General features: G+C 58.4%; 47 protein-coding genes (1 of these 47 running past the window's edge). 26 read left to right on the top strand and 21 right to left on the bottom strand.

From position 1 onward, the window contains the following. Positions 1–393 carry the 3' portion of an MFS transporter gene (locus ACM6IN_RS12090; RefSeq protein WP_414916132.1) on the top strand. 795 nt of this gene lie to the left of the window's left edge, so 393 of the gene's 1188 nt are visible here — the last part of the coding sequence; its start codon lies off the left edge, out of view; the stop codon is at positions 391–393. On the opposite strand, the gene arfB is transcribed toward ACM6IN_RS12090, so the two are convergent. Further along, positions 390–803, bottom strand: a complete 414-nt coding sequence (gene arfB, locus ACM6IN_RS12085) for an alternative ribosome rescue aminoacyl-tRNA hydrolase ArfB (RefSeq protein WP_007920134.1) — start codon at positions 801–803, stop codon at positions 390–392. The two genes, ACM6IN_RS12090 and arfB, sit on opposite strands and share 4 nt — an antisense overlap. A gap of 455 nt (positions 804–1258) precedes the next feature. Here arfB and ACM6IN_RS12080 point away from each other — a divergent pair, with 455 nt between their 5' ends. The 6 genes from ACM6IN_RS12080 to queC all read left to right on the top strand — a co-directional run bounded on the left by ACM6IN_RS12080 (position 1259) and on the right by queC (position 8795). Next, positions 1259–1522 carry a PAAR domain-containing protein gene (locus ACM6IN_RS12080; protein ID WP_007920142.1) on the top strand — a complete coding sequence of 88 codons (264 nt, stop codon included), beginning with the start codon at positions 1259–1261 and terminating at the stop codon, positions 1520–1522. Positions 1523–1637: 115 nt separating this feature from the next. After that, positions 1638–6263: an RHS repeat-associated core domain-containing protein gene (locus ACM6IN_RS12075; protein ID WP_414916113.1), complete on the top strand. Its 4626-nt coding sequence runs from the start codon at positions 1638–1640 to the stop codon at positions 6261–6263. Between the two features lie 4 nt (positions 6264–6267). Next, positions 6268–6627, top strand: coding sequence for a hypothetical protein (locus tag ACM6IN_RS12070; protein WP_007919652.1), 360 nt, complete (start codon positions 6268–6270; stop codon positions 6625–6627). Between the two features lies 1 nt (position 6628). Then, positions 6629–7225 carry a hypothetical protein gene (locus ACM6IN_RS12065; RefSeq protein WP_414916112.1) on the top strand — a complete coding sequence of 199 codons (597 nt, stop codon included), beginning with the start codon at positions 6629–6631 and terminating at the stop codon, positions 7223–7225. Between the two features lie 206 nt (positions 7226–7431). Further along, positions 7432–7899, top strand: a complete 468-nt coding sequence (locus tag ACM6IN_RS12060; RefSeq protein ID WP_007919654.1) for an SUKH-3 domain-containing protein — start codon at positions 7432–7434, stop codon at positions 7897–7899. 197 nt (positions 7900–8096) lie between these two features. After that, positions 8097–8795, top strand: coding sequence for a 7-cyano-7-deazaguanine synthase QueC (gene queC, locus ACM6IN_RS12055; protein WP_414916111.1), 699 nt, complete (start codon positions 8097–8099; stop codon positions 8793–8795). A 67-nt stretch (positions 8796–8862) separates the two neighbouring features. On the opposite strand, the gene ACM6IN_RS12050 is transcribed toward queC, so the two are convergent. Then, the gene (locus ACM6IN_RS12050; RefSeq protein WP_007919658.1) at positions 8863–9741 is read right to left on the bottom strand and encodes a queuosine precursor transporter; all 879 of its coding nucleotides are present in this window, start codon (positions 9739–9741) and stop codon (positions 8863–8865) included. Continuing rightward, positions 9725–10330 (bottom strand): helix-turn-helix transcriptional regulator, encoded by a 606-nt coding sequence (locus ACM6IN_RS12045; RefSeq protein ID WP_414916131.1) that lies wholly within the window; start codon positions 10328–10330, stop codon positions 9725–9727. Before ACM6IN_RS12045 ends, ACM6IN_RS12050 begins: the two co-directional genes overlap by 17 nt. Before the next feature lie 532 nt (positions 10331–10862). Here ACM6IN_RS12045 and glyA point away from each other — a divergent pair. Next, a complete protein-coding gene (gene glyA, locus ACM6IN_RS12040; protein ID WP_414916110.1) occupies positions 10863–12212 on the top strand; it encodes a serine hydroxymethyltransferase in 1350 nt (449 codons plus the stop codon). A gap of 68 nt (positions 12213–12280) precedes the next feature. Here glyA and ACM6IN_RS12035 read toward each other — a convergent pair whose 3' ends face one another. Further along, on the bottom strand, positions 12281–13699 hold the full coding sequence (locus tag ACM6IN_RS12035; protein WP_007919666.1) for an amino acid permease: 1419 nt from the start codon (positions 13697–13699) through the stop codon (positions 12281–12283). 893 nt (positions 13700–14592) lie between these two features. Here ACM6IN_RS12035 and ACM6IN_RS12030 point away from each other — a divergent pair. After that, entirely contained in the window at positions 14593–14730 is a 138-nt protein-coding gene (locus ACM6IN_RS12030) for a hypothetical protein (protein WP_003222780.1), read from the top strand. Positions 14731–14800: 70 nt separating this feature from the next. Continuing rightward, on the top strand, positions 14801–15766 hold the full coding sequence (locus tag ACM6IN_RS12025; protein WP_414916109.1) for a leucyl aminopeptidase: 966 nt from the start codon (positions 14801–14803) through the stop codon (positions 15764–15766). 232 nt (positions 15767–15998) lie between these two features. Here ACM6IN_RS12025 and rluB read toward each other — a convergent pair whose 3' ends face one another. The 6 genes from rluB to ACM6IN_RS11995 form a co-directional block, all read right to left on the bottom strand. After that, the gene (gene rluB, locus ACM6IN_RS12020; protein WP_038363752.1) at positions 15999–17219 is read right to left on the bottom strand and encodes a 23S rRNA pseudouridine(2605) synthase RluB; all 1221 of its coding nucleotides are present in this window, start codon (positions 17217–17219) and stop codon (positions 15999–16001) included. 143 nt (positions 17220–17362) lie between these two features. Further along, the gene (locus ACM6IN_RS12015) at positions 17363–17554 is read right to left on the bottom strand and encodes a DUF1289 domain-containing protein (RefSeq protein WP_007919669.1); all 192 of its coding nucleotides are present in this window, start codon (positions 17552–17554) and stop codon (positions 17363–17365) included. Between the two features lie 104 nt (positions 17555–17658). Next, positions 17659–18642, bottom strand: coding sequence for an SMC-Scp complex subunit ScpB (gene scpB / locus ACM6IN_RS12010; RefSeq protein ID WP_414916108.1), 984 nt, complete (start codon positions 18640–18642; stop codon positions 17659–17661). Between the two features lie 11 nt (positions 18643–18653). Continuing rightward, complete coding sequence (locus ACM6IN_RS12005) at positions 18654–19352, bottom strand: segregation and condensation protein A (RefSeq protein ID WP_172828192.1); 699 nt, start codon at positions 19350–19352, stop codon at positions 18654–18656. 123 nt (positions 19353–19475) lie between these two features. Further along, a complete protein-coding gene (locus ACM6IN_RS12000; protein WP_095114461.1) occupies positions 19476–20105 on the bottom strand; it encodes an L-threonylcarbamoyladenylate synthase in 630 nt (209 codons plus the stop codon). A 13-nt stretch (positions 20106–20118) separates the two neighbouring features. Then, positions 20119–20982 carry a PHP domain-containing protein gene (locus ACM6IN_RS11995; protein WP_007949812.1) on the bottom strand — a complete coding sequence of 288 codons (864 nt, stop codon included), beginning with the start codon at positions 20980–20982 and terminating at the stop codon, positions 20119–20121. An 87-nt stretch (positions 20983–21069) separates the two neighbouring features. Between ACM6IN_RS11995 and ACM6IN_RS11990 the strand changes: the two genes are divergently transcribed. From ACM6IN_RS11990 to ACM6IN_RS11965, 6 genes are all read left to right on the top strand, one after another. Next, positions 21070–21669, top strand: coding sequence for a septation protein A (locus tag ACM6IN_RS11990; RefSeq protein WP_007919675.1), 600 nt, complete (start codon positions 21070–21072; stop codon positions 21667–21669). Between the two features lies 1 nt (position 21670). Next, a complete protein-coding gene (locus ACM6IN_RS11985; RefSeq protein WP_007919677.1) occupies positions 21671–21970 on the top strand; it encodes a YciI family protein in 300 nt (99 codons plus the stop codon). 150 nt (positions 21971–22120) lie between these two features. Further along, positions 22121–22531: a translation initiation factor 2 gene (locus tag ACM6IN_RS11980; protein WP_038363742.1), complete on the top strand. Its 411-nt coding sequence runs from the start codon at positions 22121–22123 to the stop codon at positions 22529–22531. A gap of 7 nt (positions 22532–22538) precedes the next feature. Further along, positions 22539–23216, top strand: a complete 678-nt coding sequence (locus ACM6IN_RS11975) for a response regulator transcription factor (RefSeq protein WP_414916107.1) — start codon at positions 22539–22541, stop codon at positions 23214–23216. A 231-nt stretch (positions 23217–23447) separates the two neighbouring features. Further along, entirely contained in the window at positions 23448–23897 is a 450-nt protein-coding gene (locus ACM6IN_RS11970) for a Spy/CpxP family protein refolding chaperone (protein WP_414916106.1), read from the top strand. A 175-nt stretch (positions 23898–24072) separates the two neighbouring features. Next, positions 24073–25413 carry a sensor histidine kinase gene (locus ACM6IN_RS11965; protein ID WP_007919688.1) on the top strand — a complete coding sequence of 447 codons (1341 nt, stop codon included), beginning with the start codon at positions 24073–24075 and terminating at the stop codon, positions 25411–25413. Positions 25414–25828: 415 nt separating this feature from the next. On the opposite strand, the gene ACM6IN_RS11960 is transcribed toward ACM6IN_RS11965, so the two are convergent. After that, entirely contained in the window at positions 25829–26395 is a 567-nt protein-coding gene (locus ACM6IN_RS11960) for a nitroreductase family protein (RefSeq protein ID WP_007919690.1), read from the bottom strand. A gap of 121 nt (positions 26396–26516) precedes the next feature. Here ACM6IN_RS11960 and ACM6IN_RS11955 point away from each other — a divergent pair, with 121 nt between their 5' ends. After that, positions 26517–27971 (top strand): TrkH family potassium uptake protein, encoded by a 1455-nt coding sequence (locus ACM6IN_RS11955; protein WP_007919691.1) that lies wholly within the window; start codon positions 26517–26519, stop codon positions 27969–27971. On the opposite strand, the gene ACM6IN_RS11950 is transcribed toward ACM6IN_RS11955, so the two are convergent. After that, entirely contained in the window at positions 27928–28989 is a 1062-nt protein-coding gene (locus tag ACM6IN_RS11950) for an AraC family transcriptional regulator (RefSeq protein WP_414916105.1), read from the bottom strand. The two genes, ACM6IN_RS11955 and ACM6IN_RS11950, sit on opposite strands and share 44 nt — an antisense overlap. A 164-nt stretch (positions 28990–29153) precedes the next feature. Between ACM6IN_RS11950 and ACM6IN_RS11945 the strand changes: the two genes are divergently transcribed. Together ACM6IN_RS11945 and ACM6IN_RS11940 are read left to right on the top strand one after the other, a co-directional pair. After that, entirely contained in the window at positions 29154–29465 is a 312-nt protein-coding gene (locus ACM6IN_RS11945; RefSeq protein ID WP_414916104.1) for an Mpo1-like protein, read from the top strand. A 14-nt stretch (positions 29466–29479) separates the two neighbouring features. Further along, a complete protein-coding gene (locus ACM6IN_RS11940) occupies positions 29480–30070 on the top strand; it encodes an HD domain-containing protein (RefSeq protein WP_414916103.1) in 591 nt (196 codons plus the stop codon). 117 nt (positions 30071–30187) lie between these two features. Here the strand turns inward: ACM6IN_RS11940 and ACM6IN_RS11935 are convergent, their stop codons facing one another. Continuing rightward, a complete protein-coding gene (locus tag ACM6IN_RS11935) occupies positions 30188–31003 on the bottom strand; it encodes a UDP-2,3-diacylglucosamine diphosphatase (RefSeq protein WP_007919701.1) in 816 nt (271 codons plus the stop codon). A 135-nt stretch (positions 31004–31138) separates the two neighbouring features. Between ACM6IN_RS11935 and ACM6IN_RS11930 the strand changes: the two genes are divergently transcribed. Together ACM6IN_RS11930 and ACM6IN_RS11925 are read left to right on the top strand one after the other, a co-directional pair. Next, a complete protein-coding gene (locus ACM6IN_RS11930; RefSeq protein WP_123376278.1) occupies positions 31139–31903 on the top strand; it encodes an AraC family transcriptional regulator in 765 nt (254 codons plus the stop codon). A gap of 284 nt (positions 31904–32187) precedes the next feature. Further along, on the top strand, positions 32188–33081 hold the full coding sequence (locus tag ACM6IN_RS11925; RefSeq protein WP_007919705.1) for a DMT family transporter: 894 nt from the start codon (positions 32188–32190) through the stop codon (positions 33079–33081). Here the strand turns inward: ACM6IN_RS11925 and ACM6IN_RS11920 are convergent. Beyond that, positions 33075–33362, bottom strand: coding sequence for a SelT/SelW/SelH family protein (locus ACM6IN_RS11920; RefSeq protein WP_007919707.1), 288 nt, complete (start codon positions 33360–33362; stop codon positions 33075–33077). The two genes, ACM6IN_RS11925 and ACM6IN_RS11920, sit on opposite strands and share 7 nt — an antisense overlap. 71 nt (positions 33363–33433) lie before the next feature. On the opposite strand from ACM6IN_RS11920, the gene ACM6IN_RS11915 reads away from it, so the two are divergent. Then, on the top strand, positions 33434–35635 hold the full coding sequence (locus ACM6IN_RS11915) for a patatin-like phospholipase family protein (RefSeq protein WP_007919709.1): 2202 nt from the start codon (positions 33434–33436) through the stop codon (positions 35633–35635). A 123-nt stretch (positions 35636–35758) separates the two neighbouring features. Here ACM6IN_RS11915 and ACM6IN_RS11910 read toward each other — a convergent pair whose 3' ends face one another. The 3 genes from ACM6IN_RS11910 to recQ all read right to left on the bottom strand — a co-directional run bounded on the left by ACM6IN_RS11910 (position 35759) and on the right by recQ (position 40523). Then, positions 35759–37519: a FimV/HubP family polar landmark protein gene (locus tag ACM6IN_RS11910; RefSeq protein WP_414916102.1), complete on the bottom strand. Its 1761-nt coding sequence runs from the start codon at positions 37517–37519 to the stop codon at positions 35759–35761. A gap of 127 nt (positions 37520–37646) precedes the next feature. Next, on the bottom strand, positions 37647–38081 hold the full coding sequence (locus tag ACM6IN_RS11905; protein ID WP_007919713.1) for a MarR family transcriptional regulator: 435 nt from the start codon (positions 38079–38081) through the stop codon (positions 37647–37649). Between the two features lie 312 nt (positions 38082–38393). Continuing rightward, complete coding sequence (gene recQ, locus ACM6IN_RS11900; protein ID WP_123376281.1) at positions 38394–40523, bottom strand: DNA helicase RecQ; 2130 nt, start codon at positions 40521–40523, stop codon at positions 38394–38396. 377 nt (positions 40524–40900) lie between these two features. Here recQ and ACM6IN_RS11895 point away from each other — a divergent pair, with 377 nt between their 5' ends. The 4 genes from ACM6IN_RS11895 (at position 40901) to ACM6IN_RS11880 (ending at position 44238) form a co-directional block, all read left to right on the top strand. Beyond that, complete coding sequence (locus ACM6IN_RS11895; RefSeq protein ID WP_007919726.1) at positions 40901–41488, top strand: YecA family protein; 588 nt, start codon at positions 40901–40903, stop codon at positions 41486–41488. Between the two features lie 10 nt (positions 41489–41498). Next, a complete protein-coding gene (locus tag ACM6IN_RS11890; protein ID WP_123376282.1) occupies positions 41499–41894 on the top strand; it encodes a YbaN family protein in 396 nt (131 codons plus the stop codon). A 271-nt stretch (positions 41895–42165) separates the two neighbouring features. Beyond that, on the top strand, positions 42166–43047 hold the full coding sequence (locus ACM6IN_RS11885; RefSeq protein ID WP_414916101.1) for a hypothetical protein: 882 nt from the start codon (positions 42166–42168) through the stop codon (positions 43045–43047). 159 nt (positions 43048–43206) lie between these two features. After that, positions 43207–44238, top strand: coding sequence for an Ig-like domain-containing protein (locus ACM6IN_RS11880; RefSeq protein ID WP_414916100.1), 1032 nt, complete (start codon positions 43207–43209; stop codon positions 44236–44238). A 60-nt stretch (positions 44239–44298) separates the two neighbouring features. Here ACM6IN_RS11880 and ACM6IN_RS11875 read toward each other — a convergent pair whose 3' ends face one another. The 4 genes from ACM6IN_RS11875 to ACM6IN_RS11860 all read right to left on the bottom strand — a co-directional run. Beyond that, entirely contained in the window at positions 44299–46587 is a 2289-nt protein-coding gene (locus tag ACM6IN_RS11875; protein WP_414916099.1) for an autotransporter outer membrane beta-barrel domain-containing protein, read from the bottom strand. A gap of 182 nt (positions 46588–46769) precedes the next feature. Continuing rightward, complete coding sequence (locus ACM6IN_RS11870) at positions 46770–48710, bottom strand: hypothetical protein (RefSeq protein ID WP_414916098.1); 1941 nt, start codon at positions 48708–48710, stop codon at positions 46770–46772. Positions 48711–48860: 150 nt separating this feature from the next. Further along, positions 48861–50774 carry a hypothetical protein gene (locus tag ACM6IN_RS11865; protein WP_414916097.1) on the bottom strand — a complete coding sequence of 638 codons (1914 nt, stop codon included), beginning with the start codon at positions 50772–50774 and terminating at the stop codon, positions 48861–48863. Positions 50775–51439: 665 nt separating this feature from the next. Then, on the bottom strand, positions 51440–57671 hold a 6232-nt coding region (locus tag ACM6IN_RS11860; RefSeq protein ID WP_414916096.1), incomplete at its 5' end, for an Ig-like domain-containing protein.

The following is a 57671-nucleotide window of genomic DNA, read 5'->3' as shown; positions in this document are numbered from 1 at the left end:
TTCGGCAACCTGATCAACCGCCTCGGCGGCTTTCGCGTGGCGATTGCCTGTTTGTCGGTGGAAACCCTTGGTCTGCTGCTGTTGTGGCTGGCGCCGGACGCGCACTGGGCGCTGGCCGGTGCGGCGTTGAGCGGGTTTGGTTTCTCGCTGGTGTTCCCGGCGCTGGGTGTGGAAGCGGTGAATCTGGTGCCCGCATCCAGCCGTGGCGCAGCGGTCGGCGCCTATTCGCTGTTCATCGACTTGTCGCTAGGGATCACCGGGCCGCTGGCCGGGGCGATTGCGGCAGGCTTCGGTTTTGCGTCCATCTTCCTGTTCGCCGCCCTCGCCGCGCTAAGCGGATTGGCACTGAGCGTGTATCTGTACAAGCACACCGCCAAGTATCGCGAAGACTAGAAGTCCACTTTGCCGCGCCCGGCCTTGATGCTGCCGCGCTTGGTTTTCGATTCGAGCCGACGCTTCTTTGAGCCGAGGGTCGGCTTGGTCGGGCGGCGTTTCTTTTCGACTTTGGTGGCGCTGAGAATCAGCTCGACCAGACGCTCCAGCGCATCGGCGCGGTTGGCTTCCTGCGTGCGGTATTGCTGGGCCTTGATGATCAGCACGCCATCGCTGGTGATGCGACTGTCACGCAGCGCCAGCAGCCGCTCCTTGTAGAACTCGGGCAAGGACGAGGCCGGAATGTCGAAGCGCAAGTGCATGGCGCTGGAGACCTTGTTGACGTTCTGCCCACCGGCGCCTTGCGCGCGGATGGCGGTCAGTTCGATCTCGGCATCCGGCAGATGCACGTTGTTGGAAATCACCAGCATGGAAAAGCGTCCGTAATCAGAACCCGCAGGATACCGCGAAACAGACCTCGAACCTGCTGAAGATCCACTGCCGGCCTTCCCCTGTTCGCGATGAAGCCAAAGCAATCGCCATCGATTTGTCAGAAATCAATCAGCCGCCCAACTGCGCAACTTCTTGCGCACCTGTCGTCAAAAAAACGCCCGTCAATAGTCTCCAGTCCATGTCACACGGGCCCTGTAGCCGAGTGCGCAAGAAGTTGCACAGCACTGCGCAACTTCTTGCGCACTTTGAGACGGTTTCCCCAGCAAAAATCGATTTATCCCGCAGTCATCCGGCGCAAACCCTTGCTGCGTAATGGCCATATAGTGGCTGGCACGGATTTTGATATCAAATCGGCATTAACGCCTGCTGAACGCAGGCAGGAAAGACAGGATTGCTCGCCGAGCCAGCCATCCTCGGTCAAAGGAATGACGCAATGAAAGACGCAATTCGCTTGGGCGACTCCACCACTCACGGTGGCAAAGTCCTCGAAGCCTTCTCCCGCACCGACCTCAACGGCAAGCCGATTGCCGGGGTCGGGCACAAGGTCAGCTGCCCGTTGTGCAAAGGGGTTTTCCCGATTGCCGAGGGCAGCAGCACCTACACCGTCGATGGCACACCCATCGCACTGGACGGCATGAAAACCGCCTGCGGCGCCGCACTGATCGCCAGTGGCCCGAAAGGCGCTGTCGTCAGCTAATCCCGTTTTTGACTTTGATGCGTACCTCTGAGAGGCGGCTTTTTCTCGCCCGCTCGTTGAGGTCTTCAATTTTTGCCCGCGAAGCCCGGACCTTGTCGCCGGGTGAGATGACGTAATGACCACTGAAACTGCTGTCGCAAAACGTGAGCCCCAAGCTGCCATCGTTCCACTCAATGCCATCGACGTTCAGGACGTCGCCAGCAGTGCAGCGGCTTTCGATGCCTGGCTGCAATCCGCCACCGATGGTGTGGTTACGCTTGACCGGATCAAGAACTACGCCGGTTTCTTGCCGGTGGTCGGCAACATCATGGCACTGGTCGATGCGCTGAGTGACATCGTCACCCTGTCGGACGCCAAGCAACGCGACTTGCTCACGTGGGCCAGCCTTGGCATCAACCTGATTGGCGTATTGCCTTTGCCGCCGTCGATGGCGGCGGCGCGCATGACCCTGCGGCCGACGCTGTTTCTGGTACGTCAGGAGATGAGGGCCAGCGGCAAGTTGTTGCTCAGCACTTCCGTGATCGAGGTGCTGGTCGGTCACCTGAACGCCTCGATCATCGGCACCCTCGATGACTTTGTTGAGCAAGCCAAAGGCAAGTTACCGGGGATTCTGGCGGACGCTGGCAAGCTCGGCGAACAAATCATCAACGAGATTGCCACCGGTATCGAAACAACGGCCCTTGGCCGGTTTGATGCCAAGGGTGATCTGGAGGAAGCCAGCGCAAGAGCAAGCGTCGGGCGCGGCCAACTGCTCAACGACCCCCTCGCGACGGCCGACAACTTTTTAGCGGCTGCCAACAGCGCCTTGAAAGCGGCAGGCAAGGGCCTGGCCAACAGCGTCGCGCAGAATCTGGTGTCGACCAAGCTCCAGACACAGATCACCACCGAGACCGGCAAACTGCGCGCGATGGGCCCGGAACTGCGCACGCAGTTGAGCAAGCTCGACGATAAAAATGTGCAGAACTCCATCGGCTGGCTGCTGCAGATCCTCTCCAGCGCCGTGACCCTGTGGCGCAAGCGCAATGCCCATGGCCAGAACGCCGCGGTCCATACGGAGAAGACCGGTAAGGCCACCCACACTGCAGCGGAAGGCGAATTGGGTGTTAACAACAAGCAAGCCCCAGCGAAAAGCGCGCCCAATCCAGAGAAAGGTCCCTGTGACTGCGCCACGCCATACAGCATCAATTTCGCCCTGGGTTCGGAAAGCCTCAGCCATACCGATTTCAGCCTGCCCGGCCCCTTCCCGATCGAATGGACGCGCACCTACAACTCGCGCCTCGAAGCCTACGATCAGAGCGAACTCGGCGCTCGCTGGATCAGCGAATTCACCACACGTTTCGACTGCGTGGACGATGGCCTGACGTTCTACAGCGCCGACGGCCGCGACCACAGCTATCCGTTGCCTAAAGTCGGCCTGTTCCACTACGACGCCATCGAAAACATCACCCTGGTCCGCAACAGCGAAGATCAACTGCTGCTGTGCCGTGGTTTCGAGCGCAAGGAAACCTACGTCCGCCGTGGCCAGCGCTTTGTGCTGAGCAATATCTCGCTGCGTAACGGCGCCGGAGTGATGCTGCATTACGAGCATCGTCACGGCGAACACTCGGTGCTCTCGGATCTGATCACCTATCAGGAAAACGACTTCACCAAAGTCCATTTGCACCTCGGCACGATGATCGACGATCACGGCCGGTTTATCGGCCTTTGGCAGATCGTTGACGGCGAACCACTGCGCCAGCTCTGCGCCTACCAGTACGACGCCTATGGCGACCTGATTCAGGCGCAGGACGAGAACGGTGCAGTCTGGTCGTATCAGTTCCAGCATCACCTGATCACCCGCTACACCGACCGCACCGGGCGCGGCATGAACCTGCAGTGGGATGGTCAGAGCGCCAAGGCCAAAGCCGTGCGCGAATGGGCCGACGACGGCAGTTTCGACACGCGCCTGGAGTGGGACGAGAACATTCGTCTGACCTACGTCACCGACGCGCTCGGCAACGATACTTGGCACTACTACGACATCCTTGGCTACACCTACCGCATCCGTTACGCCGATGAACGTTCGGAATGGTTCTTCCGCGACGAAGCGAAGAACATCGTGCGCCGCGTCAATGCCGACGGCAGCACCGATCGCTACAGCTACGATGAGCGCAGCAACCTGCTCGAACACATCCGCGCCGATCACACGGTGATGCATTACGCCTACGATGATCAGGACCTGCTGATCAAGATCAGCGATGCCGAAGGCGGTCAGTGGCAGCGCGCCTATGACGATCAAGGCAACCTGGTCGAAGCGCTCGATCCGCTGGGCAACAAAACCGAATACGCCTACAACAAGACCGGCCAGCCCACCGCGATCAAGGACGCCAACGGCAACGAAAAAACCCTCGACTACAACGACGCCGGGCAACTGGTCGAGTACGTCGATTGCTCGGGCAAGACCAGCACGTGGGAATACAACGAACTGGGGCAGATGATCTGCTTCACCGACGCTGCCAGCAACGCCACCGAATACGAATACAAGGCCGGCCAATTGGTGTTGATCAAGCACCCGGACAAGACCGAAGAGCGCTTTGAGCGCGACGCCGAAGGTCGGTTGTTGGCGCACGTTGATGGACTTGATCGTTGCACCACGTGGAGCTACAGCGCCGCCGGTTTGATCGCCGAACGCATCGACGCAGCCGAACAAACCCTGCGCTATCGCTGGGACCGTCTCGGACGGTTAACGGCTTTGGAAAACGAAAACGAACAACGCGCGCACTTCCACTACGACCCGGTCGGTCGTCTGCTCGAAGAGCGCGGTTTCGACGGCCGCAGCACGCGCTATCAGTACGACCCACTCACCGGCCGCCTCGCGCAATCGATCAATGGCCAACGCGTCATCTCTTTGAGCTTCGACCCGATGGGCCGCTTGACCGAGCGTCGCGCCACTCTGGGCGACCAGTCGCAAAGCGAAACCTTTGCCTACGATGGCAACGGCAACCTGGTGCTGGCCGACAACGCCGACAGCCGCCTGCAATGGTTCCATGACCCGGCCGGCAATCTGCTGCGCGAGCACCAGCATTACCTCGGACTGGAAAAACCCACCGTCGCGATCTGGCAACACGAGTACGACGTGCTCAACCAACGAGTCGCCAGCGTGCGCCCCGACGGCCACCGCGTCAGCTGGCTGACGTACGGCAGCGGCCACCTGCTCGGCTTGCGCCTGGATGAGCACGAACTGATCGGCTACGAACGCGACGACCTGCACCGCGAAGTCGCCCGCCATCAAGGCAACCACCTGCTGCAAACCCAGAGCTGGGACCCGGCCGGCCGTTTGCAGGAACAGTTGCTGGGACGCAGCGACGACAAATCCACCCTGCTCAAACGCGAGTACAGCTACGACGCCGCCGGCCAACTGACCGACATCAACGACAGCCGCCGCGGGCCGCTCGCCTATCGCTACGATCCGGTCGGCCGACTGCTCAGCGCCACCACACGTCAAGGCGTGGAAACCTTCGCCTTCGACCCGGCCGGCAACCTGCTCGACGACAAAGCGACAGAAATTCGCCGCCCACTGGACCTGACCCCACCACGCAGCAAACTGGTCGACAACCTGCTGCGCGAATACGCCGGCACCCACTACGAATACGACGAACGCGGCAACCAGATCCAGCGCTGGCACAACGGCCAACGCAGCGACCTGCGCTGGGACCTGTTTGATCGACTGGTGCATTTCGAAGACCCGCGCCTAAGCGTGGATTTCGCCTACGACGCACTGGGACGCCGCCTGCACAAAAACTCCCGCGCGCATTACAAACAGCGTCCTGAAGCCGGCTCTCTCTGGAACAGAAACGAGCACGCCCGCAAACAGCGTGAACTCGGCTGCGGTTTCACCTTGTATGGTTGGGATGGCGACAACCTCGCGTGGGAAAGCAGCCCGGCACAAAGCGATGGCGAGCCCGGCCGCACGGTGCACTACGTCTTCGAACCGGGCACTTTTGTCCCTGTGGCACAGGCTGTGCGGCACGCGCCGATCGATCTGATTGGGCTGCCGGATTACAGCGGTGACTACAGCCTCGATGACGACCCGGTGTGGAATCACAAGGCAACGGCATTACCGTTTGATGCGTTGGCCTGGTATCAGTGTGATCACCTCGGCACGCCGCAGGAATTGACGGACTCGCAAGGCAACATGGCGTGGACCGCGCAGTACAAGGCGTGGGGGCAGGTGACGGAGCAGCGTTCGGAATGGGCGCGGCAGCATGGCGTGATGAACCCGATACGGTTCCAGGGGCAGTATCACGATCATGAGACGGGGCTGCATTACAACCGGCATCGGTACTATGATCCGGGGGTTGGGCGGTTCATCAGTAAGGACCCAATAAGTTATGAGGGTGGCATAAATATTTATCAGTATGCCCCGAATCCTATGGGGTGGGTCGATCCTTTAGGATTGGCAGCCCACAGAGGACGTATTCAAGCTCAAGGTGCCAAGCTTGAAGAGTCTGTCGCATGGAACCAAGATACGCCTCTGACCGCTAGCGACGCTAAGAAAAAGCTTGAGGAGTTGAAAGGAAAACTCAATAAAAAAGACCTCGCAGCCCGACAGGATGCATTCAAGAAGGCGGACAAATATATTGACAATGCGGCTAAGTGCGGCGGAGCGGATGCGCATATCAGTCAGACGTTCAAGGTAAAAGATACCAAAAGTGAGCGCGTTGATATCGAAGTAATTACTGGCAAAGCATTTGTGGAGTAGGGAAATGTTTGATGACTACCTGAGCAACAAAGACAGCTATTTTCAACTAGAGCAGGATTTTTATAAATTCTTTTATCTAGAGGTTCAGAAAAACGAAGTCGCTAGTGAAATATTCAAGGCGCCTTTTTACAATACATTCTTTTCAAACGGCACGCCGTTCATGGATGGAAATCCAATTTTTTCTGTAAGAAATGAGGTGAATGGCCAGATTCTTAGAATAGTATTAGACGAGGATGTTGATGAGCTTTCCTCGTATCAAGACAAAGAGGCGGGATGTGAGCTTGTTATATTCGGAAATCTATCCTTGATGGATGAAATAAAGAAAATGATTTCCGCGTGGATCAAGGCGCAACAACTCTTCTAGTATGATTTCTACAGATTTCCATCAGCTTGTTGAGTTGTTCATAGAGGGCTCGGGTAATCTTCAGCCAAGTATTTTTGGGTTGGACAGCCTTTCCGAGTCGGATTTCATTAGCGCCGATTTTGAAATGATCGGCGATTCAAATGGTTTTCATTCTTTCGAGAAAGCATACGACGTTCCTTATTTTCGTAGAAAAATAACGGTAGTGTTCAAGCAGTATTTTTTTGCGCGTGGGAGTTTGGGGGGAGGACTTGGTATTGCAGGTGGGGTAAGGCTGACATCGCTTTTGAGAAAACAGCCATTTGCTACATCAATGGGGCATGTCGATACGAATCGCGTGGTGTTCTTTTTCTTCGAGGATAAAAGTGATGGGGCACTGATTTTCGACGAAAAAATCGTCATAAGGTTTGACCAGTGGTCCAAGCGCAATTCTTATATGGTTTCAACGGTAGAGTGTGATTTTGATAATGTGCAGTTCAATGAAATAGCAAAGAAAGCGGTTCGCGAAACGTTTGAACCGTCCACTCACGATTCGATGATCAGAGATGCAAAGCAACGAGGCTGCTCACGTGCGTTTAATCGTTTGATTGAAAAGCTTTAGCTCGACATGCTCATGCGGCAAACCAATTTATATGCTATTGGTGCGGCGCAAACTAATTCTGGGGAATAGTTATCATGAAAAATCTCATTGAAATAGGGGCATCTCTCAGAGACAAGGTATCCCGGTACGGCTGAATGTTGACAAACGATTCAGTGCAATAAAAAAGACCGTTAATGCAGAACGCTGCCTAAGCCTGGACGCTCCCAATGCACCCGCTGATCGAACTTCCCGAGACTCTCCACCCACTGTTCCTGGCTGCCGGTTGGCCTGTGACCCATATCGTGCCATTGCCGGATTTCGTCCCGCGCGAGCATCCAGCCGCTGCTCTGCTCGAACAACTGGCCGGCCTGACCGTCGGCACCTGCGGCACAGGCGAAGACTGCGCTACCAGCGATGTAGCGTTTGGCGCCTTTGAACACCTGTATGGAGATGAAGACTTCTTGGCTTGGCAGCAACGCTTGGGCAGCACCTTGGTGAACATCGCCGAAATTCATCATGGCCACGCTGCACTGTTGATGGACGAAAAAGGTCGCTGCTACGCCTTGAGTTTCATTCATGACGGGTTCTGGCTGCAGGGCAGAACTTTTGTCGAAGCGATGGAAAAGCTAGTGTTTGGGCGCAAGTGCGGTGAGCAAGTGGCGCTGGCCACACCGGGCGCCGTGCCAGTTGTTTAAATCCCTCTGCTTTTAGCAACGAGCTAAAAACGTTTGCTATTTAACATGCCTATTATTCAGGTATTGAAGCCTCACTCCACCTTAAGATAGCCGCTCGCGGACTCACGCGCGCCTCTGGACTCTGCACCGAGCTCCAACCCTATTTCGAGTATCATCTCCCCCTTTGCCCTTAAGACCTCAATGCAGGAAGCATAACCATGACCAACAAAGCAGTTATCGTATTCAGCGGCGGGCAGGACTCCACCACGTGCTTGATCCACGCCCTGACCCACTACGATGAAGTCCACTGCATCACGTTTGACTATGGTCAGCGTCATCACGCGGAAATTGAAGTGGCGCAGCATCTGTCGAAAAAGCTCGGTGTGACCGTGCATAAAACGCTGGATGTGTCCTTGCTCAATGAGCTAGCCATCAGCAGCCTGACGCGCGATAACATTCCGGTTCCGACCGTGAATAGCTCTGGCGAGAGCCTGCCAAGCACCTTCGTTCCAGGGCGGAACATTTTGTTTCTGACGCTGGCTTCTATCTATGCCTATCAAGTCCAGGCCAAAACGGTCATTACCGGTGTCTGTGAAACCGACTTCTCGGGCTATCCCGATTGCCGGGATGAATTCGTCAAGGCCTTGAATAAAGCCCTTGAATTAGGCATGGATTACAAGCTGCAACTGGATACGCCATTGATGTGGCTGAACAAGGCAGAAACCTGGGCCTTGGCGGATTACCACCATCAGCTGGATCTGGTTCGCGAGGAAACACTGACTTGCTACAACGGCATCAAAGGTACTGGATGTTCCGATTGTGATGCCTGTAATCTTCGCGCCAAAGGCTTGAATGAGTTCCTGAACAATAAGGTACAAGTGACTCAACGTTTGAAAGAGAAACTTGGCTTAAAGTAATACTGCAACAAGGAGCGCTCACTCAAGCATGTTGGCAACAACGTGCCGAGTGAGCGCCCTCCTCTGCTTACTGCGTTTGCGCACCCGTCAGGTACTTCTTGAACAATGATCTTGCGCCGTAGGCCGGCAAGATATTAAAGAACGCGAAACCTACCTTGATTGCGATCTGAACGTAGATCATGCCCAGTATCGCGCTATTTTCCATTGTTCCGTAAAACGCAATATAGCAGAACAGAAAACTGTCGATGATAACGGCAAACAACGTGCTTAAAAATACTCGCAAAAACAGAAACCTGGAATTTGTCAGCTCTTTAATCTTGCACAACAGGTACGAGTTTATGTTCTCGGAAACCAAAAACGATATAGAAGACGCTACCAGAACTGCTGACAACTGACTGATAACATCATTGTAAGCGCCATCAAGTTTCCAGCCCGGCAGACCCGGAAGATGAGTCGTGATGGCCAGCAGAATGATAATCGCGGCGTTGCTGATGAACGCGAACAGAATCGCTTTTCGCGCGAGCCTCAGGCCAAACGTTTCATTGAGCAAGTCAACGATCAGAAACGTCAGCGGATAGAGGAAAGTGCCCGGCGTTACGACAATATCGAAATACTCGAGGTAGATCGGTTTTGTCGCTGCAATACTGGTAAAAATGTAAAGCGTGAACAGCATCAGGTTCAGGATGATGTAGATCATCCAGGAACTCTCATGCCGGTCATTGATTTCGTAAGCGGTGAGTGCTCCGCCTTGGGAGTAAAACTTCTTGTAGAGGTTTTTCACTTCGATTTTATTCAGATTATCCATAATCTCACTATTCAACACTTCACTTAGCTTTATTTTAATTATTTTGCCTGTCGCGATGACCATGATGACGGCCAGGCTTTTTCCATTTTCGAATCCCAGCAATTTGTACTTGCTGTTTTCCAACTCAACACTGCAATCCATTAAATCGTTCCTCGATTACATCTCCGATCACGCATACACGATCCGTATCAAAGTTGCCTTCATGGCTTATAGATAACTTCGCTGTGATTTTGTCATACACCAGCTTTTCCCTGTCGCTGGTCGACGCTCCTTTCTGCACGATCAATAGATCGCCGGGTTCATTCATGCCGCTGATTTCATTTTCCAGCAAAACGCCAATCAGATTAAAGGACGCGCCAAAATAGTAAGTCAGTGGATAAATCGTGGCCAACTCACCAATTCTCTTATCCAGACTTTGCAGCAGCAGACTTTCTGTAATCACCGGAACCGCCGCCGGATTCATATTCCCCTGTGGCGAAATACTGCTTTCGATGATTTCCTTTTCTTCAAAATCAATCGTCTCTATTTCCTCGTAAGACACGCCGAAGAAATCAGAAATCTTGCGCACAGTGGACTGTTGTACATTGACCACCTTGCCTTCAAGAATGTTATAGATGGTCGTGCGGGTCAAACCACTGGAGTGGCACAGGGACAACTGAGTTTCCCCGCGACTCTTGATCAGGTATTTGATGTTGTTCTTCAGATTCTCCGATCTTTCTCTTCTGTGCATCACATGCTTATCATCCATTTTTAACTGCAATCAATGTCACGTCCCGAATGATCATTCCGGACATACACAAGTGAGGTAGGAAATTGCAGTTATATCCCTGTCAGTGCCGCGCAGGATCATAGCATTCTCCCTCCCTGGGTTCGGTATAAAAAGTCAGCTTTCACAGGCTGCTTCCGCCAACGTGCGGGGGTCATTTCAGCCTCCGTACGGACTCGTCAGTTCCTTTCGACTTCCACCCAAGGCCGGAAAATCGGCACCGGGCAATGCCTGTTTTACACCCGACGCGACCACAAAAAGAATCATTTTCTTTGAAGAATGTTCATTTTTTTGATTAATTCTGTGGCGTTCCTCACTGAAAAATTTATGATGCGTCAATCCGGCGTCCCATTCTCGAGAGTGAAAGAACGAAAAACCGGGAGGCCTGTACAGGGTTTAGTTTTGCGCGCACAGCGGTCAAAACACGGATTCGCCTGTACAGATCTGGCAAGCAAGGACATGCGCAAATCACGCAAAACCAGGGAAGGAATAAGCAATGGCAGTCATTACTGAACCACTCAAGAACCAGGCTGACTTGCTGCGACGCGGTCTGGCAGATCTCCGCGCAGAAGACGCCGAACTGGCGGCCATTCTCGACGCTGAAGTGACGCGCCAACAGCACACGCTTTCACTGGTCTCCTCCTCCTGCGCAGTCCAGCCGCGAACCTTGGCGGCCTGCGCTTCCGTGCTGGTCAACGTGACCGCTGAAGGCATGTCCGGCAAGCGTCACAGTGCTGGGTGCGAGAATGTCGAGCGGGTCGAATCGCTGGCCATCCGCCGGGCGCGGCAACTGTTTACGGCTCAATACGCCAACGTGCAGCCGCACTCGGCGTCGACCGCCATTTACCAGGTGCTCACAGCGTTACTTGAGCCTGGCGACACCTTGCTGGGTATGGCGGTGGAACACGGTGGCCATCTCACGCATGGCAGCCTCGCCGCGTTTTCCGGCGCCTACTACAAGGCGATCCAGTACGGCACGACAGCAGACGGCCTGATCGATTACGACAAGGTGCGCCTGCTCGCACTCGCCCACCGCCCACGCGTCATCCTCTGCGGCGCCAGCGCCTATTCGCGCGAAGTGGACTTCAAGCGGTTTCGCGAAATTGCCGATGAAGCCGGGGCCATCCTGCTCGCCGATATTTCGCATATCGCCGGGCTGGTCGCCACCGGGCGCCACCCAAGTCCGATCGACGCAGCCCACGTCACCGTCACCTGCACGCACAAGCAACTCGCCGGGCCTCGCGGCGGCGTGATTCTCAGCGGTGCTGATGCGAACACCAAGATTCCCGGCCTGAGGACCACCTTCAGTCGCCTGCTTGATCAAGCCGTTTACCCGCGAATGCAGGGCGCGCCTGCTGCCAACATGATCGCTGCGAAGGCTGCCGCGCTGGGTTATGCAATGTCCGCAGAATTCGATGCCTGCATGGCGCAGATCCGCAGCACGGCGGATGAAATGGCCAAAGCGTTTCAGGCCAAGGATTATGAAGTGGTTGGCGGCTGCAGTGAAAACCACACGGTGCTGGTGCGCTTGCGGGGTGGCATCACGGGGGCTATCGCCGAGGCGGCGCTGGGGCACTGCGGAATCATCGTCAACAAACATCGCGTACCCGACGATCCCCGTTCGGCACTTGTCACCAGCGGGCTGCGTATCGGCACCGCTGCGCTGGCGCAACGCCGGGTCGATGTCCACGGCAGCCGCCAGATCGTCGATTTGATCGTGCGGATTCTGAACACGGTAGCGCCGCTCGGCGAACAGGATTACACCCTGGAACCGCTGCTCCTCGCGCAGTTTCGTTCAGAGGTCAAAACCCTGTGCAGGGACTATCCTCTCGCCGACTATCAATAGCGCACCAATATTTGCACCCATAAAAAAACCCGGCACTCAGGCCGGGTTTTGTGTTTCTGCGTCAGCGCTTATTTGGCAGCACCTGCCGCGTGCACGGCCTGCTGCGCACCGCGCTTGTTCTTGATCACGTAGCAGACCCACATGAACACGACCCACACCGGAATCGCGTACACCGAGATCTGAATGCCCGGGATCAGCAGCATCACGCCGAGGATGAACGCGACGAACGCCAGGCAGATGTAGTTGCCGTACGGATACCACAGCGCCTTGAACAGCGGCGTCTGCCGGGTCTTGTTCATGTGCTGACGGAACTTGAAGTGCGAGAAGCTGATCATCGCCCAGTTGATCACCAGCGTCGCAACCACCAGCGACATCAGCAGTTCCAGCGCGTGCTGCGGGATCAGGTAGTTGAGCAGCACAGCGACCAGCGTCACCGCTGCGGAAGCCAGAATCGAACGCACCGGCACGCCGCGCTTGTCGATTTTCGCCAACACTTTCGGCGCATCGCCCTGCTCGGCCATGCCCAGCAGCATGCGGCTGTTGCAGTAGGTACCACTGTTGTACACCGACAACGCAGCAGTCAGGACCACAAAGTTGAGGATGTGCGCGGCGGTGTTGCTGCCGAGCATCGAGAACACTTGCACGAACGGGCTGCCGCTGTACGAATCGCCGGACGCGTTGAGGGTTTCCAGCAGACTGTCCCATGGAGTCAGCGACAGCAGGATAACCAGTGCACCGATGTAGAAAATCAGGATCCGGTAGATCACCTGGTTGATCGCTTTCGGGATCACGGTCTTCGGCTTGTCGGCTTCAGCAGCGGTGAAACCGAGCATTTCCAGACCGCCGAAGGAAAACATGATGATCGCCATGGCCATCACCAGACCGCTGACACCATTCGGGAAGAACCCACCGTGCGACCACAGGTTGCTCACGGAAGCTTGCGGGCCGCCATTACCGCTGACCAGCAGGTAGCTGCCGAGCGCAATCATGCCGACGATCGCCACGACCTTGATGATCGCGAACCAGAATTCGGCTTCACCGAAGACTTTGACGTTGGCCAGATTGATCGCGTTGATCAGCACGAAGAAGGCTGCCGCAGAAACCCAGGTCGGAATGTCCGGCGCCCAGTAGTGGATGTATTTACCGACCGCGGTCAGCTCCGACATGCCCACCAGAATGTACAGAATCCAGCAGTTCCAGCCCGACAGGAAACCGGCAAAGCCGCCCCAGTACTTGTGCGCGAAATGGCTGAAGGAACCGGCCACCGGCTCTTCGACGATCATCTCGCCGAGCTGGCGCATGATCATGAAGGCGATGAAGCCGCAGATGGCGTAGCCGAGGATCATCGACGGGCCAGCGGATTTCAGTACCCCGGCCGAGCCGAGGAACAATCCGGTACCGATCGCGCCACCGAGGGCGATCAGTTGAATATGGCGATTTTTCAGGCCGCGTTTCAGCTCGCCTGATTGCGAGGGTTGTCCACTCATGAAAAAGGTCTCACGCAAGGTTTGATGATGTTCAGTAGACGTTGCTGCCAGGTTGCGATTTCAAGCAGCCCCGATCAAACCCCAGCGCAGGCACCAGGAGTTCAGCTTATTTACAACGGTCATGCGTCACCTGTTTGTTTTTATCTGTGACGAAATCGAACCCGAAACGCTTGTGGCGCGACGGAGTGAACAAGGCGGATAGCCTTGAGATTTGCGCGATTACGCAGAGGGTCACAGTTAAAACGCGGCGCATTGTACACCGCTAACCCCCTGCTGCCAGACCCCGCTGGATCAGCGTGATGGTTGCCGGGATTGCGTGTGTCCGCTTCGAGATGCTCGAGCGGCTGCAAAAAATGAGTCAGGCCTTTGCAGGCCATCGGCGTGGACGAGGAAAAAACCGTCCCACGGAGAGAGGTGGAGATCAGTCACGGCGTTCATTGCGCCTCCTTCTTGTTATGCACCTGCACGACAGGCATGGGGCGCATCTCACCCTGCAAACGCCGCTGAAACAAGCGCGCCAGAGCCCTGCGCAGCCTGCGGTGAAGCGGGCTTCGGCAGGTTTTCCTTACAGCGCTCATGGCGGGTTGGATTCACTCGGTTTTAGCGGCATTTTCGTAAACATTTCTTTACGATGCGTAACGCAGAGTTTCCATTTCAGAAAATTCTGTCAGACGTCTGCAAATTGACGGTAGCTAGCTTGCTAATGAAAACCATGACTTAGTTTTTTGTTTTTAAATAAGAAAAACCGAGCGTAAAAACAGAATAAAAAGTCTATTTAAAAATTAAATGAATAATTTTTTGCATTACAAAAAACCCTGAACTAGGTTCTTCACGTCTTGCCGGCCACCTCGACCGGCCAGTCACAACCGTGAAAGTCATCTAGGAGATCGACCATGCAAGCACTGGAAAAAGACTTGGATACCGAACTGCAACTGGACGAATGGTTTGAAGCACCGACCCACGAGGCGGCTGTAGAAATGATGCAAGCCGACGCGGTGGTTCCGTTCGGCACAGCGATGTGGCCTCTGTAAGACATCCCGGGCAGGCACGATCCGGCCGGTCGTGCCTGCCGCTTTCTTCACGGTCAGTCAGGGAGGACTCATGGATAAGCCCCGCGCGATCTCGCATTTCCTTTACTACCTCGAACATCACCCTGCCCTTGCCGGCCTCGACTCGGCGAAGGTATTGCTCGGCCACACGGCTGATTACGCAGCGCTGACCGGCGCGATCGCCGAACAGGCCGGCGATCATCCTCGCTTCCACTTCAGCGCCCGACGTCTGGACCTGGAAAGCACTGCAGCGCTGACCTCGGCAATCACCGACAGCGATCTGTACATTTTCTTCTACGACTCTTCCACCCTGCCCAACCCACGCCCCGACGGCCCGGAATTCGTCCGTGCGCTGCAAGGCGTGATGGCGGAAAACTGGAAGAAGTCGCTGCTGTTCAAGGATTACGGCGATTATTTCTACGACACCTTCAGCGTCACCCCGCAACGCATCGCCGGGCTGAACAGCCACCTGATTCAGCGTATGTCCCAAGCGACCACGCTGAGTTTCAAGGACGACGACGGCTCATGGTTTGAAACGCCGCTGAGCAGCATCAAGAAGTGGACCGACATCAACGGCGTCGGTAACTTCGACCTCGCCCCCGGCGAAATCGCCACGCACAGTGAAGCCATCAACGGCCATGTGAAATTCAAGGGCACATTCCTCAGCACCATTCCGTTTGCGCGCAAATACGGAGTTCTGGAATCGCCACTGGAGTTGTGGATCGAAAACTCGACCATCAGCCGCATCGCCACCGACGTGCCGGGGCTGGAGCATGATTTCAACAAGTACCTGGACGCCAATCCGTCGAACCGGCGGATTGAAGAGCTGGGGATTGGCACTAACGAAGGCGTGAAAGATCTGTATGCGCGCAATGCCGGGTTTGAGGAGCGGCACTGCGGGTTGCACCTTGGTTTGGGCGGTGGGGCCAAGGGCAGTCATCACCTGGACCTGATCTTCTCGGGCGGCGTTTTGGCGCTGGATGACAAGCCGGTGTTTGACGGACGGTTTGTCTTCTGATCCTGAAAATTAGGTGGCTGCATTGGCCTCATCGCCGGCAAGCCAGCTCCCACAGTTTTTTGTTGCGCTGCATAAATCCTGTGAACACCGCAGATACATGTGGGAGCTGGCTTGCCAGCGATGAGGCCCTCAAAAGCACCACATACCTTTCGCCAGACAAAAAAAAACGCCAACCCTGCGGTTGGCGTTTTTGCTTTGGCTTGAAGCTTGCCGCTAGAAGCTCACAGCTGCCTTATTCCGGCTTCTTGCGACCAAACCCCGGACGCTGACCGGAACCGGCCGGTGCACCACGACGCTTGCCCGACGGCTTGTCGCCATCAACCAGCTTAATCCCCGGACGCTTCGGCGCAGGCTTGGCCGGGCGCTTGTTGGTGGTGTCCGCTGGACGATCCGCCACTGGCGTGCCACGACCGGCAGGTGCACCACGCTCGCCACGCTCAGTGCGACCGTTGGCCGGACGCGGAGCGCGCTCGCCGTCACGGGCGACTGGTTTGCGACCTGGACGTTCGCCTTCGATCTGCGGCTCGCGGCTTGGACGTGGGCCAGTCGGCGCGCCAGCGGCTGGACGCAGGGTGCGGACGCGCTCGGTCTTGCCCATCGGACGCGACGATTTACGCTGCATACGCTCAAGCTTGTCTTTGCTCTTGGCGTTCAGCTGCGGCATCGCCACCGGCGTCAGGCCGACTTCGGCACTGAGGATGTCGACTTCGTACTGGCTCATTTCGCGCCAGCGGCCCATCGGCAGGTCGGAGTTGAGGAACACCGGACCGAAACGCACGCGCTTCAGACGGCTGACCACCAGACCTTGCGATTCCCACAAGCGACGAACCTCACGGTTACGACCTTCCATCACCACGCAGTGGTACCAGTGGTTGAAGCCTTCACCGCCTGGAGCTTGCTTGATGTCGGTGAACTTGGCCGGGCCGTCTTCCAGCACCACGCCAGCCTTCAGACGCTCGATCATTTCGTCGTCGACTTCACCGCGTACACGCACGGCGTACTCACGGTCCATCTCGTAGGACGGGTGCATCAGGCGGTTGGCCAGCTCACCGTCGGTGGTGAACATCAGCAGACCGGTGGTGTTGATGTCGAGACGACCGATGTTGATCCAGCGCCCTTCTTTCGGACGCGGCAGCTTGTCGAACACGGTCGGACGGCCTTCCGGGTCGTCACGGGTGCAGATCTCGCCATCGGGTTTGTTGTACATGATCACGCGGCGGACCGATTCGGCCGCCTCTTCGCGCTTGATCACCTTGCCATCAATGGTGATGGCGTCGTGCATGTCGACGCGCAGACCGAGGGTGGCGTCTTTGCCATTGACCTTGATCCGGCCCTGGCTGATCCAGGATTCCACGTCACGGCGCGAGCCGACGCCGATACGGGCGAGGACTTTCTGCAGCTTTTCGCCTGCTGGGCCGATTTCCTGGTCGTCTTTCTGAATGATGTCGCTCATCTGGGCACCTCCCGGTGTGGTCTGTTCAGGCGGCGCCTGAAGCATTGAAATCTGGGTACTCAGCCGAAGGGATCGGCGAAGGGTCGCGAATCATACGCGGATGTGCGCCGTCGCGCATCAGAGACTAGCTGATCAATGGGCAGTTATTTCTTTTTCCGCCGACCGGCGCCACCGAGTTTGATCAGGCGCAACGCGGCTTCGGCCAGCACCGTGCGCTTGTCGTCCTTGTCGAGTTTCTTCCAGGCCTTGATTTCGCGCTTGCTGCGGCCGCAGCCGAGGCAGATGTCGTCGGTGAATTTGCAGAGGCTGATGCACGGGTCTTTAGTGGAACTCATTTGGGTACCTTTGGGAGATCAAAAGATCGCAGCCTTCGGCAGCTCCTACAGGGGACGTATTGCAATGTAGGAGCTGCCGAAGGCTGCGATCTTTTCGGCGCCCCTCAGTCTTCGAATTCGCGGCGTTCGGCTTCGATGGCTTCGGCCAGGGCGCGGGCTTCGGCTTCTTCTTCGCTTAGCTCCGGTTCGGGTTCTGGCGCCGGTTGTTCGAGGGCAGCGACGGCGGCCAACAGCTTTTCACGGGCTTCGGCGACGCCGAGAATGTCTTCTTCCGGTTCGGCTTCAAGTTCAACTTCGATGGTTGGCTCGGCGATCTGTGGCTCAGGCTCAGTCTCGATTTCTGCTTCAGGCGTCGGCACTTCACCATCCGCCGCATCCCGCAGCAAATCGTCGAAGTCGGTCTTGATCCCCTCCTCCATGCTGTCCAGTTCCAGCAACAACGTATGGAAACTGGTTTCCTCCTTCTCTTCCTCCGGCTCGGCGCTGGCGTCGGCCAACTCCTGCAAACCCTGCGGCACCGGCGCGTCGTCAAAATCGAGCACCGGGTCGGTTTCCATTTCGCGCAGCTCGGCCAATGGCGGCAGATCTTCGAGGTTCTTCAGGTTGAAGTGATCGAGAAAACCTTTAGTGGTGGCAAACATCGCCGGCTTGCCCGGCACATCGCGGTAACCGACAACCCGGATCCACTCACGCTCAAGCAAGGTTTTGACGATGTTGCTGTTCACCGCCACACCGCGCACGTCTTCGATCTCGCCACGGGTGATCGGCTGGCGATAGGCGATCAGCGCGATGGTTTCCAGCAACGCACGGGAATAGCGCTGCGGGCGTTCTTCCCAGAGTCGGCCAACCCACGGCGAAAACTTCTCGCGGATCTGCAAGCGATAGCCGGACGAGACTTCCTTGAGCTCGAAGGCGCGGCCCTCGCAGGACTTGCCCAGCAGTGTCAGTGCTTTCTTGAAAACCGCAGGCTCGGGACGTTCACCTTCTTCGAACAGTTCAAAGAGGCGTTCAAGGGATTGCGGCTTTCCCGAGGCCAACAGAAAGGCTTCAAGCAGGGGCGCCAGCTCGCGGGGTTCAGTCAGGTTCATGTTTCGACTCGTTATTCGGCTCGGGCTCGCACGTGGATCGCGGCGAACGGCTCATTCTGCACCAGCTCGACCAAGGATTCCTTGACCAGTTCAAGGATCGCCATAAAGGTCACCACCACACCCAGCCTGCCCTCTTCGGCAGTGAACAGCTCGACGAACGGCACAAAACCGCCGCCCTTGAGCCGTTCCAGCACATCGCTCATGCGCTCGCGGGTGGACAATGCCTCGCGGCTGACCTGGTGGCTTTCAAACATATCGCCACGGCGCAGCACTTCGGCCATGCACATCAAAATCTCTTCCAGCGCGACATCCGGCAACAGCTTGCGCGCCCGGGCTTCCGGGGCGTCGAGCTTGGGCACGATCACATCACGGCCGACGCGGCTCAGACCATCGATACCTTCGGCGGCCGCCTTGAAGCGCTCGTATTCCTGCAAGCGACGGATCAGTTCGGCGCGCGGATCGTCTTCTTCGTCTTCGACGGTTTCGGCGCGCGGCAGGAGCATGCGCGACTTGATCTCGGCGAGCATCGCGGCCATCACCAAATACTCGGCGGCGAGTTCCAGGCGCACCGACTGCATCAGCTCGACATAGCCCATGTACTGACGGGTAATTTCCGCCACCGGGATGTCGAGGATGTTGATGTTCTGTTTGCGGATCAGGTACAGCAGCAGGTCGAGCGGCCCTTCAAAGGCTTCGAGAAAGACTTCCAGCGCATCCGGCGGGATGTACAGGTCGAGCGGCATTTCCATGACCGCCTGGCCATAGACCATGGCAAACGGCAACTCTTGCTGAGCGCCGGCCTGGGGATCGGCAACGGTTTCCACTGCGGACATTCAGGCCTCGACCATGAACGGCGTCGGATCGCCGCAACCGACGCGGACCACTTCCGGGTCATCGCCGGTCAGGTCGATCACGGTGGACGCTTTGATGCCGCCAAAGCCGCCATCGATGATCAGGTCCACCTGATGTTCGAGCAATTGACGCATTTCGTACGGATCGCTCAGCGGGTCTTCATCGCCGGGCATGATCAGGGTCACACTCATCAACGGCTCGCCCAGTTCGGCCAACAGCGCCAGCGCGATCGGATGGCTGGGCACGCGCAGGCCAATAGTGCGCTTCTTCGGATGCAGCAGCAGACGCGGCACTTCGCGGGTGGCGTTGAGAATAAAGGTGTAAGGCCCCGGCAGATGCGCCTTGAGAATACGGAAGGTGCCGGTGTCGATCTTGGCGTAGTTGCCCAGTTGCGACAGGTCGCTGCAGATCAGCGCGAAGTTGTGTTTTTCATCGAGCTGACGCAAACGGCGCACGCGCTCGATGGCGGTCTTGTCGCCGATCTGGCAGCCGATGGCGTAGGAAGAGTCCGTGGGATAAACCACCACCCCGCCTTTGCGGATGATTTCGACCGCCTGTTTTATCAGGCGCGCTTGTGGGTTTTCCGGATGTATCTGGAAAAATTGACTCACATTCTCTACCTGTTCAGACGGCGGCAATATCTGTGTCATGTTTGAACCGACACCACAGGGGTGGAAGGTCCTCGGGAACCGGCCGGTACTGGCCGATCTCGGACCAGCCGCCAGGGCCATGGAAGTCACTGCCGGCGCTGACCAGCAGACCGAACTCACGGGCAAGGATTGCCAGGCTGCCCACCTGTTCCGCAGGCTGATGGCCATTGACCACCTCGATCGCATGCCCGCCTGCTTGAATATAGTCGGCAATCAGCTTCCGGCGCTTGCTGCGGGTGAAATCGTAGTGCCACGGATGCGCCAGGCTGACCCAGGCCCCGGCGGCGCGCAGTGTGCCAACGGTGTCTTCCAGCGTCGGCCAGTGCAACTTGACGTCACCGAGCTTGCCGGCGCCGAGCCATTTGCGGAAGGCTTCGGCGCGATCCTTTACAAAACCTTCACGCACCATCCAGTCGGCGAAATGCGGACGGGCCGGGGCGTTGCCGCTGTCGCCCAGTTCCTGCTGAACCTGCCGGGCGCCTTCGAGGGCACCGGGCATGCCCTTGAGGGCGAGCTTGCGGCTTATTTCTTCCGACCGCAGCCAGCGGCCATCGTGCAATTTGGCAATCGCCTCGACCAACGGCGCGGCATTCACATCAAAACCGTAGCCCAACACATGAATGGTCGCGCCGCCCCACGTACAGGACAATTCGACGCCGTTGACCAGTTGCATGCCCAACTCAGTCGCAGCCATGCGCGCTTCGGCGAGGCCCTCGAGGGTGTCGTGGTCGGTCAACGCCAGGACTCGCACGCCGTTCTCGAACGCACGCGCAACCAGAACCGCAGGCGCCAGGGCGCCATCGGAGGCCGTGCTATGGCAGTGCAAATCAACATTCACGGGGAGTTGTAACCTCAAATCAGCTGGCGCTATCGCGCGCCCATATGTTTGTTATTATGCCGCCACATCCAGCTTCTGGCTCTCACTGTGAAACAATTCATCGATTTCATCCCGCTTCTGCTGTTCTTCATCGTTTACAAACTTGATCCACGGGTCGTCGACATCGCTGGCCATGAAGTGACTGTAGGCGGTATTTACAGTGCCACGGCGATGCTTATCATCAGTTCCCTGGTGGTGTACGGCGCGTTGTTCATCAAACAGCGCAAGCTGGAAAAAAGCCAATGGCTGACGCTGATCGCCTGCCTGGTGTTCGGCAGCCTGACGCTGGCGTTCCACAGCGAGACCTTCCTCAAGTGGAAAGCGCCGGTGGTCAACTGGCTGTTCGCGGTCGCCTTCATCGGTAGCCACTTCATCGGTGACCGCTTGCTGATCAAACGCATCATGGGCCACGCGCTGACCCTGCCGGACCCGGTCTGGACCCGCCTGAACATCGCCTGGATCGCCTTTTTCCTGTTCTGCGGCGCTGCCAACCTGTTCGTCGCCTTCACCTTCCAGAGCTACTGGGTAGACTTCAAGGTGTTCGGCAGCCTGGGCATGACCCTGGTATTCCTGGTCGCACAGGGCATTTACCTGTCGCGTCATCTGCACGATGCCGATACCACAACAACACCCAAAACCGAGGACTGACATGCTCTACGCCATCATTGCCACCGACGTCGCCAACTCGCTGGAAGCACGCCTGGCCGCGCGTCCTGCGCATCTGGAACGCCTGCAAGCGCTCAAGGGCGAAGGCCGCATCGTATTGGCCGGCCCGCACCCGGCCGTCGACAGCAATGATCCGGGCGCAGCGGGTTTCACCGGCAGCCTGATCGTCGCTGAATTCGATTCGCTGAGCGCTGCGCAAGCGTGGGCTGACGCCGATCCGTACATCGCCGCTGGCGTCTACGCCAATGTGGTCGTGAAGCCGTTCAAGCAAGTCCTGCCTTAAATGCCCCGTGATGAGGGGATTTGTCCCCTCATCACTCGCGACACGGCCACTGACAATGAACCTTCCTGGTTCTTGCTGCTCTCAATCGCTCATTATTCTCGTTTGCCTGCCGACAACCTGCCCAATATCCATTTGGAAGCAGGTGTCGCGATGCGCAAGGGTCCGTTGTGTCTGATGTTGGTCACGTTGTCGATCATGGCGCCCGCCCATGGTGAGGAAACCACCGAAGGCGGCAGCTCCACGCCATTGTCGTTAAGCGCCGGCAGCCAGATCACCGAGTTGCAGCAGCGCCTCAAAGCCAGTGAGCAGCAGCGGGAAGAACTGAGCAAACAACTGCAAAATGCCGACAATACCCGCGAAAGCGCCCAGCTTGCCCGGTTGCGCCAAGAGAACCAGCGCTTGAAGCTGCAACTCAAGGAAGCCCAGGCCAGTCCGCTGCCGCGTCTGCTGACCGATCAGCAGCAGTGGTTCGTCACGGGCGCCGGAGTAGCGCTATTGGCGCTGCTCTGCGGTATCTTTGCCAGTGGAGCAAGCCGAAAACGTCGGCAATGGCTAAATTGAGTGAGTCATGAGCGAGCTGTTACTGATTGATGATGACCAGGAGTTGTGCGAACTCCTGAGTAGTTGGCTGAGCCAGGAAGGCTTTCAGGTGCGCGCCTGCCACGATGGACAGAGCGCGCGTAAAGCGCTGGCCGAAACCGCCCCGGCGGTGGTGGTGCTGGACGTGATGCTGCCCGACGGCAGCGGTCTGGAGCTGCTCAAGCAATTGCGCAACGATCACGCTGATCTGCCGGTACTGATGCTCTCGGCCCGTGGCGAGCCGCTGGATCGTATCCTCGGTCTGGAATTGGGCGCCGACGATTACCTGGCCAAACCGTGCGACCCGCGCGAACTGACCGCGCGCCTGCGCGCGGTGTTGCGCCGCAGCCATCCGGCAGCGGTGTCGACTCAGCTTGAGCTGGGCGATCTGAGTTTCAGTCCGGTGCGCGGCGTGGTCAGCATCGACGAGAAAGAGCTGACCCTGACTGTTTCAGAAAGCCGCCTGCTCGAAGCCCTGCTCAAGCAGCCGGGCGAACCACTGGACAAACAGGAACTGGCGCAGCTCGCCCTCGGCCGCAAGCTGACCCTGTACGACCGCAGCCTCGACATGCACGTCAGCAACCTGCGCAAGAAGATCGGCCCGCACCCGGACGGCCGTCCGCGCATCGTCGCTCTGCGCAGCCGCGGTTACTTCTATAGCCTCTGAACCGCGCCCATTCCCACTGTAGGAGCTGCCGAAGGCTGCGATCTTTTGATCTTGTTTTTAAAAGACAGATCAAAAGATCGCAGCCTTCGGCAGCTCCTGCACAGGGCATGTGTAAGGTGGGACGCGAAGCGTCTTTACCCAAGCTTTACGCAGTGCTGACCGCCGCTGACCTTGATCTCCGTAATCTGTACTCATCCGGAACGTACCGGGAACGAGACAAGGAGATACACCATGCGCAAGACTCTTATCGCTCTGATGTTCGCTGCCGCTCTGCCAACCGTCGCCATGGCCATGCCACAAGACGGCGGCCCGATGGGTGGTCCGCTTGACGGCCCACGCCACGGCGGTCAGATGCACGGCATGCACGGCAAAGGTCCGTACAGCCAACTCGACCTGTCCCGCGAGCAGCGTGAGCAGATCCGCAAGATCATGGGCGAGCAGATGCACGAGCGTAAGCAAGTGGTCGACAAGTACCTGGAAAAACTCTCGCCGGCTGACCAAAAAGCCATGAAAGACGAGATGGCCGCCAACCACAAGAAAGCCGAGTCCGATGTGCGTGCGCTGCTGAAACCGGATCAACAGAAGAAATTCGACGAGATCCAGAAAAAGCACGCCGAGCGTCGCGCCGAATGGGCCGAGTTCAAGGCGTGGAAAGCGCAACAGGCGCAAAAGGCGCAATAATGATCTAACTTCAGGCCCGACGGCTCACCCCGTCGGGCCTGTTTTCATCGATCCAAATGTAGGAGTGAGCCTGCTCGCGATAGCGGTGTGTCAGTTGACAGATTTTTGTCTGACCCTCCGCTATCGCGAGCAGGCTCACTCCTACAGGGGTTTTGCATTGTTCTGAGGATTTTCTGTGCGTTCATTGTTCTGGCGTATTCTCGCGAGCTTCTGGCTGGCCATCGCACTGGTGGCCGGCCTGTCCATTCTGCTTGGGCACATGCTCAACCAGGACGCGTGGATCCTCAGCCGCCATCCGGGCCTCAACACGCTGGCCGGCGAATGGACACAAACTTACGAAGCCCAGGGCGAAGAAGCCGCCCAGGACATCCTCGAACAGCGCAAGCGCCAATATCACATCGACGTTCAGGTGCTCAACGAAAGCGGCGACCCGGTGGTACGCGGCACCTTCCCGCGTCGCGCCGCCGCCTTCGAAGCACGCCAGAACAACGATGACCGACGCCTGCCATGGCGTCGCCTCACCGACGAATTCACCAGCGAAAAAACCGGTGACACCTACCTGTTCATCTACCGCATCCCGCACCCGGAACTCGACTCATGGCACCGCGAAAGCCTGCTTTGGCCATTGAGTGCGTTAGGCATCGCGTTGGTGGTACTAACCCTGTTCAGTTTGCTGGTGACCTTCTCCATCACCCGCCCGCTCAGCCGTTTGCGCGGCGCGGTGCATGATCTGGGGCAGACGACTTACCAGCAAAACAGCCTGGCGAAACTGGCCAACCGTCGTGATGAATTCGGCGTGCTCGCCAATGACTTCAACCGCATGGGCGCGCGCCTGCAAAGCTTGATTGGCAGTCAGCGTCAGTTGCTGCGGGACGTCTCCCACGAATTGCGTTCACCACTGGCTCGGTTGCGCATTGCCTTGGCACTGGCGGAACGCGCCAACCCTGAAGAACGGGAAAAACTCTGGCCACGCCTGACCCGCGAATGCGATCGGCTGGAAGCGCTGATCAGTGAAATACTGGTGCTGGCACGGGTTGATGCGGACAACGCCAGTGCCGAAGACGTGGATTTGAATGCGCTGCTCGGCACTTTGCAGAAGGACGCAAAACTCGGATCGCCCGAGCAGATCGTCCGTCTCGATGCCGAACCGCAACTGAATCTGAAGGGCTGGCCGACCATGATCGAGCGCGCCGTCGATAACCTGCTGCGCAACGCTCAGCGCTTCAACCCGGAAGGTCAGGCGATTGAAATGCAGGCCTCGCGTCAGGGTGAAAAAATTATCGTGAGTGTGCGTGACCATGGGCCGGGTGTGCAGGCCGAACATTTGAGCCAGTTGGGCGAGCCGTTTTACCGGGCTCCGGGGCAGACGGCGGCAGGGCATGGCTTGGGACTGGCGATTGCGCGAAGGGCGGCGGAGCGGCATGGCGGGAGTTTGACGTTGGCCAATCATCCGCAGGGTGGGTTTATTGCCAGTCTGGAATTGCCGCTTGTCCCCGGTGCAGTTGTCCAACCCTAAAAGCCACCCTCACCCCAGAAAAGCCCCTCACCCCAGCCCTCTCCCAGAGGGAGAGGGGGCCGACCGAGGTGTCTTGCGCTATAAATCGACCTGAAGAATCGAGTTGATTATGGATCCGGAAGGCACGTGAATCGTCGCCGACTCTGGATTCGAAATGCATCGGAACCGTTATCGACTCCGAGCTCGAAATGCATTGGAGCCGTTATCGACTCCGAGTTCGAAATGCATTGGAGCCGTTATCGACTCCGAGCTCGAAATGCATTGGAGCCGTTATCGACTCCGAGTTCGAAATGCATTGGAGCCGTTATCGACTCTGGATTCAGCTGAGCACTTTCAGGTCGGCGTACCTCTACAGCATCCCCCAATCAGTCCCCTCTCCCTCCGGGAGAGGGTTAGGGTGAGGGGCTTTTGATCTTCAGGCCTTACCCGGCCAGGCGCTGACGAACTCAGCCAGATCAACCTTCTCCGCCACACGCGGTTCTTTCTGCGGCGTGCCGAGGTACAAGAACGCAATCACTTCTTCACCCTCAACCAAGCCCAAGCCTTTGGCCACATGCTGGGAATAAGCCAGATCCCCCGTACGCCAAACCGCACCAATCCCCTGCGCATACGCCGCCAGCAAAATCCCGTGCGCCGCACACCCGGCAGCGAGCAACTGCTCGGCCTTCGGATATTTAACGTGCTCCTGCAATTTAGCGATCACCACAACCACCAGCGGTGCACGCAGCGGGCCGTTGCGCGCCTTGTCGATCATCGCTTCGGTGACTTCGCCTTCCTGCAGTTGCGCAGCCTCGGCCAGCAACTCGCCCATCTGCTCGCGTGCCGCACCTTCGATGGTCAGAAAGCGATACGGCTGCAAGTGCCCGTGATCCGGCGCGCGCAACGCGGCACCAAACAGGGCTTCGCGCTGCTCGGCAGTGGGGGCCGGTTCGACCAGTCGTGGAACGGAAACACGGTTGAGCAACGCGTCGAGAGCCTGCATCGGCCACCTCCTGAGAAAAATGTGCGGCTATTCTAGCTTCATCTGCCAACAGGATGCCGGTTTACATGCCCTGCCCCACGGGTAGAATGGCGCCCTTCCCACATCAGCCCGAGCGGACTTCATGGCGTTGCCGACCTTACGGATCATTGGTTTCATCATCGGCATCTTCCTGATCACCCTGGCCGTGGCCATGGTCGTGCCCATGGCCACCCTGGTGATTTTCGAGCGCACCAGCGACCTGCCGTCGTTCCTCTGGGCGAGCATGATCACCTTTGTCGCCGGCCTCGCGCTGGTGATTCCCGGCCGCCCCGAACACATACATCTGCGCCCGCGCGATATGTATCTGCTGACCGTCAGCAGTTGGCTGGTGGTATGCATTTTCGCTGCGCTGCCGTTTCTGCTGACTCAGCACATCAGCTACACCGACTCGTTTTTCGAAAGCATGTCGGGCATTACCGCGACCGGCTCGACCGTGCTCAATGGCCTCGACAACATGTCCCCCGGGATCCTGATGTGGCGCTCGTTGCTGCACTGGATCGGCGGCATCGGCTTTATCGGTATGGCGGTAGCGATTCTGCCGCTGCTGCGGATCGGTGGCATGCGCCTGTTCCAGACCGAATCCTCGGACCGTTCGGAAAAGGTCATGCCGCGCTCGCACATGGTGGCGCGACTGATCGTGGCGGCTTATGTCGGCATTACCATCCTCGGTAGTCTGGCGTTCTGGTGGGCCGGAATGAGCCCGTTCGACGCGATCAACCACGCGATGTCGGCGATTTCCACCGGCGGGTTCTCGACCTCCGACCAGTCGCTGGCCAAGTGGACGCAACCGGCGGTGCACTGGGTCGCGGTGGTTATCATGATTCTCGGCAGCCTGCCGTTCACCCTGTACGTGGCGACGTTGCGCGGCAACCGCAAGGCGCTGATCAAGGATCAGCAAGTGCAGGGTTTGCTCGGGATGTTGCTGGTGACCTGGCTGGTGCTCGGCACCTGGTACTGGTGGACAACCAATCTGCATTGGCTGGAGGCGCTGCGCCACGTGGCGCTGAACGTGACGTCAGTGGTCACCACTACCGGTTTTGCCCTTGGCGACTACAGCCTGTGGGGCAACTTCTCGCTGATGTTGTTTTTCTATCTGGGATTTGTCGGCGGCTGTTCCGGGTCGACGGCGGGCGGGATCAAGATCTTCCGTTTCCAGGTCGCCTACATCCTCCTCAAGGCCAACCTTAATCAGTTGATTCACCCACGCGCGGTGATCAAACAGAAGTACAACGGCCACCGTCTCGACGAAGAGATCGTCCGTTCGATTCTGACCTTTTCGTTCTTCTTCGCCATCACCATCTGCGTGATCGCCCTGCTCCTGTCGCTGCTTGGCGTCGACTGGATGACCGCGCTGACCGGCGCCGCCAGCACCGTGTCCGGCGTCGGCCCGGGCCTGGGCGAAACCATCGGCCCGGCGGGCAACTTCGCCACCCTGCCGGATGCGGCCAAGTGGATCCTGTCGTTCGGCATGCTGCTCGGCCGCCTGGAGATCATTACGGTGTTTGTGCTGTGTATTCCGGCCTTTTGGCGTCACTGACCGCACCCGGCGCCTGCAACAACCGCGTCCGGTAATCGCCGGGCGTGGTGTCGAACCAGCGACGGAACGCGCGAAAGAAGTTGCTCGGGTCGGCAAACCCCAACAGATAAGCGATTTCCAGCAAGGTCATGCTCGGTTGCGCCAGATACTGCTCGGCCAGTTCACGGCGGGTGTCGTCGAGCAGTTGCTGAAAACTCGTGCCCTCCTCCTGCAAACGACGCTGCAAAGTGCGCTGCGACAAATGCAGGGTCTGCGCCACGGTATCGCGCTTCGGCTCGCCCTGCGGCAGCAACCGGCACAGCACCTGCCGCGCCTTGTGGGTCACGCGGCTTTCGGAAAACCGCGCCAGGTATTCCCCGGCAAAGCGGTCATGCAGCAGCGCCATCGCTTCGTTGGCGGTGGGCAGCGGCGCTTCCATGTCGGCACGCTCGAAGATCAGCGCATCGTACGGCGCGTTGAACACCAATGGCGCGTGGAAGGCTTGTTTGTAGGGTTCCAGATTTTCCGGCTGATCACCCTGCACCAGCACTTTGACCGGATGCAGGGTGCGCCCGGTCAACCAGCCGCAAAGACCCAATGCACAGGCCAGCGAGGCTTCGGCACTCTGCCGGGTCGGCGGCAGATGGTCACCGTGCACGGTCAGAATCAGCGCATAACCTTCATCGAGCAGACGGAAACTCAGGTCGGCGCTCTCGGCGATGATGCGCTGATAACGCACCAGCCGCTGGAAGCCTTCGGCCAGGGTATTGCTCGACATCAACGCGTAGCCGGCGACATGAAACGACGCCGGGCGCACCACTTTGCCCATGTTCAGGCCGATCGCCGGATTACCGGACAACTCGACCGCCCGTTGCCAGAGGCGGGTCATGGAATCTTGCGGGAAGCGCGCATCCGGATCATCCAGAGCCGTGTAATCGAGCCCCAGTTGCTTGAACAGAACCCGGCAATCCAGGCCGTCCATCTCCAATGCTTTGACAATCCCCATCGCCCAGCTTGCAGAAGTCGTTCGTTCGCTCATGGCGTTTTTCTTTTACATGAGGGGCCGCATGCTACGGCCTGATTTGCCAAGGATACTAAAGTGGCGCCGATTGTCACTGGCCCACGCCAATGATCACTCTAGACTCAAATAAGCTACCCGCAGAACAACTCGTCGCCAGAACAATAACCACAGAGAACGCGGTCGTGGAAAACATCAAGCATTTCAACAGCTTCGCTGAGTTCTATCCGTACTACCTCAGCGAACACAGCAACAGCACCTGCCGGCGCCTGCATTTCATCGGCACCACGCTGGTGATTTTCATTCTGGCGATGACCATCGCCAAGGGCGCGTGGCTTCTGCTATTGGCGGTGCCGCTGGCCGGTTACAGCTTCGCCTGGGTCGGGCACTTCTTCTTTGAAAAGAACCGGCCGGCGACTTTCCAGCATCCGCTGTACAGCCTGTTCGGCGACTTCGTCATGTACCGCGACATGATTCTGGGTCGCGTGGCGTTCTGAATGAGGGTCAGCCAATGAATGCCAATGCCCGCTTCACTCATATGAAGGACGGTACGCAGGAAGACTGGGCGATCATCGCCGCCGACTTCAGTGCCTACGCCAAGCGACTGCCTTCGCGAATCCTGACTCACCTGAAACTGCTCGAAGGCGACTTCGGTGGTTTCCCGGTGGATCGTCTGACTCACTCACTGCAAACCGCCACCCGCGCCTTTCGTGACGGGCGCGACGAGGAGTATGTGGTTTGCGCGTTGCTGCATGACATCGGCGACACCTTGGGTTCCTACAACCATCCGGACATTGCCGCAGCGATCCTCAAGCCGTTCGTCAGTGCCGAAAATTTGTGGATGGTCGAGAAGCACGGGGTGTTTCAGGGTTATTACTTTTTTCATCATTTGGGCATGGATCGGCATCTGCGTGAGCAGTTCAAGGAGCATCCGCAGTTTCAGGCAACGGCCGAGTTCTGTGCCAAATACGATGCGGCGGCGTTTGATCCTGACTATGACACGCTGCCGTTGAGCTTCTTTGAGCCGATGATGGAACGGTTGTTTGCGCAGCCGAAGAACTCGATTTACAAAGCGGCAATGGAAGAACACAGCCCGGCCTGAGTGTCTTCGGGAACCGCTGCGCGGTTCATCGCGAGCAGGCTCACTCCTACAGTTGAAATGCGTACCCCTTGTAGGAGTGAGCCTGCTCGCGATGAGGCCCTCTAAAACACCCGAGAATCAGGCGAGTTCGGCGACTTTGGCCGCTTTCAGCTCCGCCTCGCGCGCCTGCGCGTCCGCCAGCCGATACAGCTCGATCGTGCCGTCCCAATGCTCGATCAGCGCCGTGCACGACTCCACCCAATCGCCGCAATTGAGGTAATCCACCTCCCCCACCTTGCGGATTTCGGCATGGTGAATGTGCCCGCACACCACGCCATGCAACTCGCGCTTCACGCATTCATGGGCAATGGCTTCTTCAAAGTCGCTGATGAAACTCACCGCGGTTTTCACCTTGTGTTTCAGGTACGCCGACAGCGACCAGTAACCGTAGCCATAGCGCGCACGCCAATGGTTGAGCCAGCGATTGAGGGTCAGGGTGAATTCGTAGGCCGAGTCGCCGAGGAAGGCCAGCCAGCGGTGATAACGGGTGATCACATCGAACTGATCGCCGTGAATCACCAATAGATGCCGCCCGTCTGCGGTGACATGCACCGCCTCGTCAACCAACTGGATATTGCCCAGTATCAGCTTCGAATACCGACGCAGGAATTCGTCGTGGTTGCCGGTGACGTAGATCACCTCGGTGCCGCGCTTGCTCATGGTCAGCAAACGCCGGATCACGTTGGTATGCGCTTGCGGCCAGTACATGCCGCCGCGCAGTTTCCAGCCGTCAATGATGTCGCCGACCAAATAAATCTTGTCGGCATGGTAGCCCTTGAGAAATTGCGACAAGTGCTCGGCCTGGCAATCCCGCGTGCCCAAGTGCACGTCGGAGATCCACAGGGTGCGCACGCGTTGTTTGCGACTGGGTCTGGCGAGCTCGGCGCTGGTCATGGGCAACCCTCTGCGATGTTTTCGCCACTTTGCGCCTGCCCGGTTAATCGACCATGACAAGCGTGAGTCAGTCCTGTGACAACGCATCCGGTGTGCGCCGGTGTAGACTGGCGACCACTTCGGAGACAACCTGCCATGCGACCGATCCTCACCCTGCGTCAGTACACCCACGATTTGATCGTCCACAGCCACGACCACGCGCAATTGGTGTTCGGGCTGTCCGGTGCGCTGGATTTCGAGGTCGAGGGTTGTGGCAGTCAGGTGCGTCAGCAGAGTTTTGTAGTTATCCCTTCCGGCGCTCATCATGCCTGCGGCAGTCCCAATGGTAGCCGCTGTCTGGTACTGGATATCCCGGACGGCCAATGGCTGACGGATTCACTGGGCGAGCATGCCGACGCCAGCCATCGTCTGCTCGATCAACCGGCGCGCTTGTCGCTGGATTCGGGGCAAAGCCAGTTGGTCAGCTGGCTGGCAAACAGTCCGGTCAGCGATCCATTGATTGCCCAGCAAGGCGCGGTGTTGCTGCTGGCCAGCCTGAATCACGCGCAACCTGCGGAACACGCCATTCGCCGCCTGCCCTATGCCGCGCTGGATGCGCACATCGAGCAATACGCCGCGTATCCGCTGCAAGTCGCCGATCTGGCACGGGTGGCAGGATTGTCCAGCGCGCGTCTGCATGCGCGTTTCATGGCCGAATGCGGGCAGACGCCGATGGATTACATCCGCAGTCGGCGCCTGCATCTGGCCGTGCAAATGCTCCGCGACACAGCCCTGCCGATCGGCGAAGTTGCCAGTCGCGTCGGCTACAGCTCGCAAAGTGCTTTCTCGGCTGCTGTCCTACGTGAGTTCGGTGCATCACCCGGCCAGCTTCGGCGCGATTCCTGCGACAAAAGACGATAGCCTGCCGACAGACTTACTGAGCTCTACACGCTTAAATGTAGGAGCTGCCGAAGGCTGCGATCTTTGATCGTTCCCACGCTCCGCGTGGGAATGCAGCCCGTGACGCTCCGCCTCACTGGACGCAGAGCGTCCCTAGAGGCGTTACCACGCAGAGCGTGGGAACGATCAAAAGCAAGATCAAAAGATCGCAGCCTTTCGGCAGCTCCTACAGTAAATGATCATTCCCACGCTGCTGCGTGGGAACAATCAATAGTTGAGATTGTGTTTGAGATAGAAGGATTGCAATGACTCCGCGTACCGCCCTCGGCGCTCTGCATATCGGTGCTTTGATGTTTGGCCTGACGGGTGTGTTCGGCAAACTCGCTGCCGCCTCCCCCGCTGTGATCGTGTTCGGTCGCGCGGCTTTCGCCGTTGTCGCCTTGGCGTTCTTCGCCCGCTTCGCCAGCCAGAGCGGCTGGCAGAAACTTCAGGCCGTGGATTGGCGGCGTCTGGCCCTCAGCGGCGTGTTGCTGGCCGGGCACTGGGTGAGTTTCTTCCTGTCTGTGAAGATCGCTGGTGTCGCCATCGCGACGTTGGGTTTTGCCAGTTTCCCGGCCTTCACGGTGATTCTCGAAGGACTGATCTTTCGCGAACGCATCCGCGCCAATGAAATACTGCTGGTGGTGTTGGTCAGCATCGGCCTGATTCTGGTGACCCCGGCCTTCGATCTCGGCAGCGGCGCGACCATTGGCTTGCTCTGGTCGGTGCTTTCGGGGCTGCTGTTTTCCCTGCTGTCGCTGACCAACCGCGCCAGCTCCGGGCGGATTCCGGCGGTGCAAGCGGCGCTGTGCCAAAACGTCGTGGTCGCGCTGTGTCTACTACCAGTTGCAGCACCGCAACTGAGCGAAGTGCGCGCACTCGACTGGCTGTGGATTGCGCTGCTCGGGGTGTTCTGTACCGGCGTCGCGCACAGCCTGTTTGTGGCCAGTCTGGCGGTGATCAAGGCGCGCACGGCGGCGGTGGTGTTTGCCATGGAGCCGGTCTACGGCATCACCGTCGCCTGGTTGCTGTTCAATGAAAACCCGACGCCGAAGATGTTGCTCGGCGGCGCGCTGATCATTGTCGCCATTGTGGTGTCGGCGAGGATGTCAGGCCATGCCGACAAGAAAGCTGTCGCCGCCGAGGCCGCGTCTCACTGAGTGCGGTCGTTGTGACCGAGGTCGCGGTCAGGATCGATCTGATCGCGAACTCGCTGCTTCAAGATTTTAGCCTCGGGAAAACCGCCGTCAGCCTTGCGTTCCCAGATCTGCACGCCGGCGCAGCTGATGTGAAACACCCCGCCGGTGCCGGGCACCAGGGACACTTTGCCGAGATCATCGCCGAAGGTGCTGAGCAGCTCCTGCGCCAGCCATGCAGCGCGCAGCAGCCACTGGCATTGGGTGCAATAGGTGATGACAACTTCTGCTTTTGCGACAGTCATGTTCGCTGAAACTCCTGAGACAGAGGGCGCCGCTATAATAGCCGGCTTTAACGCTTGCCCCGAGACTCACAATGCGCCGTCTGCTGTTCTGCCTGCTGCTTGGTTTCCTCCCTTTGTTCGCTCACGCCGGCGTCGATGCCAGTGACGCGACGCGACCGAAAGTCGGCCTCGTGCTGTCCGGCGGCGCGGCGCGCGGGCTGGCGCACATCGGCGTGCTTAAGGCGCTGGAGGAGCAAGGCATCAAGATCGATGCGATCGCCGGCACCAGCATGGGCGCGGTGGTTGGCGGGCTGTACGCCTCGGGTTACAAGATCGATGAGCTGGAAAAACTCGCGCTGAACATCGACTGGCAAGCCGCGCTGTCCGACGCGCCGCCGCGCGAAGATGTGCCGTTTCGGCGTAAACAGGATGACCGCGACTTTCTGGTCAAACAGAAACTCAGCTTTCGTGACGACGGCAGCCTTGGCTTGCCACTGGGTGTGATTCAGGGCCAAAACCTCTCGTTGCTGTTGGAAAGCCTGTTGGCCCACACCAGCGACACTCGGAATTTCGACAAACTGCCGATTCCGTTCCGCGCTGTCGCCACCGACATCTCCAACGGCGAAAAAGTGGTGTTCCGCAAAGGTCATCTGCCCCAGGTGATCCGCGCCAGCATGTCGATCCCGGCGGTGTTCGCCCCGGTCGAACTCGACGGCCGGCTGCTGGTGGACGGCGGCATGACCGACAACATCCCGCTGGATGTCGCGCGGGAAATGGGCGTCGACGTGGCCATCGTCGTCGACATCGGTACACCGCTGCGCAACCGCAAGCAACTGACCACCGTGGTCGATGTGTTGAACCAGTCGATCACCCTGATGACCCGCAGTAACTCCGAAGAACAACTGGCCGCGCTGAAATCCTCCGATGTGCTGATCCAGCCCGCGCTGGCAGCGTTCGGTGTCACTGATTTCGGCAAGGCTCAGGAGATGATCGATGCCGGTTATCGCGCCACGCGAATCCTCGATGCGCGCCTCGCCGTCCTCAAACCCAAAGAATCCCAGGACGCCGAACTCAACGCCGCACGTTCGCCGGGTCAACGCACACCAATCATCACGGGCATCCGCGTCGAGAACGACTCGAAAGTCGACGACGATGTGATCCGCTACTACATACGCCAGCACATTGGCGAGCCGCTGGATCTGGCCCGATTGCACTCGGACATGGGCACTTTGTACGGCCTCGACTACTTCGAACAAGTGCAGTACCGCGTGGTGCACAAGGGCGAGGATCACACACTGGTGATCAGCGCTCGGGGCAAGCGCAGCGGCACCGATTACTTGCGGGTCGGCCTCAATCTGTCGGACGACATGCGCGGCGACAGCGCCTTCAATCTCGGCGCCAGCTATCGCATCAACGGTATCAACCGCCTCGGCGCGGAATGGCTGACCCGCGCGCAGATTGGCGACAAACAAGAGCTGTACACCGAGTTCTATCAACCGCTGGACGTCGGCTCGCGTTACTTCGTCGCACCGTACGCCTCGTTCGAGGCGCAGAACGTTGAAGCGGTGCTCGACAACGATCCGATCGCGCAGTATCGCGTCGAGCGCTACGGTTTCGGCCTCAACTTCGGCCGACAGATCGGCAACAACGGCGAAGTGCGTTTCGGTGTCGGCGAGGCCTGGGGCAAGGCCGATGTGCGGATTGGCGATCAGGATTTGCCGAGTGAAAACTTCAACGAAGGCTTCTACGCGCTGAAGTATTCCTACGATTCGCTGGATAACGTCTACTTCCCTCATGAAGGCAAGGACGTCAGTCTGACGCTGATGCAGTTCGAACCGGGCCTGGGTTCGGATACGCGCTACCGACAGTGGGAATTCAAACTCGACAAAGCCATGAGCCGTGGCCCGGATACGCTGATTCTCGGTGGTCGTTACGGGCGTACGCTGGACGATGCCAACGTGGTCACGTCAAGCTTCCTGCTTGGCGGTGCGCGGCAGTTGTCGGGGTTCAGAGAAGACGCGATTTCCGGGCAGAACGTCAGCCTGATGCGCGCGGTGTACTACCGCCGGCTGACGCCGCGCTCGTATCTGCCACTGGACTTCCCGCTGTATGCCGGCGCCTCGCTGGAGCGTGGACGGGCGTGGAACAACGACAATGAGTTCGACAGCGGCTATATCAACGCGGCCAGCGTGTTCATCGGTTTTGACACGCCGCTGGGGCCGTTGAATTTCAGTTATGGGTTGAATGATGCGAATGAGCAGGCGGTTTATCTGAACCTTGGGCAGACCTTCTGATCAGGTCGCCTGACAATCCGCCTTCGTGAGCAGGCTCGCTCCCACAGGGGAACGCATTCCAATGCAGGAGTGAGCCTGCTCGCGAAGGCGGTATCAGCTCAACCGCAAATCGGATCGGAGGCTTCAGCGAATTCCCGCCAGCAACGTCCGCGCCGTTTGCTTCAAAGGTTCATCGCCCTCTTTGAGCAATTCATTGAGCAACGCAATCGCACTGTCGATATCACCGTCATCAATGCACGTCTGCGCCTGTTCGAGTTTGCCGGAGTTGGTGTCGTGTACCAGCTCCGGCTCCTGCAAATCCAAAGGTTGCAACGCCAGTGACGGCTCGGCATCAGCAAACTCATTGAGAAAATCCTCATCCAGCGGCCCGGCTTCCGATTCAGGGATCCACTCGAGTTCGGCCTCTTCGCTGGGCTCGGGCAATTCAAAGTCCTGAGGCAGAACCTGCAGACCGGAGCCGAGCGCCGAGGTGTCTGCCGCAGGTTCAGCGGTGGCCGGGCGACTGTCTTCCAGATCCCAACTGGAATCCATCGACAGCTCGCCCAGATTCAGTTCGAAATCATCTTCAGGCGCCGGTTGGGCAGCGGCAATCGGGGCCGCTGCAACAATCGGCGGTACCACGGCCAACGGTGCTGCACCCACCAGTTTCGGGTGCCGCGCGCGAACATCCTGCAACGTCCGGGCATCCACACCCAGCTCATGCAAATGACTTTCCTGTTGTTCATACGCGGCGCTGTCACCCTGACGTCCCAGCACTTCTAGCAACTGCAAACCGATATCAGTGCGCGCAGGCTCCTTGTGCAAGGCATCGCGCAACAGCCCGGCGGCTTCGCCCAATCGGCCATAAGCCAGATAGATCCCCACCGCCTCCAGCACATCACCAGCGGCGGGTTCTTCGCGGTGTTGGTCTGATGTGTGAATTCTGACCGACTCGGTGTTCTCGGCCTCCGCCGCCTCCGGCTCATTGCCTTGCGGCAACAGTGGCAGCGGCTCGGCAACCTGCCGCTGTTGTTGCCGTCGACGGTGCACAAACAACCCGGCCAATGCGCCCAGCAACAGCAACAGGCCGCCGAGCAATGACCAGTTCAAACCGTCATCGCTGGATTCGACCGGTGCAACGACTGGCGCAGGAGCAGGTGCCGGGGTCACCACAGTCGGGGGCGGCGATTTCTGCAACTCGACCAGACGTGTTTGCAAGTCACTGATCTGCTTCTTGCCGTCGGCAATCTGCACATCCTGTGTCTGCAGTTTTGCGTTCAATTCGTCGACGGTCTTCTGCAGTTGCTGATTCAGCAACACATTGGCGGCCAACTGCTCGGCCAGTGCATCGCTGGCAGGCGTGGGTGCTGGCACGGTATCGCGCTTGGCTTGAGGTGCCTGTGGCGCTGCCACGACAGGCTCGACAGTGGGAAACGCGGAGGATTGCGCACGTAAATCCGGCTCATCGGTGGCCGGCACGATACCCGGCGAACCCGGTGGATCGATCAACACGGTGTACTCACGCAGCAACCGGCCGTTGGGTTGATCGAGCTGCACGAGGAAATTCAGAAAGGGTTCGTTGACCGGTTTGCTGGACGTCACCCGGATCATCTGGCGATTGCCATGCAGGATCGGGATGAACTTGAGGTCGTTGAGGAAGAACACCCGCTCGACCCCGGCCTCGGCGAATTCATCCGCCGTGGCCAGGCGCGCGGCCAAATCGTTTGGCGTCAGCCCGCCGACATCGACCAAGGCAATGTCGGCCTTGAGCGGCTGATTGAGGCCTGAATGGACGGTGATATCACCCAGCCCCAAGGCCATCGACCAGGCCGAATAACTCAATACACCAGCGACCAGCAGCCATTTGGCGCCGCCGCGCAGTACCACGTGCCGACTTGCGAGCATGAGCATCCCTTAAATAAGCAAAACCGACTTCTATGCGTTCGCACATCCGGTACGAACACGATATTGCCCAGTAGTTCTTATAGTCGGCGCAGCGCGATCTCTCAAAGATACGGCACGTGGATGTGCCTCAAGATTTTTCCAGGTTAGCCAGAATGTGCCCGTGAACCCGCATGCACACCTTCAAATCCGCCTCGTCGACGCCTTCGAACAACTCATGACGCAACTGTGTGGCAATGGTTTCGATTTGCTCGATCAGCGGCAGGGCCGGTGCGCAGAGGACGATTTTTTTCGCCCGGCGGTCTTCCATTACAGACTGGCGTTGCACCAGGCCCTGGCTTTCCAGACTATCGAGCAAGCGCGCGAGGGTCGGCCCTTCGACGCCGACACTCTGCGCCAGCTCCCGCTGGGTCGGTGCTTCTTCAAAACGCGCCAGATGCAGCAGCACCAGCCAGCGCGCCTGGGACAACCCCAGCCCGGCGAGGCGTCGATCCAGTTCGGCACGCCAGCCACGGGACATCTGGGCCAGTTGCATGCCAAAGCGGTGTTGATCGGTTAACGGCATAAAACACTCACGGTTAGACTGAAAATAAAGAATTTCTAATTATTAGCCAGCTAAGCATGAGCTGCAGTTATAGGCAAGTGGCGGTCTGTACTGAATCGTTACATCTTGAAGCCCCTCACCCTAGCCCTCTCCCAGAGGGAGAGGGGACTGAATGGGGGATATTTGGGAATTACGCCGACGTGGCAGATCGGCGCTGAATCCATAATCGACTCGGTCATTCAGGTCGATGTATTTCGCAAGACACCTCGGTCGGCCCCTCTCTCTTTGGGAGAGGGCTGGGCGGGCGGCGTTCCGATGAAGGGTACGGCCAAATTACATTTCGAATTCCGATTGCAGCGCAGCACGCACGCAATACAGCACGCCTTCCGGCACACGCCCGGCAAACAGCTCGGCCACCTCGGCGACCGACGGCAACTCGCCTTCTCCATCAAGGAACGCGTCCTGCACTTCGCCCATCAATTCTTCAGGCAAATCCAGCGCCTGTTCCAGCGACAACTGCTGCTTGCCGATCGCCTCGGCGAGCATGGTGTAGACGTTCTTCTCCGAGCACTGCAACTGACCGGCGATTTGCATCGGGGTCATGCCGGCGCGTGCCAGGGTGATCAGTTCGTGGCGCACGTCGGCCACCGCTTTCGGCGCCTCGACCTCGCCGCCGAGCACTTCGAGGAAGGCATCGCCATAGCGTTCCAGCTTGCGCGCGCCGACCCCGCTGACCCGGGCCATTTCCGCCAGCGAAGTCGGTTGGCTGCGGAGCATTTCCAGCAACGTCGAATCGGGGAAGATGACGTACGGTGGCACGCCATGTTCTTCGGCCAGTTTGCGCCGCAGCGCGCGCAGGGCTTCCCACTGTTCGCGCTCTTCGCCGCGCACCAGTTGGCTGGCCGGGCTCTTGCTGGCGGTTTTGGCGGTGACCTGCGGCTTGAGATCGCGGCGCAACTCCAGCGTGACTTCACCCTTGAGCAATGGCCGGCAACTGTCATTCAGACGCAGACCGCCATAACCTTCGTGATCGACATCCGCCAGACCGCGCGCGACCAATTGACGGAACAGCGAGCGCCACTCGCTCTCGCTCAGTGCCTTGCCGACGCCGTACACCGACAGATGCTGATGGCCAAAACTGCGGACTTTTTCGTTGTCCTTGCCCAGCAGCACGTCGACCAGATGACCGACGCCATAACGCTGGCCGGTGCGGAAAATCGCCGACAATGCCTGACGTGCGGGCTCGGTGGCATCCCAGGTCTGCACGCCATCGACGCAGTTGTCGCAATGCCCGCAAGGCTCGGGCATGTCTTCATCAAAGTACGCCAGCAGGGTCTGGCGACGGCAGCGGGTTTCTTCACACAGCGACAGCATCGCGTCGAGCTTGTGTTGCTCGAGACGCTTGTGCCGCTCGTCGCCTTCGGAGTTTTGCAGCATCTGCTTGAGCATCACCACGTCTTGCAGACCGTAGGCCATCCAAGCATCCGCCGGCAGGCCGTCACGGCCGCCGCGACCGGTTTCCTGGTAATACGCTTCAAGGGATTTCGGCAGATCGAGGTGCGCGACAAAACGTACGTTGGGCTTGTCGATGCCCATGCCGAACGCCACGGTGGCAACCATGATCAGGCCTTCCTCATTGAGGAAGCGCTTCTGGTTGAAGGCACGTAGCTCATTGGGCAAACCGGCGTGATACGGCAGCGCCGGGAAGCCCTGCTCGCTCAGGAACGCCGCGACTTCCTCGACTTTCTTGCGCGACAGGCAATAGACGATGCCGGCATCGCTGCGCCGCTCGGCGAGGAACGCCAGCAACTGCTTGCGCGGCTGCTCTTTGGGGACGATGCGGTAAAAAATGTTCGGGCGGTCGAAGCTCGACAGGAAGCGCTCGGCATTTTGCAGGTGCAGGCGGGTGACGATTTCTTCGCGGGTACGCTTGTCGGCAGTGGCCGTCAGGGCGATGCGCGGTACGTCAGGGAACATCTCGGCCAATTGGCCCAGTTGCAGGTATTCCGGACGGAAGTCGTGGCCCCACTGCGACACGCAGTGCGCTTCATCGATGGCGAACAACGCGATGTTCAGGCTCTGCAGGAATGAGAGCATGCGCGGCTGCACCAGACGCTCGGGCGCCAGATACAACATCTTCACTTCACCGCGCTTGATCCGCGCCGCGAGATCACGCTGCTGCTCGGCGCTCAAGGTGGAATTCAGCGCGGCGGCGGCCACGCCCAGCTCTTCGAGGGTGGCAACCTGATCGTCCATCAGTGCGATCAGCGGCGATACCACCACCGCCAGGCCCTCGCGCAGCAGCGCCGGCACCTGGAAGCACAGCGACTTGCCGCCACCGGTAGGCATCAGTACCAGCGCATCACCGCCACTGGCCACGCGCTCAATGATTGCACCCTGACGGCCACGGAAACTGTCGTAGCCGAAGATGTCCTTGAGGACGCGCTGAGCCTGTTCGAGCATAAAAACTCCAAAAATCTACCGATACATCCCTGCTCAGGCTGGTTCAGAACAGCCACGGCTGCTTAAACAAAACGTAAGAGCGCATTGCATGACAGCCGCAATGCGGGCAGGGATCGCAAAACGCGGCAGTATACCCGAGCCCTTCCCTGCACAGGGCGACACCCGTCGATACAATCGCTGATACCTGTGTAGGTGCTGCCGAAGGCTGCGATCTTTTGATTTGCTTTTAATAAAGACAAGATCAAAAGATCGCAGCCTTCGGCAGCTCCTACAGGGTGTATGCAGGGCATGGCAGGTCAAATCTGCCATGCGGCTGGCTTGAGCGCGCAAGAAAGCCTAGAATTCCCGCATTGTTTATTCCCCAAGGTAGCCCCGTAATGTCCTTCGCTGAGCAACTGACCCGCCTGCAAGTCTTCCTCGACGCCGACGAGCTGCATGACGAGGCGCTGGATTACGTGGCCGCTCACGGCTACCTGACCGCGCTGTCTATCTGCGCCGAAGACGTACCGGAGCGTGAGTGGATCGACGCCCTGTTCGCTGAAGAGCCGCATTACAGCAGCGACGCCCAGCGCGAAGAGATCGAAGCCACCCTGATCGGTCTCAAAGCCCACATCGCCCGTCAACTGGCTTCGGATGAAGAATTCGAATTGCCATGCGAACTGGATCTGGGCGAAGAGCCGGACGATTCCGAACTGCGCGGCTGGTGCATCGGTTTCATGGAAGGCGTGTTCCTGCGTGAAGCGGCCTGGTTTGAAACCGCCGAAGAAGAAGTCAGCGAAATGTTGCTGCCGATCATGGTCGGTTCGGGCCTGTTCGACGAACAGCCAGAATTCGAAGACATCGCCAAGGACGCCAACCTGATGGACGACATGATCGTGCAAATTCCGGAAGCCCTGACCGCGCTGTACCTGCTGTGCCAGGCGCCCGACGAAAAACCGGCGATCCTCAAGCCACGTCACCACTAAGATCCGGCCTATGGACAATCCCATAGGCAACCGCCCCCTGATGTTGCGCTACTTCCTGCTGGCCGTCGGCTGGCTCAGCGTGGCATTGGGGGTGATCGGGATTTTCCTGCCCGTCCTGCCCACCACCCCTTTCCTTCTGCTCGCCGCGGCCTGTTTCGCGCGCAGCTCTGCGCGTTTCTATCAATGGCTGGTCGAGCATCCACGACTCGGGCCATGGATCCGCGATTACCTCGATGGCAACGGCATTCCGCTCAAGGGCAAGGTCTACGCGATCGGGCTGATGTGGGCGAGTATTCTGTTTTCGTGCTATCTGGTGCCACTGCCGTGGGCGCGGGGGTTCATGTTGACCAGCGCGGTGTTGGTGACGGTTTACATTTTGCGGCAGAAAACGCTGTACAAACCTTGAGTCGTCGGTAAATGCCTGGCTAAAAACAGCGTCCCGTCGAAACCGTTCATCTGAAAGCTTTGCATACCTGTCATATCTGACAGGTGTGCTAACCCATCAATACAGGTTCAAATCACTCCATCACCCGACCGGAGTGCCTTCCTGTGTTCGTCAACTACCTCAAGCCGGAATCCCCGCTAATCCCCGCTAACTCCCACTGATTCCCACTGAGTGAGAACTGCACCGGTCGTCATCAAAAAGCGCCTGAATGATCTTCAAGAGGACTTGCCTGATGCCTTCTCACAAGCGTTTCCGCTTCCCTCCCCTGACGGAAGGCAACAACCCACTGACGGTGCTGCGTCCCCTGCTGATTCCGGGGATGGTCGAGCCGGTGCAAGTGACGGATTCACGGGGCCCGGTGGCAGAGGACGGCAAAACCCGCGACGAAAAAGTCACCGTCACCGGCACGGCCACGCGCGGCGAAACGGTCGAGCTGTTCGATGGAACGACAACATCGATGGGTACGGCGCTAGTGGGCGCCGACAGCACCTGGAGCCGCGAGATCGGCCCATTGACCGAGAAGTCTTACCGCATCAGCGCCAAGGCTCTTTATGGCGCCGACCCGGTGTCCAGCGAGCCGCGAACATTCACCGTGAAATTCGCCCAGACCCCGGAAATTCTTGCGGTCAGCGATTCACGGGGGGACGTCGCCCAAGGGGCAACCACCTATGACAACAGTGTGCTGGTGGCAGGCAGCGCGACGCCAAACCTGCAGATCAAATTGCTGGAAAACAAACAGTCGCTCATTACCCTTGACGTCGACGATAAAGGTGACTGGAACCACCGCATCAACGATCTGAAAGTTCGCTCCTACAGCCTCACTGCCGAGGCGTTGTACGAGATTGACCCTGCGACCAGTCCGCCGCGGGATTTCGTCGTGGCGCAAGCGGTCACGCCGACGATCTCTCGCGTGAATGACCTGCGCGGTGAAGTCGCCGCCAATGGCACGACCTATTACCGGACCGTCAATCTCACGGGTAAGGCCAGTCCAAACGAAAAGATCATTCTGCTCAATGCCGGTGCGAACGTCGAAACGGTGGATGTCAACGGCAGCGGCGATTGGCAACATGTTTTCAGCAGCCTGAACCTGACCACTTACCGCCTGACCGCCTGACCGCCTGACCGCCTGACCGCGCGAGGCGATTACGGCAGTAACCCGGAGTCCAGCCCTCCCCGGGTCTTTACAGTTGCAGCCTTTGTTTCACCGACGATTACCGCGGTCACCGACTCGGTCGGTACGGTGGGACCGAATGAAACGACCTATGAGACTGCAGTGACCGTCAAAGGTGAAGCCACCCCGCGCGAGCAGATTCAGCTGTACGACAATGGCGCCCCCGTCGGTACGCCGGTCAGCGTCAATGCCGATAAACAATGGACAACGTCTGTCACCGGTCTGGCCATCCGCTCCCACAGTCTGACGGCCAAGGCCATGTATGACGCGGTTCCGGTAGAGAGCCCGGCGAGAAACTTCAACGTCGCCGCCCACATCGCGCCGACGCTGACGTCTGTGCATGACGGCATCAGTGAAATAGGCAATGGCGGGCAAACCAAAAGCGCCACGGTGACCCTGCGCGGTACAGTCACACCGAATCGTCAGGTCCAGATTTACGACAACAACAGCCCAAGGCACACGGTGACTGCCGTGGGCAGCGCCTGGAACACTACCTTGTCGGTGGGTTTGGGCGGGCATTCGCTGAGAGTAAAAGCGTTGAGTACCGGGCAGGATTCAAATACGCGGACCTTCACTGTGATCTCACCGATTCCGCCGTTGAATTTCAACACGGGCAGCGTGACATTGAGTGGCAGGTGTTACCTCATACCTAACTGGGCTGCATATCCAAACTTCGGTCCTGGCACATATGTACAGCACACGGCAAGCGGCGGAGTTCCTCCCTATCGTTACACGTCGAGTAACAACAACGTCGCCGCGGTAGACGGTTCAGGGTTGGTGACTGTCAGAGGTAATGGGCTCTCAACGATCACTGTCATCGACAACGCAAGCCAATCAAAGAGTTACAACGTTCATGTCACAGGAGTGAAATTCGTTTGGGGGCTGGACGGTGGAAGCTGGAACACGATCAGAGACAGGGCAGCAGCCCGAGGAAAGCGATTGCCATCAATGGGTGAGTTGCGGGAAATCCATAACGCTTGGGGTGGTCGTTGGCCGATGGGTGACTATTGGTACTGGGCCGCTGACTCCGCAGGTGGCTGGCCAGCTCGGTACTGGTTAAAAAACCTGGTCAATGGCGCAGAAGGGCACGTCCAGTACTACGGATCTGCCTTGGGAGTTTGCATTGACCCTTAGGGATGAAAAACGCCCCGCAAATCGTGGGACGCCTTCACTTGGGGTCATCCCGATGGCTCTTTACCAAAAATACCGTAACCCCAGATTCACCCCGTAAGGCTGCTCAATATGCTCCCCTTTGGCATAGTCCAGATCAGCATGCACCTGCCACCGCTCGGACATCGCCACAGCCACCCCCGCCCCAAACTCGGCCCGGGAGCCGGACAAGTCATTGTTGAACACGTTGTTGTTGACCTTCACTTCGTTGTTGGAAGCGAACTCATGAGCAACCGCCGCACGCACATAAGGCTGGGCGACTGCGCCGTTCCCGAAACCGAAGTTGCGTCCGACCGTGGCCCCGGCCTTGCCGAGCAGTGAGCGCATACGATCACCGTCGGCGTCCATGTCGTTGTCCAGCGTGTAGTGTTTGCCCTGGATCTGCACCGCCGACAGTTGCGCGAACGGTTCGACGAAGTAGTCGTTGGCCAGTTTGATATGCCGACCGAACTCGGCAGAACCGCCTACCCCCCAGTTGTCGTAATCACCTTTGGTGCGGCTGCCGTCGCTCAGGTTGACCTTCGACTCGTTGCGAAAGCGGTTGAACTTGAGCACGCCGTCAAAGTAGTAACCGGTATCACTGTCGAGCCAGGTGAGATAAGGCCCGACGTAGTAACTTTTCACCGTACCCGAAGTACCGCGATTCAGATCCAGATCGGACTCACTCGTGCCGGCGAGCACCCCGACCAGCACCTGGCTTTCGCCCAGTCGAGCGTCGGCGCCAAGGGACAAACCCTGTTGCGTCTGCTGATAGCCCACGCCCGAGCCATCGGCAACGTTGTACTTGTTGCCGTAGGTGCGGATCCAGCCGCCGGCCTGGCCACCGTTGAAACGCAATTCGCCCATGCGGCTGCGCAACGAACTCAACTCGCCGTACCACACGGTCGGAGCTGTGTTGAACAAGGCCAGTACCGAGCGCGCGCCGGGGCTGATGACTTCGGTGGTCGGGTCGAGAAACCACTCCTTCGCTCCCCCCTCGATTTCCCGACTGGCCAGGCTGTAAGACCATGTGCCGACATCAACCCGTTGATCGCCGGCCAAGGCAAAATTCGCACCGTCGAGGGTGCCGGTACGCACCAGCGTCAACGCCTGCGGTGAAGCGGCGTCCAGGCCAGAGGCCGCAACCGCCAGCGCAAAGTCCCCCGCCGAAGCACCGATGACATTGAGAAAATCATGCTCACCGCTGGCGAAATCGCCCTTCATTGCAAAGGTCCCATTGCCGGAAAGTGAGCCGACATTGAGCGTGTAATACATACCGGGAGCGCCCTGGGCGCCAAAGGTGACGGTGCCACCGTTCATGCCCAGTGCACCGATCGAATCGTTGCCGGTGAGTGTCCAGTTGGAGTTGCTGTTGACGTTCACGCTGTCGACATTGTCGAGGCGCCCGGTGAATTGTGAGAGGTTGTCCAGCGTGACAGTAGCGGTAGAGCTGCCATCGACCAGCACGTCCCCGGTTATTCTCCCTTGGTCGAAAACGAGATTGGCCGTGCTGTTATCCGCCACGCTGATGTTGCCATTCAGCGTGCTGTCGGCAACGGTCATGCTGGCGGTGGATGAGCCTTGAACATCCAGTAATCTGCCGTTGCCAGCGAGAACGCTGGAACCGTTGGAGACGACTATCGTGGCCTGAGTCCCGCGATCCACCAGAATCGCAGAACCGCTGACACCTTGCACCGTCGAGTTATCCAGCGACAAGGTAGGACCGCCCACGTTGGCAGCGTCATTGACCATCCGCACACCTGTCGCTTGACCGGTGATGGTCGTGCGCGCGGAAGCACTCACCTCGCCACCAAGGATATTTACACCTATGCCATCGCTGGCCGCGCCCATGATTTGCGTATTGCTCAATGACAGGGAACTCAGCCCTGTGACCTGTGACCCAATCAGTTGTCCACTGACCTGGCTATTGGACACCGTCACCTTGGATCCGCCAGCCGCGACACTGGAACGGTTGACCGCCAGCCCGATTTCATCACTGGTCACGGTCGTTTGATCAATGGTTGCCTGACTGCTGGTCACTGTTACCCCATCACCACCGTTGTTACCGACGATGGTGGCGCCATTGAGGTTTAACAACGATCCGGACTGCGCCGTGATCGATCGGGTATTGGCGCCGGAAGCGTTCAATACGCCATTGTTGCGCACCAGATAGTCGGTAGACGCAGCCGATGAATCGATATCCAGCGTGGTGTTATCGACGATAGTTGCCGAATGTGCAAAACCTGCGAAAAAAAAAACGGCCGGTAGGCAGAGCGATACTCCGAACCTGCCTGTTGGAAAAACGCGAACGTGTGATACATCCAACATGTTCATGATTGATTCACCTCAAAATAATTACAGGCCAAAGCAGCTCCGTAGCGTTAGCGGGCGTACATTAACGTTACCTACTCCCTGAAAATGTAGGAAAAGTCCTCAATACACATTAGAAAAGTCCTAGCGCTTGGTAATCCTTATAAGAAAAAGGGAGGCATTTAATGCCTCCCAGACTTCGAATATCAGATATCACACACTGATCCATCTCCCTTTTTCATGTGCACCCTGACAAGATGTCGCTGAGCTGGCACCGGGCGTCCGTCAATCATTGCCGTGTAAGTTATATCGCCCCACGCACTCTCCGTTGCCAAAATTTTCTGATAGGGAATTTTCACGATAAACCCGGCATTCGCTTCCTGTAACGATGGCGTATATGTGAACTTTTCTTCAGTACCAGGTTTTTTATTAGTACCTGCCGAATCGGTATAACCCTGATAAATAAATTCCAGTTCTTGATCGGCCAACTGCGGTTCACCAGGAGAAATCAGCACTTCTGCACATTTGACCAGTACCGGATCTGATCGCAGGGAGCCACAGTTGAACCAGTCTGTGAAGTCCGGATCAAGATGCTGAAATTTGATTTCAGGAACAACACCGGGCCGAATATTCACATCGACATCTCGGGGCAGTGAGCGGACCTCATTATCATTGATATCAGGGTTGGTAATTTTATAGGTGACTGGCAGCGGCTTACCGTTGCCGCCCGCGTCCACAACTTCCCAAAGAACATCGAACGTCAAATTCCCGGTTTCCGTACCGTCCAGTTCTATAACGCCACCTTGCGCCTGCGTGACCTCGACGCCTTTCCATATCAACGTCATGATGTCTTTATCTTTGACACCAGCAAAAACAGCTACAGTTACAGCGACATTATCAACCGAGTCGTCCGCCGTCAGAATGTTCGGGCCATTACCGCCCGTGCCTTGAACAGTAACCAGAGCCAGATTGGGATCCGGGTTTTCTCCACCGTCACCGTCTCCAGGCCGGCGCAGATCGACATCGACATCTTTTGCAGGCGCCGCTGTTCCTAATGGGAAGCGCAGGTTATGGCGTTTGATCCGATAACTGACGGCTACCTTTTTTGCATCCAGGTCGCCGTTGAATACATCCCGGTAAGGAATGTTCACATAGAAGGGAAAAGTATTGATTGTCTGCGCAGGTTGCACGATACCGTCATATGTCACTTCCAGCTGATCGATACCCTCCAGGTAGTTTGTGTACTCAGCCAGAATACCGACCCCCAGTGGCGCCTGAGCATCAGCCAGATCCACCAGTTTTGGAGCTGCGTCGTCATCAAAGAGCGGAATGCTGGGTTCCAGAAGCCCTTCGGGTGGGTCGGTCAGAGTGACATTAAGCTCGGTGTAATATTGTGGTGTATTGCGGTTCCCCTTACGGTCGCTGAGGTAATAAAAAACCGATCTTAAACCTTCCTCGGTACCGACCAGCGCGGGAGTCAATTCAAACGTGATCGCAGCTGTGGGGTCCGTTATGGTCAACTCGCCGACCAGCGTCGGGGTTGGCAAACTCGAGCCAAAATAGCACTCAACAAAGTCACCGAGCTTTTTACTCCCATAGTTCGGAATGGTGATCAATACAAAACCGTTATCATCGAGGTATTTTTTTGTAATACCATCTCTTTCCACTTCGGGGGGAACAGTCGCCCTGCCGAAAGCTACCGGTGGTGTTGTATCAATATTGATTTCAAGGGGTGTTACATCAGACGGATTACCACCGAAGTTCAACACATAACTCAGCTCATGAGGCCCCGGGGCCGATGTGTAGCCTTCAGGCAAAACAAGATCAAATTCGGTAGTACTTACATCAACGGGGGTAGTGAAAGGTACTCGAGTAGAACGTATATTGGTGCCGTCCCACATTAGTTCAAGAAATCCTTGAACATCGTTTGGATCATCCGCCTCAGCAAATCGCGGGATTTGTACCTTCAGAGGAAACCCTTGAAAGCTTGAATGCAGTTGGTTGGGACTATCATCCGTTTCATCATCCAGCAACGGATTATCCGGATGAAGTGTCGGTGGTAGGGCTGCAGCTTTCGGACTGCGAAAACGAACACCAAAAAAACGTTCGCGATTCTGCGCCGGTGTCAACGAGTGAAAACTTGTCATCTTTTATCATCCTCTCAGCAACTTGATTGACTGACACAGGGCAAACAGCCGCTTTGCCAGAGCTTTTACACAATGACTGCATGGGTTAAACAGAATTTAAATAGAACCTGAAACCAACTTCGACCAATACAGCGCCAGCACTTCTACAACTTATTCTTCACAAAGATCGTTATCAGGACCACACACTTCACCACTCGGCAACGTTCGATTGATGATGACAAACTCAGGTTTTGAATTGCCGATGCCACCGTTAGCTTTTCTCAGGTGATAACTACACAGCGCCGAGCCATTGTTTACCATTGGCGCAATCAGGCGCTCGTAATCACTGACGTGCACATCAAAACCTTCACGAGCCTGAGCGGCAGTGAGTTTTGTCTCGAATGTGTCGTAGGTTCCGTCAATCGGCTCGGTCCCATTCAGACCGAAACACCCCTGCCAGGACAATTCGACGATATCGTCTTCATCAAAGGCTGCATTGCCTTCCATACGCACCCAGACTCCTTCCCATAGCCTGGGTTTGGCACAGCAATGAAGTATTCCTTGCTTGCTTGCATGCGGAAAGATCGGCTCCGGCAAGTTCTCGATCACGATGATCGCCACTTCAACGGCCGTCACATCAGCCTGCTGCAGATTCACACCATTACTGGTGGTGTACCAAGTCAGCAGCGAGGGATTGACTTTGTCCTGTTCGATTGCCTCCCACGGAATGAGGAACCTGATCGGCTTACCGGCGACGTCACCGGATTCAACCTCGTACTCGGCGACTGGTGTGCCGATTGCGCCCCAATAGAGGAAGAGCTTTTCACCTGGCACCGGAGAGTCATACAGGGCCAGATGTGCCTCGGCCGGCTCACCGAAATCGACGGTTAACAGCTTGTTCCGTTGTTTCGATTTGGCACCGTAAACTTCCAGCCGGGCCAATGTCGTATTCAACAAGGCCGGGGCGTTGGCATGATCCTGCCCGGCGACTGTCAGATTCACCAGCACTCGCGTTTCGGCAGATGGCAAGGTCGGTGTGCCGCCACGCAGAATGCGGTAGCTCACTCGAACGTCCAATGGTCCTGGCCCATCTGCCATCAAGGTCAGCCATGGCACGGTAGCGACTTGCGGAAACTTGCCAGGATCGACGTCAAGCGCGGCCAGATCATGCCCGTTCCACTGGATCAGGACCTTGTCGGAAGGATCCGGGTTCTCATACGTATCAATTTCGACAGTGACAGCCCGCTGATTCACCGCGCCTTCACGCGCATGTTGACGGTCAATCAAGCCACGGGCTGACAACGGCACTCTCGGCGGTTTGAGAATGCCCGGAGCCGGATTCAAATTGACAAAAACCGCCAAAAGCGTTGAGCGCGGCCCGCGATTTCCCGCCCAGTCACGGAGCCGATAGTAAACGTAGCGTTGCCCGGGACCACGTCCACGAATATCTGCCTCATACATCGTGATGATCAGACGCTTCTGATCGATGTCTTGCTGGCTGAACGCTTGCTCACGAATTTCGGTTTCCGAATCCGGTGGATCGGGGTCGTCTGTCCAGTAATAGATCGCACGATCCCTGGCTTTGACGTCGACATACAGCGGTACCTGGAACCGGACTTCGCCATACCGGGAGAGGTAGTCGTCAGTGATATCGCCTGTGACATCCAGCATGATCAGACGATCGGGTTCCTGATTATCGTTCGGCGGCGATCTGTCGACGGTGACTCGCTTAATCGCCGAGTCCAACGGGTTGCCACCGTAGTTGACTCTGTACGACAGGGAATAAGTGCCGGGATCCAGCTTGTCTCGCGGGACGTTAAGCGTCTTCTCTCCGGGGGAATCGAACTCCTGACGAAAGACCTCGGTGAACGGACCGCCTGCCAGTACCCAACTGACAATTACGATGTAAGGGATGGGATCAGTAAAAGGAGTGCTCCAGTCAGGAACGATAACCGTCAGGTCATCTGCCAAAGCGGCACGCGGCAGCAGCCCGTCGAGACTCTCCTTTCCGTCTTCGTCCTTGAGGATGGCAGGTACGCTTGGCACCTCAAGCAGCTCATCATTCCTGTGTTCAGAGCGTGTCATTGAACGAACTCCCTCGCATCAAACCAAGCAGGACATGGGCAAATGACCAAGGAATCTATGGGTCCTTGCTGTGATTGATTTAACGACGCTGGAAGCGTCCTGCCTACTGTCAGAAATTACAGGTATTGCTACCGCTCGTCGGAATCAGTGCTCATGCGTGGGGGAATTAAACAGGTGCGTTTATCAGAAACGTGCGGACAACGAATCGAGCTATATGACCTCGCGTCAACGCCTGCAGCAACGATGGCAGCGCCAATGATTCCAGGAGCCTCACCATGATCAAACCCACACCCAACCCGCCCGAAACCGACCGTGCCCTCAACCATTACCTCCGCACGCCCTGCTGCCGGCCTCGCAACGCCGAACGCTGCTGGGGCTTGCGCAATTGATCATGCTCGGGGAGCTGGCGATGAGTCGGGTGCTGGATAATCTGGAGTTGCCGGGGTGAAGCAGGGATCGAGAATCCCTGCTGATTGATCGGGTGACAGTCATGGCCCCTTCGCGAGCAAGCTCGCTCCCACGGGTATCTGCGCAGATCACAAATCCCTGTTGCACCGTCAGACTTGCTCGCGAAGGCTGACTGACAGGCAATGCATCTCTACAGACAGAAAAAACCCGCCGCCCCGGTTGAACGGGACGGCGGGTTTTGTCGTTACAGGCGTCGTTTACACCGTGTCCACCTTCAACGAATGATCATTCAGCATGCCGCTGATGATCGTCGCCGTGTCATGCCCACCGGCAACCACGCCACCAGCCCCTGGCGTCACACCGTAGTGGCTGGCGAGGTTGACGCCGGCCAGGTCGATGGTCTGGTTTGGCGTGGCGCCGGCCATGGCGCTGACGTCGATGCTGGTGAGCACCGAGGCGCCGCTGCCGCTGACGGTGAAGTGCAGGTAGTCATCCAGTGAGGCGGTGGTGCCGTTTTCACCTTGCAGCAGTTGCGACAGGTCGAGTTTGTCGGTGCCGGGGGTGAAGTCGGTGATCAGGTCGTGGCCGCTGTTGCCCTTGAGCCACTGGAAGGTGTCGGCCCCGGCGCCACCGGTCAGGGTGTTGTTGCCCATGCCGCCAATCAGCAGGTCGTCGCCACCGCCACCGTTGAGGATGTCGTTGCCGAGGCCACCGTTGATCACGTTGTTATTGTTATCGCCGGTGAGGGTGTCATTGAAGTTCGAGCCGACGAGGTTTTCGATGCCGGTCAACGTATCGGTGCCGGCGCCCAGGGTGTTTTGCGCACCGAGCAGGCCGAGGTTGACCGTGACCCCGGCCGTGGCGTGGGCGTAGCTGGCGGTGTCGCTGCCAGTACCGCCGTCGAGCAAATCGTTGCCCGGGCCGCTATAGAGCAAGTCGTTACCGGCGCCGCCGTGCAACTCGTTGTTGCCTGAGCCTGCGGTGAGCACATCGTTGCCGTCGCCGGCGTTGATGATGTTGTCGCCGCTGCCGGCCACCAGCACGTCATCCCCCGCGGTGCCGGTGAGGGTGTGGCCGTCCTGATAGCTGATGCTGACGTTGGCGGTGTCGCTGCCGCCATGGTTGTCGTTGGCGGTGTAGCTGCCGTGGAAGTCCGGGGTGATGTCATGCGCCCCGGCGTAGTTGAGGGTCATGGTCAGCTGATAGTTTTCCGCCGCGTTGGGGTTACCGCCGCCGGTGGGGTTGGTGATGTTGGTGATGTGGATCTGGTAGACCCCGTCCGACGTCGCGGTGAGGGTTTGCCCATCTGCCAGCGCGATGTAGGCGCCACCGTTGATCGAGTACTCCATGCTGACTTGACCGGCCGCCAGGTTGTGATCGAGGTTGAGGGTTTCGCCCTGGCGCAGGTTGACGGTGATGCGGTCTTCATCGTTGGCGTTGCTGTTGGTCACCGCACCGAGATAGCCACTGACCACCAGCACAGCAGTCATGGTCGCAGCGTTGGCACTGAACGAACTGCGCACGTTGGCCAGGTTCTGGTTGGCGGCGGTGTTGACGTTGGTGCCGGTGAAGTTGATCGCCCCGGTGCCGGTGAAGTCCGCCGCTTTCGAGATCCAGCCGGTGTTGAAACTGGTGGGCGTAGCGTTGAGCGTATCGCCGTTCGGATCGGTGTCATTGGCCAGCAGCAGTTCGCCCGGTACGACAATATTGCCAGAGAGCACGTTGGTGATGACGTGGTCGTCCACCGCCACTGGCGGCGCGTTGGGGATCACTTTCACGGTCAGCGTCGAGCTGGCGAGATCGCCGTCGTTGTCGCTGAGGGTAAAGCCGATGTTCTCGGTAATCACCACCGCCGTGGTTTTCTGCGAGGTGTAGGTGTAGTCGCCGCTGTCGAGATTGATCAGCAGTGTGCCGCCGTTATTGGTGGCGATGCTCAACGTGTTGTTGGCGGTGTTGAAGGTGCCGTGATTGATGCCGCCACTTGGCGTCAGCGAGCCTTGGCCGCTGAGGGCTTTCGGGTCGTAGGTGTAGGTGGTGCCGTCGACCACGATGGATTTGATGAAGCCGCCATCGGCGCCGAAGGTGCCGCCCTCGCCCAGCAACGAACCAGTGACCGGCGCGCCCTGCACAGTGCCCGACAGCACCGAGTTGAGTTGATTGAGGTCGGTGACCACCACCGCATTGGTGTTGGTGTGGCTGATGCCGTCATACGCCAGCGGGTCGAGGTTGGCGTTGCTCACGCCGCTGCCGAGGCCGATCGCGTAGTTCTTGATGTTGTTGGCATCGAGGAAGTTTTTCAGCGCGGCTTCGTCAGCGGCGTTGATGTCGCCTTCGTTGGGTTTGCCGTCGGAGAAGAAGTAACCGACGTTCTGTGCCCCGGTGAGTTTGCCCGAGGTGTTGAACGCGGTTTGCATGACCGCCACCGCAGCGTCGTAGTTGGTGCCGCCACCCGCCGACAGGCTGGCGAGAATCGTCTTCGCGGTCGCCACATCGACCCATACCGACGTTCTGTCAGTGGCGTTGCTGCTGAAGGTGACGAGCTGGACTTTGACATCGCCAAGGTCGTCGTACTTGTCGAGCAAGGCACTGATCGCCTGCTTGGCCAGGTCCAGCCGCGACAGGCCCGGCACACCCGAGGCGTCGGCCATACTGCCGGAGATATCAAGAACGATGAGCAGGTTGGAATCGATCTCCACTGCCGCCACCGAACGATCCGAGGCCACGGCTTTTGGCACGTCATCAACGATGTTCACCACAAGGGTGCTGGTGGTGCTGTTGCCCAGTGCATCGGTGGCTTTGTAGGTGAAACTTTCGCTCAGCGTGTTCGCCCCGTCGTTGGCGTTCGGGGTGGTTTTCGGTGCAGAAGTCAGCGTGTAGGTATAGGTGCCGTCGGCATTGAGTTGAATCTGCCCGTAGCTGCCGGTGGCGCTGCCGACCAACGTGTAAGTGATCGCGCCCGTACCGCCGGTAACTGCGCCGACCAGCGTGCCGGTCGCGGTTTCACCGGTGTTGGTCGGATCGCTGCCGGTGACCGTACCGGCGGCCAGATCCTGGCCGTCCTTGCTCAGGTCGAGGGCTTTTTCATAGACCGTTACGTCCTGATCGACCGAGGCTACCAACTTGCTGTCGGCAACGTTGATGGTGATTGTCGTGGTGCTTTCATCGCCGTCGCTGTCACGGATGGTGTAGGTGAAGGTGTCAGTGGCGCCCGGTGGGCTCACCGAGTTCGGGTTGCTGTGATAGACGGCGTTGCCGGCCGCATCGAGGGTCAGATAACCGAAGTTGCCATTGATGTTGCTGTTGAGGCCGCCAATGGCCGAAGTGCCGGTATTACTGCCGGCGCGCACGCCGACCACTGTCGCCGCGCCATCGGCACCACTGACGTCATTGCCGAGCACGCTGACATTGAGCGTGCCGCCCTCGGCCACCGAGCCGGTGTCGGGTTTGGCGGTCGGCAGGTCATCGATGATGTTGACGTTGATCTGGCCGTTGGCGGTGCTGCCATCGGTATCGGTGGCCACCACGTTGAAGTTCTCGGTGAGGCTGTTGGCACCGTTGGCGGTCGGGTGGGCTTCGTTGTCGACCAGGGTGTAGCTGTAACTGACCACACCGGTGGCCGGGTTGTAACCGGTAACGGTGAAGGTGCTGCCCAGCGGCGAAACCACCGATTGCGGGAAGCCTGCAGCGACACCGTTGGTCACCACGGCGATGCCGCCGACGGTGAGGGTTTGCAGACCATCGAGCGCAGTCACGGTGAAGGTGCCGCTCTGGGTCAGCGCCGGGGTGTCGGGGCTGGTGCCGTCGCTGAGGTTTTTCTCGTAGACGGTGAGTTCGCCGCCATTGACGTCGAGGCCGTTGAGCACCACCGGATCGTCGTTGTTGTGGATGTTCAGCACCAGGTTGGCAGTGCTGGTGTCGCCATCGGCGTCGGTCAGGGTGTAGGTGAACGTCTCGGTGCCGTTGCCGCCGCCGTGCAGGTTTTTGAAGTCGCCATCGTTGGGGTTCAGCGTGTAGGTGTACGTGCCGTTGGCGTTGAGCACGAGCGTGCCGTAAGTGCCGGTGAACGTGCCGGCGGTGATCGGCCCCGCATTCGGTCCGGTTGCGACCACGTCGGCGCCTTGCACATCGTTGGTCAGCACATTGCCGGTCAGGGTCAGTTGCGTTTCCGAAGCGCTGTTGGCGTTGCTGTCGTTCACAGCTTTTGGCACGTCATCGACGATGCTGACGACAATGGTGCTGGTGACGATGTTGCCGAGCGAATCGGTGGCCTGATAGGTGAAGGTTTCGCTCAGGGTGTTGGCGCCGTCGTCGGCATGTGGCGTGGTGGTCGCCGGCGAGGTCAGCGTGTAGGTATACGTGCCGTTGGGGTTGAGGACGATTTGCCCGTAGTTGCCGGTGGCACTGCCAACCAGCGCGTAACTGATCGCACCGACTGCCCCGGTGACCGAGCCGACCAACGTGCCAGACGCGGTTTCGCCGGAGCTGGTCGGGTCGCTGCCGGTGACTGTACCGGGCGCCAGATCCGCGCCGTCCTTGGTCAGGTCCAGTGCTTTCTCGAAGACGGTGACGTCGGTGTCGCTGGTCGCGCACAGCTTGCTGTTGGCGACATCGATGGTGATGGTGGTGGTGCTTTCATCACCGTCGGAATCGCGCACGGTGTAGGTGAAGACATCCACTGCGCCCGGGCCGTTCACGACGTTGGGATTGCTGTGATAGACCGCGTTGCCGTTGGCGTCCAGGGTCAGGTAGCCATAGGTGCCGTTGATGTTGCTGTTGAGGCCGCCGATGGCCGAAGTCGAGGTGTCGGCGCCGGCGCGCACGCCGACCACTGCACCGGTTACGGCCGGACCGTCGGCGCCACCAATGTCGTTGTTCAGCACGTTGCCGCTGACCGTGCCGCCCTCCGCCACCGATGCGGCGTCAGGATGGGCGCTCGGCAGATCATCGACGATGTTGACGTTGATCTGGCCGTTGGCGGTGCTGCCATCAGTGTCGGTGGCGACGACGTTGAAGTTCTCGGTGATGCTGTTGGCGCCGTTGGCGTTTGGATGAGTTTCGTTGTCGACCAAGGTGTAGCTGTAACTGACCACGCCGGTGGCGGGGTTGTAACCGGTAATGGTCAACGTGCTGCCGAGCGGCGTGACGATCGATTGCGGGAAGCCTGCGGCCACGCCGCCGGTGACCACGTTGATGCCGCCCACGGTCAGGGTTTGCAGACCGTCGAGGGCGGTGACGGTGAAGGTGCCGCTCTGGGTCAGCGCCGGAATGTTGGGGCTGGTGCCGTCGCTGAGGTTTTTCTCGTAAACCGTCAGTTCGCCGCCGTTGACGTCAAGGCCATTGAGGTAGACCTGATCGTCATTGTTATGGATGTTCAGCACCAGGTTCGCGGTACTGGTATCACCGTCGGAATCGGTGATGGTGTAGGCGAAGGTTTCCGTGCCGTTGCCGCCGCCGTGCAGGTTTTTGAAGTCGGCGTCGTTGGTGTTCAGCGTGTAGGTGTAAGTGCCGTTGGCATTGAGCACCAAGGTGCCGTAAGTACCGGTGAACGTGCCAGGGGTTACCGGCCCAGTCGGTACGCGATCCGCACCTTGCACGTCGTTGGTCAGAACGTTGCCGGTCAGGGTCAGCAAGGTTTCCGATGCGGTGCCGGTGTTGCTGTCATCCACGGCTTTTGGCAAATCGTCGACGATGTTCACGTCGAGGGTGGCATTGGCGGTGGTGCCGTTGTCATCGACCACGGTAACGGCGAACTGCTCAGGCAGATTGTTCGCACCGTTGGCGTTTGGATGCGCTTCGTTATCGGCCAGGGTGTAGCTGTAGCTGACCACGCCGGTGGTGGCGTTGAAACCGGTGATGGTCAGCGTGCTGCCCAACGGCGTGGTGACCGATTGCGGGAATCCTGCGGCCACACCGTTGGTGACGACAGCGATGCCGCCGACAGTCAGCGTCGTGACGCCATCGAGTGCGGTGATGGTGAACGTGCCGCTCTGGGTCAGCGCGGTGGCATCCGGTGCGCTGCCGTCAGTGAGGTTTTTCTCGTAGACGGTGAGTTCGCCGCCATTCACGTCAAGGCCGCTGATGACCACTGGATCGTCGTTGTTGTGGATCTGCAGAACCAGATTCGCGGTGCTGGTATCACCGTCCGAATCGGTGATGGTGTAGGCGAAGGTCTCGGTGCCGTTGCCACCGCCGTGCAGGTTTTTGAAGTCGGTATCACTGGTGTTCAGCGTGTAGGTGTACGTGCCGTTGGCGTTGAGCACCAGCGTGCCGTAAGTCCCGGTGAAAGTACCTGGGGTTACCGGCCCAGTCGGTACGCGATCGGCGCCTTGCACATCGTTGGTCAGGACGTTGCCAGTCAGGGTCAGCAAGGTTTCCGATGCGGTGCCGGTGTTGCTGTCATCCACGGCTTTTGGCAAATCGTCGACGATGTTCACGTCTAGCGTGCCATTGGCGGTGGTGCCGTTATCGTCGACCACGGTGACGGCGAAT

Source organism: Pseudomonas sp. IT-P395 (genome assembly GCF_949767675.1).
Lineage (GTDB): Bacteria > Pseudomonadota > Gammaproteobacteria > Pseudomonadales > Pseudomonadaceae > Aquipseudomonas.
This window is presented reverse-complemented; position numbering and strand designations above follow the sequence as displayed.

Bases quoted from the DNA above. Each gene is read 5' to 3' on its own strand.
- glyA (WP_414916110.1), top strand. From the start codon at position 10,863: ATGGCAGTCATTACTGAACCACTCAAGAACCAGGCTGACTTGCTGCGA.
- arfB (WP_007920134.1), bottom strand. From the start codon at position 803: ATGCTGGTGATTTCCAACAACGTGCATCTGCCGGATGCCGAGATCGAA.
- ACM6IN_RS11895 (WP_007919726.1), top strand. From the start codon at position 40,901: ATGTCCTTCGCTGAGCAACTGACCCGCCTGCAAGTCTTCCTCGACGCC.
- ACM6IN_RS11975 (WP_414916107.1), top strand. From the start codon at position 22,539: ATGAGCGAGCTGTTACTGATTGATGATGACCAGGAGTTGTGCGAACTC.
- ACM6IN_RS11915 (WP_007919709.1), top strand. From the start codon at position 33,434: ATGCGCCGTCTGCTGTTCTGCCTGCTGCTTGGTTTCCTCCCTTTGTTC.
- ACM6IN_RS11910 (WP_414916102.1), bottom strand. From the start codon at position 37,519: ATGCTCGCAAGTCGGCACGTGGTACTGCGCGGCGGCGCCAAATGGCTG.
- ACM6IN_RS11885 (WP_414916101.1), top strand. From the start codon at position 42,166: ATGCCTTCTCACAAGCGTTTCCGCTTCCCTCCCCTGACGGAAGGCAAC.
- ACM6IN_RS12015 (WP_007919669.1), bottom strand. From the start codon at position 17,554: ATGAGTTCCACTAAAGACCCGTGCATCAGCCTCTGCAAATTCACCGAC.
- ACM6IN_RS12045 (WP_414916131.1), bottom strand. From the start codon at position 10,330: ATGCACAGAAGAGAAAGATCGGAGAATCTGAAGAACAACATCAAATAC.
- scpB (WP_414916108.1), bottom strand. From the start codon at position 18,642: ATGAACCTGACTGAACCCCGCGAGCTGGCGCCCCTGCTTGAAGCCTTT.
- ACM6IN_RS11970 (WP_414916106.1), top strand. From the start codon at position 23,448: ATGCGCAAGACTCTTATCGCTCTGATGTTCGCTGCCGCTCTGCCAACC.
- ACM6IN_RS12065 (WP_414916112.1), top strand. From the start codon at position 6,629: ATGATTTCTACAGATTTCCATCAGCTTGTTGAGTTGTTCATAGAGGGC.
- ACM6IN_RS11930 (WP_123376278.1), top strand. From the start codon at position 31,139: ATGCGACCGATCCTCACCCTGCGTCAGTACACCCACGATTTGATCGTC.
- ACM6IN_RS11865 (WP_414916097.1), bottom strand. From the start codon at position 50,774: ATGACACGCTCTGAACACAGGAATGATGAGCTGCTTGAGGTGCCAAGC.
- ACM6IN_RS12060 (WP_007919654.1), top strand. From the start codon at position 7,432: ATGCACCCGCTGATCGAACTTCCCGAGACTCTCCACCCACTGTTCCTG.
- ACM6IN_RS12050 (WP_007919658.1), bottom strand. From the start codon at position 9,741: ATGGATTGCAGTGTTGAGTTGGAAAACAGCAAGTACAAATTGCTGGGA.
- ACM6IN_RS11920 (WP_007919707.1), bottom strand. From the start codon at position 33,362: ATGACTGTCGCAAAAGCAGAAGTTGTCATCACCTATTGCACCCAATGC.
- ACM6IN_RS11925 (WP_007919705.1), top strand. From the start codon at position 32,188: ATGACTCCGCGTACCGCCCTCGGCGCTCTGCATATCGGTGCTTTGATG.
- ACM6IN_RS12035 (WP_007919666.1), bottom strand. From the start codon at position 13,699: ATGAGTGGACAACCCTCGCAATCAGGCGAGCTGAAACGCGGCCTGAAA.
- ACM6IN_RS11890 (WP_123376282.1), top strand. From the start codon at position 41,499: ATGGACAATCCCATAGGCAACCGCCCCCTGATGTTGCGCTACTTCCTG.
- ACM6IN_RS12030 (WP_003222780.1), top strand. From the start codon at position 14,593: ATGCAAGCACTGGAAAAAGACTTGGATACCGAACTGCAACTGGACGAA.
- ACM6IN_RS11905 (WP_007919713.1), bottom strand. From the start codon at position 38,081: ATGCCGTTAACCGATCAACACCGCTTTGGCATGCAACTGGCCCAGATG.
- ACM6IN_RS11935 (WP_007919701.1), bottom strand. From the start codon at position 31,003: ATGACCAGCGCCGAGCTCGCCAGACCCAGTCGCAAACAACGCGTGCGC.
- ACM6IN_RS11955 (WP_007919691.1), top strand. From the start codon at position 26,517: ATGGCGTTGCCGACCTTACGGATCATTGGTTTCATCATCGGCATCTTC.
- ACM6IN_RS11985 (WP_007919677.1), top strand. From the start codon at position 21,671: ATGCTCTACGCCATCATTGCCACCGACGTCGCCAACTCGCTGGAAGCA.
- ACM6IN_RS11870 (WP_414916098.1), bottom strand. From the start codon at position 48,710: ATGACAAGTTTTCACTCGTTGACACCGGCGCAGAATCGCGAACGTTTT.
- ACM6IN_RS11950 (WP_414916105.1), bottom strand. From the start codon at position 28,989: ATGAGCGAACGAACGACTTCTGCAAGCTGGGCGATGGGGATTGTCAAA.
- ACM6IN_RS12080 (WP_007920142.1), top strand. From the start codon at position 1,259: ATGAAAGACGCAATTCGCTTGGGCGACTCCACCACTCACGGTGGCAAA.
- rluB (WP_038363752.1), bottom strand. From the start codon at position 17,219: ATGAGCGACATCATTCAGAAAGACGACCAGGAAATCGGCCCAGCAGGC.
- recQ (WP_123376281.1), bottom strand. From the start codon at position 40,523: ATGCTCGAACAGGCTCAGCGCGTCCTCAAGGACATCTTCGGCTACGAC.
- ACM6IN_RS11980 (WP_038363742.1), top strand. From the start codon at position 22,121: ATGCGCAAGGGTCCGTTGTGTCTGATGTTGGTCACGTTGTCGATCATG.
- ACM6IN_RS12025 (WP_414916109.1), top strand. From the start codon at position 14,801: ATGGATAAGCCCCGCGCGATCTCGCATTTCCTTTACTACCTCGAACAT.
- queC (WP_414916111.1), top strand. From the start codon at position 8,097: ATGACCAACAAAGCAGTTATCGTATTCAGCGGCGGGCAGGACTCCACC.
- ACM6IN_RS11875 (WP_414916099.1), bottom strand. From the start codon at position 46,587: ATGAACATGTTGGATGTATCACACGTTCGCGTTTTTCCAACAGGCAGG.
- ACM6IN_RS12075 (WP_414916113.1), top strand. From the start codon at position 1,638: ATGACCACTGAAACTGCTGTCGCAAAACGTGAGCCCCAAGCTGCCATC.
- ACM6IN_RS11960 (WP_007919690.1), bottom strand. From the start codon at position 26,395: ATGCAGGCTCTCGACGCGTTGCTCAACCGTGTTTCCGTTCCACGACTG.
- ACM6IN_RS11940 (WP_414916103.1), top strand. From the start codon at position 29,480: ATGAATGCCAATGCCCGCTTCACTCATATGAAGGACGGTACGCAGGAA.
- ACM6IN_RS12070 (WP_007919652.1), top strand. From the start codon at position 6,268: ATGTTTGATGACTACCTGAGCAACAAAGACAGCTATTTTCAACTAGAG.